This window comes from Pseudomonas sp. HD6515 (assembly GCF_024971855.1).
GTDB classification, from domain to species: Bacteria; Pseudomonadota; Gammaproteobacteria; order Pseudomonadales; family Pseudomonadaceae; genus Aquipseudomonas; species Aquipseudomonas alloputida.
Window position 1 is genome coordinate 1966909 of record NZ_CP079827.1, and the last position, 57671, is coordinate 2024579.

Sequence of the window (57671 nt, forward strand, 5' to 3'; positions counted from 1 at the left end):
GGCCCACTGGTAGAACGCCTTGACGTCCTGAGTAGGGTTGGCGTGCAGCTGCTCGGCGGCGGCCTGTTTGGCCTGCGGGAACAACAGCCCGAACAGCTCGACGGTGTCTTGCAGCTCGCGCTGGCCCGGCGTATCGCTGTGGCGGGCTGGGCGAGGGGTGTGAGGGGGGAACGCGGCGCGGCTTAACTGCGCCTCGGGCAGGGTGCTGTCGACCAGCCCCAGGAATGCGACCTCGCAGCCGGCCTGTTCCAGCTGCCGGGCGATGTCCCAGGCAATGCTGCCGCCCAGGGACCAGCCCATCAGGCGGTATGGCCCGGACGGTTGTGCCTGGCGGATCTGTGCGGTGTAGTCGGTGATCATCGCTTGCCAGCCCTGCCGTTCGGCCGGCGCCGGGCTGCCGCCCCGGTGCTGCACGCCGTATACGCGAGCCTGCGGTTCCAGGCACCTGGCCAGCGGCTGATAGCTGAAGACCATGCCGCCGCTGGGGTGGATACAGAACAATGCAGGCAGCGGTGTGGCCGGGCGGTTGAGGGGCACGATGCACGGGCTCGCACAGGCATGCTCACGGCCCAGATGTGCAGCCAGCAGGTCGATGCGGGGGTAGGCGAGCAGGTCCTGGATACGCACTGCCAGGCCCAGTGCCTGCTTGATGCTGGCCAGCAGCTGGATGGCCAGCAACGAGTGGCCACCCAGTTCGAAGAAGTGATCGTCGCGGCTGATACGTTCGACGTTGAGCGCGGTTTGCCACAACGTGGCCAAGGCCTGTTCCAGCGCGCCCTGGGGAGCGTTGTAGGCTTGCTGCAGCAGGCTGGCATCGGCCTTGGGCAAGGCCTTGCGGTCGAGCTTGCCGTTGGCTGTCAGCGGCCACCGGTCGAGCAGCAGCAGGTGCGCCGGCACCATGTAGTCCGGCAGCGCTTCCTTCAACTGTTCGCGCAGCTGCGCGCGCAGCCCGGCCTGCTGCTCCAGCGCTACCTTGGCAGCGGGGATCAGGTAGGCCACCAGCTGCTGGCCGGTCGCGCCTTCCTGGGCCAGCACCAGGGCCTCGCGCACCTGCGGCTGGGCCTGCAGGCGGGCTTCGATTTCACCCAGCTCGATGCGGAAGCCGCGGATCTTCACCTGGTGGTCGATCCGCCCGGCGTATTCGATCACCCCGTCGGCGTGGTAGCGCGCCAGGTCACCGGTGCGGTACAGGCGCCCGCCAGGGGCACCGAACGGGTCCGGCACGAAGCGCGTGGCGGTCAGGTCGCTGCGCTTGAGGTAGCCGCGCGCCAGGCCGGCGCGGCCCACGTACAGCTCGCCGATGCAGCCTTTGGCTACCGGGTTCAGGTCGCCGTCGAGCACATACCAGGACAGGTCGGGGATCGGCACGCCCATCGGGCTGCTGGCCGCCTTGCCCAGGTCAGCCAGCGACAGCGGCCGGTAGCTGACATGCACGGTGGTTTCGGTGATGCCGTACATGTTCACCAGCTGCGGCTGGCGGTCGCCGAAGCGCTCGAACCACGGTGCCAGGCTGTTGACGTCCAGCGCCTCGCCCCCGAACACCACGCTGCGCAGTGCCAATGGCCGCTGCGGCTCAGCCGTGGTGGCCACCGCCATCAGTTGCTTGAACGCCGACGGGGTCTGGTTCAGCACCGTGACCTGTTCATCGGCCAGCAGCTGGTAGAAGGCCTCGGGTGAACGGCTGGTGTGCTGCGGCACAATCACCAGGCGCCCGCCGTACAGCAGGGCGCCGAAGATTTCCCACACCGAGAAGTCGAAGGCATAGGAGTGGAACAGGCTCCACACGTCGTCGCTGCCGAAGCGGAAGTCGGCGTCGGTGGCCGTGAACAGGCGCAGCACGTTGCGCTGCGGCAGCAGCACGCCCTTGGGCTTGCCGGTGGAACCGGAGGTGTAGATCACGTAGGCGAGGTTGTCCGGGCTGACCGTGACCGGCGAGCAGGCCAGCGGGTCGGCCTGGCTGCTGTCATCATTGCTTGCCAGGCTGAGCACGCGCACGCCTGCCGGCACCGGCAGGCTGGCCAGCACCTGGGGCTGTGCCAGCACGCGCTGCAAGCCGCTGTCTTCGATCATGTAGGCCAAACGGTCGGCCGGGTAGGCCGGGTCCAGCGGCACGTAGGCACCGCCAGCCTTGAGGATGGCGAAGATGCCAACAACCATGTCCAGCGAGCGCTCGGCAGCCAGGCCGACCAGCACGTCGGGCCCGACCCCGTCGTCGACCAGGCGCCGGGCCAGGGCGTTGGCACGCTGGTTGAGCTGGGCATAGCTCAGGGCCTGGCCCTCGCAGGTGACGGCGATGGCATCGGGGGTGCGCTGCACCTGGGCCTCGATCCGGCTGTGCAGGGCCTGGTCGGCCGGGTGCTCGGCGGGGGCCGGGTTCCACTGGGCGAAGGTGGCTTGCTGCTCCAGGGTGCCCAGCATGTCGAGCTCGCCCAGCCGTTGCTCGGGCCCCCGGGCCATGGCCAGCAGCAGGTTCTGCCAGTGCCGGGCCATGCGTTGCACGGTGGCGTGGCTGAACTGGCTGCAGTCGTATTCCAGGCTGAAGCCAAGGCCGTCGGCTGCGTATTCAAGGTCGATGCCGATCAGGCATTTGGCCTGGGCGCTGGCGGTATCGAGGAAGTCCAGCTGCAGTGGGCCCAGGGCCAGCGGGCCGCTGGCAGTCCCGGCCACGCGCCAGTTGAACAGCGCCTGGAACAACTGGGTGGGTAGCACCTGGCCGTTGTGCTGCAGCGTCTCCAGGTACAGCTCCATCGGGTAGTCGCTGTGGCTCAGGGCCGCAATAGACTGCTCCCGCAGGTTTTGCAGCAGGGTCTGCACGGATTGCTGCGGGTCGAGTTCGGCGCGGTAGATCTGGGTGCTGACGAAAAAACCTACCAGCTGCTGGGTTTCGCTGCGGTTGCGCCCGGCGCTGGGCACGCCGAGGGTGAATTGCAGCTGGCCGCTGTAGCGGCCCAGCAGCACCTGCCAGGCGGCCAGGGCGATGACGAAGGGTTGCACGCCCTGCTGCCGGCTGAGCTGCAGCAGGGCCTGGAACACCTCGGCGTCCAGTTGCAGGCCATGGTAGCGCGCACTGGTGCCCTCAGGCGGTGCGCCAGCGCAGCGCGGGTCGAGGTCACCCGGCAACATCAACGGCTGCAGTTCGTCACCCAGCCGGGTATGCCAGTAGCGGGCAGACGCTTGGCACGCATCGCTTTGCAGGTAAGCCTGGCGTTGCCAGATGGCGTAATCGGCATACTGGATGGCGGGCCGTTGCAGCTTGCAGGCTCCCTGGGCGGCTGCCTGCGAATAGGCGTCCAGCAGGTCCTGCAGCAGGATTGGATTGGACCAGGCGTCTGAAACGATGTGGTGCATGTTCAGCAGCAACACATGCTCGTCACCTTGTACTTTCACCAGCCGGGCCCGGATCAGGGGCGCCTTGCCGAGGTCGAACGGTGCCAGCGCATCCGCTTCGATGAGCCGCTGCAATGCATGAGGGCGTTGCGTGGCGGGCATGGCGGTCAGGTCTTCGCAGGGCATTTCGAGGCGTGCGTCGGCTTCGACGAACTGCTGCGGTATGCCCTCGACCTCGGCGAACCTGCTGCGCAGGATGTCATGGCGGTCGACCACCGCCTGCAAGGCCATGGCCAGCTGCTGGCCATGCAGTTCACCCTTCAGTGACAGTGCCCGTGGCAGGTTGTACGCCGCGCTCTGCGGGTTGAACTGCTGCAGGTACCACAGGCGCTGCTGGGCGAAGGAGAGGGGGGCCGGCCCGGCGCTCTCGCGTGGTGCTATCCGGTCGGGTTCAGGCCGCTCATCCTGGAGGAGGGCGAGCAAGGCGTCGTCCAGCAAGTCTTCAGCGAGCGAGTCGGCATCCAGTGATTCGTGCATGGCGGTCCCTGTGGCAGTCGAGGCGAAGGACAGCAGCATGGGGCCGGCCTTGCCGGCGAATGGCCGCTGTCCTCTGGAGAGGTGTATGGCCAGTAAACGAGCCGCCGCACGGCAAATTTACCGGCGGGCGTGTGGGTGACGGGGCGGGTGGGCAGGCCCCGGCCAGGGTTGTAACCGACCTGGTCGGGGCGAGGGATGCAGCCGGTCAGGCCGGCTGGGCTGCGGTGCGAACCTTGCCGCTGTCCATGTGTACCAACTGGTCGGCAATATCGAAGTAGCGGTCATCGTGGGAGATGACAATGATGGTCTTGCCCAGGCGCTTGAGGTCCGGCAGCAGCTCTGTGTAGAAGATGCGGCGGAAGGTTGGGTCCTGATCGGCTGCCCACTCGTCGAACACCAGTACCGGGCGCTGCTCCAGCCAGGCGCTGATCAGGGCCAGGCGCTTGCGTTGCCCAGTGGACAGGTCGGTGGTGGTGAAGGCACCGTCACGTACGCTGACCTTGTGCGCAATCTCCAGGCGTTGCAGGTATTGGGTCGCATCGTCGGGGATTTGCTGGTCACCCTGGACCACGTCGTCGAACAGGTAGTAGTCGGCGAAAATGGTGGTGAACAGCTGCCGGTAGTCATCCCGGTCAAGCACCGACACCGGCTGGCCATCCAGCAGGATGTCCCCACTGTGCGGCGCATACAGGCCAAGCAGCAGCTTGATCAACGTGGTCTTGCCACAACCGTTCTCGCCGACGATGAACACGATGTCGCCCTGGTTGATCGTGAGGTTCACCGGGCCCAGGCGAAACGGCGTGCTGCCCTCGACGGCCGGAAATGCGTACTGCACATTGCGCAGCTCCAGGCTGGTGATGGTCTGGCGCGGTGCGCCTTGGCCGTCGAGCAGCAGGTTCGGTTCGGGCGAGGAAAACTGCTCTGACAGCTCGGCAATGCGCTGGAATGCCACCTGTGCCTTGCTGACCAGCGGCAGTACGCTGACCAGATGGTCCAGTGGGCCTTTCATGTACAGCAGCACCAGCACGAAACCGGTCATTGCGGCCTGATCGACGCTTGTCCAGGTGCTCTGCAGGGCCAGGGCCAGGCCGATGACGATGAAGAACAGCGTCGAGCCGAACGTCTTGGCCAGGATGTAGGTATTGACTGCCTTGATCTGGATGGCGCTGATCCGCTCGCTGATCCCCTGGATGTGCCGGGTGAACATGCGATACCGGCGCGGCCGGTGTATGCGCAGCTCCTTGGCGCCCTGGGCAATGGCGTTGTAATGCTTCTGCAGGTCGTCCTCGGCCTCGCGGGCGCTATTGAACCCCTTGATGCCGCGCGTGCGGGCGATGACCTGGGCGGTGATGCCGGCGCCCAATGCCAGCAGCATCAGCAGGAACAGCGGGCCGGACAATGTTGCCAGGTAGCCCATGCAGCCCAGCGTCACCGTCAGCGAAATGGTCAGGGGGGCGAAGGCGAACGAGAAATCGCTGATGGTATCGATATCGTGGGTCAGCACCGGTATCAGGCGGTGGCTGCGATAGCGCTCGATCTGCTCGATGGGCGCCGAAAGCACTTTTTCGCCCAGCTCCTTGCGCAGTTTGGCAATGATCTTCTGGCCAACGAAATTGGTGCCCATGTCGGAGAAGATGCTGCTGAGCAAGGTCAGCACGCAGAGGCCGGCAAACAACCACAGCACGGCGTGGGTCAGCCCTGCTTCGCTGTTGAGGGCGCGGTTGATGGTGGCCAGCAGCGTGGTGACGCTGAAGCCGCCGAGGATGCCCAACAGTATGGAAACCAGCACGATGGGCCAGAATGGCTTGAGCAACTGGGCAAGCTCGCGGGTCGCGCTGAGCGGTTTGCGAATCATGGGGAAGTCTTCTCCAGGCGGATCAAAGGACGTGGTCATCAAAGAAGGCTTCACGCTCCAGACGCAGCAGAGCGGCTTTCTTGTGGGCCAGTTGAATGTCCTTCAGGTGGCCGAACCCCTGGGACTTGAGGAAGTCGATCTGGCGCGTATGGTCGATGCGCGGCTCGCCGAGAATCCGCTGGGTGCGTGGGTCATCGAGGAACATGTAATGCATCAGCGAGCGAAACCAGCCGCGCAGTTTGCCGATGCCCTGGTGCTTGGGCTCGCCGATCACCACATGCCAGCCACGGTCGTAATCGGCGACGTCGTAGTAGGGGGCGATGCGGTCTTCCTTGCACCAGTACACCTCGAAGTAGGCGAAGGGTTCGTCGTCGAAGCAGCCGATCAGCGGGTGTACGCGCGGGTCGTCGAGTATTTCGCGAATGTATTGCGCATGTTCTTCCGGGGTGCCGGTCTGCTCCCAGAAGAACGCGACTTGCTCCAGGTTCATCCAGCGGTTGAAGGCTGCAAGGTCCTTCACCGGGTCGATGGTGCGCAGTGAAAAGGTGGCGTTCAGCTTCGGCAGATGGCGTCGATAGACTTCGCCCGCCGGTTTGGGCGGGCGTTGCGGGTGGCGTTTCTCGCCGCTGAAGCAATAACGCGGGGCCGTGTGCACGCTGGCCGGCTCGCGAAGCCATGGCAGGGGTTGCTGCCAGAAGGTCTGGCGGGTACAGCGCAGGGCAAGCCTGCCTTGGTCGTCGACCTGCCAGTGATCGAAAATGCCTTCGCGTACCGCACGCACGGCAAATTCCCGGTCGCCAGGGACCTGCACATTCACCTCGTTGCATTGTTTGCGGTGGCAGAAACGGGTCGCCAGCACTGCCAGCATCGCGCTGGCCGGAAATGCTGGCGGAAGTTGCTCGAAGACGATGCGGTTGTCGACCTCCCGGTAGGGGATGGCGGCGCTGCTGTCGAGGCGCAGGCTACCGCTCTCTGGCGTTTCATCCTGGGCACTGGCTTTGCGGCCATCGGCCAGGATCAGACTGAAAGAGGGTGCGTTCATAGGGCTTCCTGTGAGAGGGCGAGTGCGACTTGTCGGGTGCTGTCCATGGATAAAGACGAACCGCACCTGCCGATGTTTAAGCGCCAGGTGCGGCACCCGGTTCAACGCCAGCGACCTGCCAGCCGCCGCCCAGGGCCTTGTACAGGGCGATGCTGCCCATGACCCGCTTGAGGCGCAGTTGCACATCCTCGTCCTGAGCCTGGTACAGGGTGCGTTGGGTTTGCAGGACGGTCAGCAGGTCCTCGGCGCCCGCCTGGTAGCGGCTTTCGGCGATGTCGAAGGCTTTGCGCGCCTGTTGCAGTTCGATCGCCTGCCAATGCAGTTGCCGGTCGATGCCGTCCAGGGTATTGAGGGCCTTTTCCACATCGCCGAAACCGGCCAGGATGGCGCCGCGGTAGTTCTGCAGCAGTTCCTCCTGGCTTGCTACCGCCTTGTCGCGTTCAGCGCGCAGGCGGCCGTTGTTGAACACCGGCGTGACCAGGCCTGCGGCGAGGCTGGTGAAGGGGTTGCGCAAGACGTCCGGGAAGTGATCGGCGCCGCTGCCGACGATCAGCGTCAGGTTGAGTTTGGGCAGCATCGCCGCGCGGGCTACGCGCACATTGGCCTGAGCCGCCGCCAGCTTGGCCTCGGCATTGGCGATGTCCGGCCGACGGCTGATCAGTTCGCTGGGCAGGCCCGCATCGATCGAGGGCCAGTTGAGCTGTTCAAAGCGCGTGTGGCCCAGTTGCAAGTCCTGCACCGGTTGCCCGACCAGGGTCGCCAGAGTGATCAGGGCCTCCCGCGCCTGTTGCTGGTAAAGCGGGCGTTGCCGTTGCTGGGTGGCGACCAGGCTTTGTTGCTGGGCCAGTTCCAGTGCTGTGGCCGAGCCTGCATCGAAGCGGGTTTGCACCAGTTGCAGGACACGCTCGGCGTTGGCCAGGTTAAGGTCGGCAATCCGCCCCTGCTGCTGGAAGGCCAGCGCCTGCATGTAGCTGTCGGCAACCTTGCCGAGCAAGGTCAGTTCAACGGTCGCGCGGTCGAACTCACTGGCTTGCAGGCCGTGCAGGGCACTCTCGCGGGCTGCCGCGTTGCCGCCCCAGAAGTCCACCTCGTAGCTGGCCTTCAGGGCCACATCCAGGTAATGAGTGGTGCGCTGGGTCGGGCTGGAATTCAGTTGGCTGTAGCCGTTGCCGTGCTGCAGGCGCTCGCGGTTGGCATTGGCTGCCCCGGTCACCTCGGGCAGCAAGGGGCCGCCGGCAATGACCGCATCAGCCTGTGCCTGGCGAACCCGGGCCATGGCCGCGCCGATTTCGAAGCTGTCGGTGCGGGCTTGCTCCACCAGCTGGTTCAGTGCCGGGCTGCCGAACGACTGCCACCAGCCGGTCAAGTGGCGTGGTGTGCTCTGAGGCGCGGCCGCCTGCCAGCGGGCCGGGGTATGCACACCGTGTTGCGGCGGCGTTGCAGGGGTGGCGCAGGCGCTCAGCAGCAGGCAGGCGCCGAGCAGGGGCAAGGGTTTGATCAACGTTGGGGTACTCATACGCTGGTAAGGGCGGCCACCGGGTCGAGCCGTGCAGCCTTGCGGGCGGGCATGAAGCCGAACGCGATACCGGTGACCACCGCGCAGGCGAAGGCACCGATGGCGGCAGGCAGCGAGAAGGCGACGGCGACCTGGCCCAGGCTCAGGGCGCCGCCGATCAGTAATGCCAGGGCGATGCCGCTGACGCCGCCGACCATCGTCAGCATCACGGCTTCAGTAAGGAACTGGCGCAGGATGTCGCGCTGGCGCGCGCCGGTGGCCATGCGGATACCAATTTCCCGTGTGCGCTCGCGCACGGTCATCAGCATGATGTTCATCACCCCGATGCCGCCCACCAGCAGCGAAATGGCGGCAATGGCGCCCAGCATCAGCGACAGTGCGTTCTGCGTTTTGGCTTCGGCCTGGATCATGGCCGCATTGTTGGTCAGTTCGAAGTCGGTTACGCCGTTGTGCAGTTTCAGCAGCAACTGGTCGATGACCTGCTCGGTCTGCTTCACCTGGCGCGCATCTGCGGCGGCGATCACCACGTATTCCGGGGCCTGGTTGCCGAACAGGCGCACGCTGGCGGTGGTGTAGGGCACCATCACTCGGGCGTCGGCATCCTGGTCGCCAGAGCTGGCGCCCTTGCCGGCCAGCACCCCGATGACCTGGAACGGTGCGTTCTCGATGAGAATGTACTGGCCCACCGGGTTGCGGTCGGCAAACAGTTTTTCCCGGGTCTTTTCGCCAATCACTGCCACTGCCGCGCCGGCGGCTTCGTCGGCCTCGGTGAAGAAACTGCCCTGCGCCACTGGCCAGTTGAATATCTGCGGGAAGTAGGTGTTGGAGCCGCCGACATAGAGCTTCAGGTCCTGGTTGCCATAGCGCACACCGGCCTTGCCGCCATTGACGGGCATGATCATGCGCACCTGGGGCAGGGTGGCGATGGCGCGGGTGTCGTCCAGGGTGATGATGCCTTCCGGCGCCCTGGGGGCGGGTGGCTTGCCGTTGAGGTAGATGATGTTGGAGCCGAAGGCGCCCATCTGCGCCATGACCTGGCGCTTGCTGCCTTCACCCACTGCCAGCATGACCACCACCGACGCCACGCCGATGATGATGCCCAGCAACGTCAGTGCGGTGCGGAAGCGGTTGATCCACATCACCCTCCACGCCGCCTTGACGGCGTCCAGCAGTTCGCCTTTCCAGGCACCGTTGTGCTCGCTGCCGTCGTTCAGGCGCTGGCGCAGGTCGACGGCCTGCAGCACGTCGACCTCAGGGTGCGCAGCGGGCAGTGGCTCAGGCTGGGCCTGGTCGCTGATGATCTGGCCATCGCGGATTTCGATGATGCGCTTGGCCCGTGCGGCGACTTCCCGGTCGTGGGTGATGAGGATCACCACATGGCCCTGGCTGGCCAGTTCGTCGAGCAGGGCCATGACTTCGGTACCGCTGCGGCTGTCGAGGGCGCCGGTGGGTTCGTCTGCCAGAATGATGTGGCCACCGTTCATCAGCGCGCGGGCTATCGATACGCGTTGTTGCTGGCCGCCGGACAACTGGTGCGGGCGATTACCGGTACGTTCGGCCAGGCCCAGGCGGGTCAGCAGGGCATGGGCGCGTGCGTGGCGCTCGGCGGCAGGCGTGCCGGCATAGATCGCCGGCATTTCGACATTTTCCTGGGCGGTGCCGGAGGCAATCAGGTGATAGCCCTGGAACACGAAACCGAAGGCTTCACGCCGCAGCCAGGCGAGTGCGTCACTGTCCAGGCTGGCCACCTGTTCACCCGCGAACAGGTAGTCGCCACTGGAGGGGCGGTCCAGGCAGCCGAGGATGTTCATCAGCGTAGACTTGCCTGAGCCGGAGGTACCGACAATGGCGACGAATTCACCGGCGTGAATGCTCAGGTTGATACCGCGCAAGACCTCGATTTGCGGTGTATCGACGCCGCCATAGCATTTGCGGATATCGCGCAGCTCAATCAGTGGGACTGGCATTTACCCTCCTGCACTGAGCAAGGGGCTGATCAGCAGGCGATCACCTTCTTCCAGCCCTTCGAGAATCTGCACGCGCAGGCGGTCGCTGATGCCGGTGCGCACTTCGCGATTTTCAATGGCGCCGTGTTTCGTCAGTACCTGTGCCAGCCTGCGATCGGGCTGCTTGCCCGGGTTGAGCGCGGAAATCGGGGCGGTCAGCACATTGTGCGCACGGTCAGCGACGAAGAACACCTGGGTGGTCATTTCTGCCATCAGGGCGCCGTCGGCGTTATCGACGTCCAGCAACACCGTATACAACACCACCCGGCCATTGCTTTTGCTGGCCGGGCTGCCGCTGCCCTGGTTGGCATGCTCCAGCGGCTTGGGCGGCACCGGCAGGATCTGCCGTACAGTGCTGTTCCAGCGCCGGGTGCCACCGCTGAGGGTGGTGAAATAGGCGTGCATGCCGGGTTTGACGTGGCCAATGTCCGCTTCCGACACTTCCGCCCAGACTGTCATCGGTGACAATTTGGCGATGCGCAGGATCAGCGGGGTCTGCTGCTGGGCGTTAAGCGTCTGCCCCTCGCGGGCATCCAGTGCGACCACGGTGCCACTCATGGGGGCATAGATGCGGGTGTAACCCAGTTCGGCCTGGTCGCTGCGCAGGCTGGCCTGGGCCTGGCGAATCTGCGCCTGGATCATGTCGATGCGCGCCTGGGTGGCCTTGAGCTCGGCGCGCGCCGTTTGCACATCCTCTTCGCGCGTGGCGCCGCCTGCCGCCAGGCTCTGCTGGCGCTCGGCCTTCTGCCGGGCCAGCTCATGCTGGGCACGTTGCTCTTGCAACTGTGCCTGCAGGTTTTCGACCGAGTAGCGTCCCGCGTCCAGCTTGGCCTGTTGCGTGGAAGGGTCGATCTCGACCAGCAACTGGCCTTCTTGCACCGCGTCGCCGACCTCGACCTTGATGGCACGGATCTGCCCGGATGCCTGGGCGCCGACGTCAACATAACGGCGTGGCTGCAAGGTGCCGATGGCGGTAACGCTGCTCTCGATATCACCCCGGCTGACAGTGACGGTATTCAGGCCATCATGGCGGGGTGGCAGGATCTGCCAGGCACTTACGGCCAGCAATGTCGCCAGGCCAACTAAGGTGATCAGGGCCCGGCGGGCCAAGGGGGGACGTTTCATGCAGGGTTCCGGCCAAAGTAAGTTCCTCCGAGACACGTCGCGGGGTTGTACTTTGAACGAGAACCCGCCCGCAAAATTTACTGCGCGGCACGCGGCGGGTGCTGATAAATGCCGGCGGCGAGTGAACTATTGGGTTAAACGTTTAAGCTGCAACTTGCAAACACAAAAAAACCCGACAGTTGTCGGGTTTTTTTGTTGACGCGAGTTACTGCTTGGCAGGTTCTGCCGGCGTAGCTGGAGCCGGAGTAGCCGGAGCGGCTTCTTCGGCAGCCTTCTGCTCGGCTTCGGCCTGATCTTTGGCAGCTTCGGCGTTTTCCTTGGCGGCTTCGTTCATCTTATCCTGAGCTTCACCCATTTTTTCCTGGGCTTGCTCGGCGTGTTGCTGTGCGTCCTGGGCTTTGTCTTCGCTCGCTTTATCGCAAGCAGCCAGGCCCATGGCAGCGGCCAGCATCAGAGCAAAAGCAAAAGGTTTACGCATGGGGGTGTTTCTCCTTGGTGGAATAAGTGACTTGTTCCTTCGAGTGCAACTACGCGGAATAAGTTCCACGAAGATTACAGATATATAACGCCCCGTTCTACATAGACTTTTTAACGAATTTATGCCGCTGCCCTGCGGCCGGTGGGAACAGCCGATGAACGATTCAACCTTGATGGCAATGGCCGAACGCTTTCTCTCGGCGTTAAAACATTGTCAGCTGTTGCAGATGCGCGTGGCGCAGGCTGATGGTGATGGCATGACCCTGGTCCTGCCATGGTCGCCAGCGATTGTCGGCAACCCGCAAACCGGTGCCGTGCACGGCGGTGCGCTGACCACGCTGATGGACACCACCTGTGGCATGGCCACGTTGTGTGTGCTGCCGCGCTTCGAAGTGTGCCCGACGTTGGACCTGCGCATCGACTACATGCACCCGGCTGAGGCCGGCAAGGACATCTACGGCCACGCCCAGTGCTACCGTGTTACCCGCGACGTGATCTTTACCCGTGGCACCGCCTACCAGGACGACCCCGACCAGCCCATCTGCCAGGTGGTGGGCACGTTCATGCGCCTGGGCCAGGACATCAAGGGCGGCATCCGTTTCGGCGACAGTCTGAAGGAGGGCAAGGCATGATTCCGCACGCGGTGCGCCAGCAGCTCAACGCCGCCCATGCGGTGGGCGACTATCGACCATTGCTGGCGCTGATTCCCTATGCCGGGCTGATCGGCATCGAATGCGAACGTCAGGGCGATGATGTGTTGTTCCGCCTGCCGGCAAGCCCGGACAATATCGGCAACCCACTGCTACCGGCCATTCATGGCGGCGTGATCGCCGGCTTCATGGAGCTGTCGGCAGCGCTGTACCTGCTGATCTACAGCGAGAGCGCAAGCATTCCGAAGATCATCGACTTTTCTATCGACTACCTGCGCGCCGGGCATTTTCGCGATACCTACGCCCAGTGCCAGCTGTGGCGTCAGGGCCGGCGGGTGACCAACGTGGCCATCACCGCCTGGCAGGGCGACAGGCAGTCGCCGATTGCCACGGCCCGTGCGCATTTCAAGATCGAACCGGAAAAGCCCTTGAAATCATCCGGGCAGCCCCCATCTGCATGACATCCGCCGTTAACGCTGGCCGAACCGGCCGCCAGGCGCCACCGCCATCAGATCGGAGTTTCGAAGACCATGACTGTGGAAACACAAAAGGAAACGTTGGGCTTCCAGACCGAGGTAAAGCAACTGCTGCACCTCATGATTCACTCGCTGTACTCGAACAAGGAAATCTTCCTGCGGGAGCTGATTTCCAATGCTTCCGACGCCGCCGACAAGCTGCGTTTCGAAGCCCTGGCCAAGCCAGAGCTGCTCGAAGGCGATGCTGACCTGAAGATTCGCCTGAGCTTCGACAAGGACGCCGGTACCGTGACCCTCGAGGACAACGGCATCGGCATGAGCCGCGAAGACGTCATTGCCCACCTGGGCACCATCGCCAAGTCCGGCACTGCCGACTTCATGAAGAACCTCACCGGTGACCAGAAGAAGGACTCGCACCTGATCGGTCAGTTCGGCGTGGGCTTCTACTCCGCGTTCATCGTTGCCGACAAGGTCGACGTGTACAGCCGCCGTGCCGGCCAGCCAGCGGCCGAAGGTGTGCACTGGTCGTCGAAAGGCGAGGGCGAATTCGAAGTCGCCACCATCGACAAACCACAGCGCGGTACCCGTATCGTCCTGCACCTGAAGAAGGACGAGCAGGAGTTCGCCGATGGCTGGCGCCTGCGCAACGTGGTCAAGAAATACTCCGACCACATCGCCCTGCCGATTCAACTGCCGAAAGAGCAGGCCGCCGCTGAAGGTGAAGAGCAGCCGGCCGAAGCGTGGGAAACCGTCAACCGTGCCAGCGCCCTGTGGACCCGTTCGCGCACCGAGGTGAAGGACGAGGAATACCAGGAGTTCTACAAGCACATCGGCCATGACTTCGAAAACCCGCTGGCCTGGAGCCACAACAAGGTCGAAGGCAAGCTCGAATACAACTCGCTGCTGTACGTGCCGGCCCGTGCGCCGTTCGACCTGTACCAGCGCGAAGCACCGCGCGGCCTGAAGCTGTACGTGCAGCGTGTGTTCATCATGGACCAGGCCGAGTCGTTCCTGCCGCTGTACCTGCGCTTCATCAAGGGTGTGGTTGATTCCAACGACCTGTCGCTGAACGTGTCGCGTGAAATCCTGCAGAAAGACCCGATCATCGATTCGATGAAGACCGCGCTGACCAAGCGTGTGCTGGACATGCTGGAGAAGCTGGCGAAGAACGAACCCGAGCAATACAAGGGCTTCTGGAAAAACTTCGGTCAGGTGCTGAAAGAGGGCCCGGCCGAAGATTTTGCCAACAAGGAGAAAATCGCCGGTCTGCTGCGCTTTGCTTCCACCCAGGACGACAGCGGCGAGCAGAGCGTCGCCCTGGCCGACTACCTGGCCCGCGCCAAGGAAGGTCAGGACAAGATCTATTACCTCACCGGCGAGTCGTACGCGCAGGTCAAGAACAGCCCGCACCTGGAAGTCTTCCGCAAGAAAGGCATCGAAGTGCTGCTGCTCACTGACCGCATCGACGAGTGGCTGATGAGCTACCTCAACGAGTTCGACGGCAAGGCCTTTGTCGATATTGCCCGTGGTGACCTGGACCTGGGCAAGCTGGATTCGGAAGAAGACAAGAAAGCCCAGGAAGAAGTCGCCAAGGACAAGGAAGGTTTGGTCGAGCGACTGAAAGGTGCGCTGGGTGATAGCGTGGCCGAAGTGCGCGTCTCGCACCGCCTGACCGATTCGCCGGCGATCCTGGCCATCGGCGAGCAGGACTTGGGCCTGCAGATGCGCCAGATCCTGGAAGCCAGCGGGCAGAAAGTGCCGGAGTCCAAGCCGATCTTCGAGTTCAACCCGAGCCACCCGCTGATCGAGAAGCTGGACCACGAGCAGAGCGAAGACCGTTTCGCCGAGCTGTCACATATCCTGTTCGATCAGGCGGCCCTGGCGGCCGGTGACAGCCTGAAGGACCCGGCGGCATACGTTCGTCGCCTGAACAAGCTACTGGTCGAGCTGTCTGCTTGAGTTGATGCACAGCAAAGCCCGCTTCGGCGGGCTTTTTTATGACGAGTGCCAAAGGAGTGCTTGATGAGCAAAGTAATCGTCGAATCGCTGGTTTATCACCTGTCTGGCAAGGCCTTCGAAAGCCGTTTGGTCTATGAGCCGGGTGCGCTGGGCCGCCCAGGGCTGGTGATGGCGCCGAACTGGATGGGCATTGGTGAAGGTGCCGAGCGCATTGCCAAGGAAGTGGCCGAGAAGGGCTATGTGGTGCTGATCGCCGACCTGTACGGGCAATCGGTGCGCCCGTCCAATGCCGATGAAGCAGGCGTGGCGATGATGCCGCTGAAGAATGACCGTGGCGAACTGCGCAAGCGCATGCAGGAAGCCCTGGCGCAATTGCTGGGGCAGTCGAAGGCGCTGCTGGAGCCTGGCAAGGTGGCCACCTTCGGCTTCTGCTTCGGTGGCTGCTGTGCGTTGGAACTGGCCCGTAGCGGCGCCGACCTGCGTGCGGCCGTGTCGTTCCACGGCACCCTGGACACGCCGGACCCTGAAGATGCCAAGCACATCAAGGGCTCGGTGCTGGTGTTGCACGGTGCCTCCGACCCATTGGTGCCTAAGGAGCAGTTGCCGGCATTCGAGGACGAGATGAACGCGGCCAAGGTGGACTGGCAGTTGCTCAGTTATGGCGGCGCGGTGCACTCGTTTACCGACCCGAATGCCAATGTGCCGGGCAAGATGCAGTATAACCGGCGCACTTCCGAGCGAGCGTTTCGTTCGATGCATAATCTGCTGAGTGAAGTATTCCAGCGCTGAGATTGCAGGGGGCTGCTTTGCAGCCCTTCGCGGGTAAACCCGCGCCTACACGACGGCCTGCGCCCAATCACCGACCTGTGTCCACCCCCGATCAGGTGTAGGAGCGGGTTTACCCGCGAAGGGCCGCAAAGCGGCCCCGATCACCGAGGCAACTCGATCCTCGAATGTTCCCCCGGCACCTCCGGCCAATCCCCCGCAGCCCACCTGGCCCGGGCCCGCTCGATCAGCTCCGGGTCGCTGGCGACGAAGTTCCAGTTCATCCGACGCGGCCCATCCAGCGGTGCGCCGCCAATCAGTACCAGTTGGCATTCACCCTCGGCATACAATGTCACCTCTTCGCCCTGCGGCAACACCACCAGGGTGCACGGCTCCACGTCTTCATCGTTCATCATCAACTCACCATCGAGCACGTACAGCGCCCGCTGCACATGCTCGGTCGGTACCAGCAAGGTGGTCGCCGGTTGCATCCGGACATGCGCATAAAGGGTAGGGGACAGCACCGGCACCGGTGACGCCAGGCAGAACCCGCTGCCCGCAATCATGCAGATACGTACACCCAGGCTGTCACTGACGGGCAGGCTCTCGGCGGGGTGATGGCTGTAACTTGCCGGGCCTTGCTCAAACGCGCGTGGCGACGCCAGCCATACCTGCAGCCCATGCAGGCGCGAACCATGGGCCAGGGCATCTTCCGGGGTGCGCTCGACATGGGCGACGCCGCTGCCCGCAGTCATCCAGCTGACATCACCAGGCAGCACCCGCTGCGCCGAGCCGAGGCTGTCCTTGTGCAGGATTGCGCCTTCGAACAGGTAGGTCAGGGTAGACAGGCCGATATGCGGGTGCTGGCGGATGTCCATGCCATGCCCCGGGGCATAGTCTGTTTCGAGCATGTGGTCGAAGAACACGAACGGGCCGACGCTGCGGCACTGGGCTGATGGCAGCGGGCGCAGGATCGGCTGGCCCTCGACCGTCTCGGCTCGGGGGTGGATGACCAGTGGGCTGCTCATGGGGAAGGCTCCAGGCACGGTGGAAGTGCCTCAAGCATAGCGGTTTGCCCGCCGTGGCTGAACCGTCTTGGCGGCCGCCTGGTCTACTGGGTTCGTACTTGCATGAGGAAGATGACCATGACCGCCAGAGCGCTGGCTTGTGTGCTGTTGTTCGGCTGGCTGTGCCAGGCGGCCCAGGCGCGCGAGTACCGCTACAGTGATGCCCACTTGCACTACGTGGACTTCTTCCAGGAAAGTGAAGGCATGCCGGCGCTGATCAAGGCCATGGATGCCGCAGGGGTTGAGCAGTCGATGATTTCAGGCATACCCGTGGCCAAGAAATGGCACGAAGACGAGCCCAAGCGCCCGCGCTACTACGCCGGTGATGACGCCGACGCCTATTGGTACAGCGCCACCGACACTTACGTGGCGGCGGCGCTGCAGCAATTGCCAAGTGAGCAGCGCAAGCGGTTCCACCCGTTCCTAAGTGGTTTCAACCCGGTGGACAAGAATGCTGTCAGCCATATCGAGCGCATGCTCGATTTGTACCCGGGGCTGTGGCAGGGCATCGGCGAGGTGTTCACCCGACATGATGACCTGACAGCGCTGACCAGTGGCGACACGCCACGTGCCAATAATGAAGCCATGACGCGTATCTACCACCTGGCGGCCGAGCGCGACCTGCCCGTGCTGCTGCATTCCAACATCACCTCCAAGCGCGAGCGCAACCCGCTGTACCTGGCGGAGATCGAAGAGCCGCTGCGCAACCATCCGCACACGCGATTCATCTGGGCGCATGCGGGCAGCAGCATGGAGATACACCGCCACCAGACGCAGATGGACTTTCTACTGCCGGTGCTGACGCGATTGCTGGAGGACTACCCGAACCTGTATGTCGATTTGTCGTGGAGTGTGCTGCAGCCGTATTTGCTGGATGAGCAGGGCGTGCCGCGCGAGGCATGGTTGGCGCTGGTCGAGAAGTACCCGGAGCGGTTCATGCTGGGGTCGGATGTGGTGGGGCGGTTCGGCAGCCTGGGGGAGCAGATGCACGGGTTCAAGCCGTTTCTGGATGCCTTGCCGGAGGCGGTGGCGCACAAGGTGGCCCGGGAGAATTTTCTGGCGGTGTTGCCCAAGGTACAGCAGTGACCTGTGCGGGCCTCTTCGCGGGTAAACCCGCTCTCATCAAACAAAATGCAACCCATTGTTTTCTAAACACTCAAGCGGCCACCAGTTGATACCCCAGTTTCCGGGCTTTGCGAAGCAAAGCCCGGACCTGCCGGTCTTGGCTTCTGGTTTCAAACTCCTCAAGACCTTGTTCAACATAAGCCTGCTTCTTGGTTAACAGGTTGTACACCAGACGTGCCAACTGATGCGCAGTGGCCTTGATGGCGCAGCTGGTATCCATTCGAGTCAGTCTGGCTCGGTGTGATGCACCAATGAAACCCTTGTCGTTACGGGCATTGGATGCGGCCTGCTTGAGTGCTTGAGCTGCTCGATTGACTATTTTGGGCCCGCCACCTGCCAGTCGATGACCGCCGGAAATTCGGGTAGGGGGAGCCAGTCCCAACCAAGAGCAGAAGTGCTGTGAGGACGGGAAGCGTGATAGATCTGTACCGATCTCCCCTGCCAGCACTAATGCAGTGTCCACCCCAATGGTTGGAATTGCGGTTAGGTCCACGCCAAGAACTTTCCACAATGTCTGATGCAATTCAGTCTGTTGGACACCGTTTCGGTGTGGGCTCCGTAAAGGCTTATTGGATGGCTCTGGCTTGTTTTGCAGCACCGGCAACTGCTCTAACGCGGCTTTTATGGCGTCGTCACAATCAGCAATTTGCTGCTCCAGGAAGTCATAGGCAGCCAATTCCTGAGTTAGCGCATGCAAATGCTCGCGCCGCCAATTGCCATGAAGACTCCGAGCGACAGCCTCCTTGCCTGCCTTGATGCGGCGGTCGGTCAGTTCAGCCAGTTGCACTGGGTCCCGTTCACCTGCGCAGATGGCTCGCAAAATCTTCATGCCAGTTACACCGGAAATATCACTGATGACATTGGCCAGCTGGATGTTCATTTGGCTCATGGCCTTTTGCATACGGTTCAGCGTCTGCGCCTGGTCTTTCACTTTGGAAGCACGCTGCCTGACCAATGACCGGACGCAGCAGGTCAGATCATCGGGGCGGAATGCGCCTCTGAGCAGTCCATGAGTCATCAGCTGCCAAATCCACTGGCAATCCAACACATCTGATTTACGGCCCGTGATTTGCCGAGTTGCTCTGGCATTGACGAGATAAACCTCAAAACCGCGCTCGCTGAGAATCTCGTAAATTGGAATCCAATAAACCCCCGTGGATTCCATGGCAACGACCTTGATCCCCAGGCTTTCAAGCCAGTTAGCCATCTTGAGTAGGTCGTCAGTAAAGGACGTGAACGACTGGACGGGATTTTCGTGCCGGGGATCGACCGCCACGAAATGTTCTCGACCACCGACATCGATCGCCGCGCAATCGGGATGGACGACGGTAAAGCGTTGCTTGGAAGGCTTGCGCGCCATGATGAATCCTCGCAGGATAAAGGGCGCGCGGGGCACACGGTGGCGAAAGGGTTCACTCTCTCATACGTGGTCACAGCTGAATCAGCTGATGCCTACAGGGACTTCACGCCGATACCGTGCGGATCACTCTCCTACGCGGGTGTGCGGACACACACCAGTGCTGGCTACGATCTCTGTCCCGCGCACACGAACCCTAACAAAGCAAAAGGCGGCTGGCCCTACCGGGCCAACCGCCTTTTCTTTTTCAAAATGTCAGCGTCGCTGCGGAACTGAAGCCGTACACCTCATGTTTGCTGCGCGACAGCGCAGCCCGGAAGGGCTGGGTGATCTCCTACAGGGTGGGCACAGCGCTGAAGGCTTGTGTGGTGGGTTTACCCGCGAAGAGGCCCGCACAGGCAATACAAACAAAAACGCCCCGAACCAGTCGGGGCGTTTTCATTGACAGCAGCAGCGTCTTACTTGCCTTCCCAGCGCTTGAGCACCAGGGTGGCGTTGGTGCCGCCGAAGCCGAAGCTGTTGCTCATGACCGTGTCGATCTTGGCGTTTTCTTCGGTTTTACGCAGGATTGGCAAGTCGGCGACTTCCGGATCCAGCTCGTCGATGTTGGCAGAGCCGGCGATGAAGTTGTTTTCCATCATCAGCAGGCAGTAGATCGCCTCGTGCACGCCGGCAGCGCCCAGCGAGTGACCCGACAGGCTCTTGGTAGAGCTGATCTTCGGCGCCTTGTCGCCGAACACGGCACGCACGCCCTTGATCTCGGCCACGTCACCGACCGGGGTCGAGGTACCGTGGGTGTTCAGGTAGTCGATCGGGGTGTCGACAGTGGACAGCGCCTGCTGCATGCAGCGGATGGCGCCTTCGCCGCTCGGTGCAACCATGTCGTAGCCGTCGGAAGTCGCACCGTAGCCAACGATTTCGGCGTAGATCTTGGCGCCGCGGGCCAGGGCGTGTTCCAGTTCCTCGACCACGACCATGCCGCCACCGCCAGCGATGACGAAACCATCACGGTCAGCGTCGTAGGCGCGCGAGGCCAGTTCCGGGGTTTCGTTGCGCTTGGTCGACAGGGCGCCCATGGCATCGAACAGGAACGACTGGCTCCAGTGCTCTTCTTCACCACCACCGGCGAAGACGATGTCCTGCTTGCCCCACTGGATCTGCTCCAGTGCGGTACCGATGCAGTGAGCCGAGGTGGCACAGGCCGACGAGATCGAGTAGTTGATGCCCTTGATCTTGAACGGGGTGGCCAGGCATGCCGACACGGTGCTGCCCATGGTGCGGGTAACGCGGTATGGGCCGACGCGCTTGACGCCTTTCTCACGCAGGGTGTCCAGCGCTTCCATCTGGTTCAGGGTCGAGGCGCCGCCGGAACCGGCCACCAGGCCGGTACGCGGGTTGGAAACCTGCTCTTCGGTCAGGCCGGCGTCCTTGATCGCGTCCTGCATGGCCAGGTAGGCGTAGGCAGCCGCATGGCCGACGAAGCGGTAAACCTTGCGGTCGATCAGTTCTTCGAGGTTGAGGTCGATGGAACCGGAAACCTGGCTACGCAGCCCCATTTCCTTGTATTCCGGGTTGAAACGGATACCCGGACGGCTGTTGCGCAGGTTTTCGGTGACGGTAGCTTTGTCATTGCCCAGGCACGATACGATGCCCAGACCAGTGATAACGACGCGGCGCATGCGAATAACCCTTAGAAATTGTCAGTGGAGGTGAACACGCCGACCCGCAGGCCTTCGGCAGTGTAGATCTCGCGGCCGTCGACGCTGACCGAGCCATCGGCGATGGCCATGTTCAGCTTGCCCTTCAGGACGCGCTTGATGTGAATGTTGTACGTGACTTTCTTGGCTTCAGGCAGTACCTGGCCAAAGAATTTCACCTCGCCCGAACCCAGGGCGCGGCCACGGCCTGGCAGGCCCTGCCAGCCGAGGAAGAAGCCAACCAGCTGCCACATGGCGTCGAGGCCCAAGCAGCCCGGCATGACCGGATCGCCTTCGAAATGGCAGGCGAAGAACCACAGGTCCGGGTTGATATCCAGCTCGGCGACCAACTCACCTTTGCCGTACTTGCCGCCTTCTTCGCTGATATGGGTGATGCGATCGACCATCAGCATGTTCGGCGCGGGCAGTTGCGCATTACCTGGGCCGAACAGCTCACCGCGACTGCAGCGCAGCAGGTCTTCCCGAGTAAAGGCGTGTTGTTTGGTCATGCGAGCTCCTCAATAACCCCCTGCGGCAGGGGATGAATCTTCCCGGCCGGCCCGAAAACCAAGCGCTTCGAGACGGCAGCCTACAGGTAGACTATTGCGTTGTGGTGAAAGTCACAGCGCACCTGGTGAAAGAAGTACAGGTGTGCACTGAAACGTCTATTTTCAGGTCCGATGAAGGTCCTGTCCAGTGTTTAAGACTGCCGCACTTTAGCATTTATCGCCAGTCGCGGTTGTCTGACCGGGTAACCAGCGCTGCAGCACCTGCTGCAATTCGGTACGGCGCAAGGGTTTGCTCAGGTAATCGTCCATACCAGCGGCCATGCAACGTTCGCGGTCGCCCTGCAACGCGTTGGCGGTCAGGGCGATGATCGGTAGCCCAGCGCCGTTGGGCAACTGGCGGATGCGTCGGGTGGCTTCATAGCCGTCCAGGTGCGGCAGGCGGCAATCCATCAGCACGGCAGCAAAGCGCTGCTGGCCGACCCGCTCGACGGCTTCAAGGCCATCTTCTGCCGTGCATACTGCCAGCCCCAGGCTGCGCAGCATGGCTTCTACGACACTCCGGTTGACCGGATTGTCCTCCACCAGCAGTACCTGATCATTGTCCGGCACCGTCGTTCGTGCAGCCGTTGGCGGCGTCAGCGGGATGGGGGCAGGGGTGGCGAGTGCCAGCGGCATCTCCAGGGTAAAGGTCGAACCCAGGCCCTCACGGCTTTCACCGCGTAGCTTGCCGCCCATGCGCTCGGCCAAGGTACGAGCGATCGACAGCCCCAGCCCGGTACCGCCATAACGACGGGAAATCGAGCTGTCGGCCTGCTGGAAGGCGACGAACATCATTTCCAGGCGGTCGCTGTCGATGCCGATGCCGGTGTCGCGCACGCTGCAGGTCAGCCAGATCAGCTGCCGGTCGAGCACCTGCCAGCGTGCGTCGACTTGCACCTGGCCACGTTCGGTGAACTTCAGGGCGTTGCCCACCAGGTTCAGCAGGATCTGGCGGATGCGCGTGGGGTCGCCGTTCACCTGCAACTGCTCGATGCCGGCCGGCAGTTGCAGGTGCAGGCCCAGGCCGCGTTGCTGGGCGCTGTGCTGGAACGACTGGACACTGCTGGTGATCAGCTCGCCCAGGTTGAAGTCGATGTGCTCCAGCTGCAGCGCGGCGCGTTCGATGCGCGAAAAATCGAGGATGTCGTTGATGACCTTCAGCAAGTGCCCGGTGGACTCGCTGGCCACTGCCGTGTAATCGGCCTGTTCATTGCTCAGCGGCGTGGTTTCCAGCAGTTGCAGCATGCCCAGCACGCCATTCATCGGGGTGCGCAACTCATGGCTCATCATCGCCAGGAAATCCGATTTGGCGCGGTTGGCCTGTTCGGCCTCCTCGCGGGCCTGGATCAGTTCGGCAATGGCCTGCTTCTGTTCGGCACTGGCCTGTTCCAGGGCGCTGGCCAGGTTGTTGATGTGGCGGGCCAAGTGGCCCAGCTCGCTGTCGTCGACGACCGGCAAGGGGGTGTTGTACTTGCCTTGCTGAATTGCCTTGACCGCATGGCCCATGTCGCTGATCGGCTTGGCCAGGCTCAGGGCCAGGCGGCGTGCCAGCAAGAAGGTGAACAGCAGGGCGAACAACGCCAGGATCCCGGCCTTGATCACGATTTCCTGCTGGCGCTGACTGAAGGCGTCATCGGACATGCCGACGATCACGCGGCCCAGGTAGTCGTCACCGATGGCCGGGGTGGTGGCTTTGCCCTGTTGCAGGAAGTCGTTGTCCAGGCGGATTTGCTGCAGGCGAATGGGCGCCTGGAACACTTCGACCCGTTGCGCGCGGTTGGCACTTTCGTCGGACTGCTCGACGTACACCAGGATGTGGTTGCGGCTGTCCTGCACTTCCAGAAAGCGTACGTGCGGGATGCTGAGGGTGGCACGCATCAGCCCTTCAAGCACTTCGTTGTTGCCCGAAATCACCCCATACTCCGACGCCGGTGCCAACTGGTTGGCGATCAGTTGCCCGGTGTGGTTGAGTTCCTGGCGCAGGTCCTGGATGCGTACGAAGGTAAAGAAACTGATCAAGAGCAAGGTCAGCAGCAGGGCGGGGCCGAGACTGATGATCTGCGTGCGGGTATGAATGTCCCAGCTCAAGCGTTTGCTCATGGGGTGGGTTCTCCCTCGGCCAGGGCCTTGACGGCGGCGTTCTGATCGATCGGTTCAAGACCCAGGGCCCGGGCCACCTGCTGGTTGCCACTGACCCCGTAGCGCATTGGGTACAGGCTGCGCGGCCAGCGTGTCGGCGGCTGGTCGAGCAACTGGTCGAGCACCCACAGCCAGTCGTCCTGGTCGCTGTAGGTACTGGCCAGGGCGCCGGCGCGAACGAAGCCGGCGTTCGGGCCGATCAGTGCCATCTGCCGGCCATAACTGCTCAACAGCAGGTTCTTTGCGGTCTTGGAGTTGTACAAGTCAGGGTCGTCCAGGCCCAGTAGCACATCGCTGTTGCCCAGCAGGTGCTGCAGCGGCCGGTTGTCACGCGGGTCGGACCAGTCCTGGGCCACGATCTCCAGGCCTAGCGGCCGTGCAGCATGGCGCAGTTCGTCCAGCAGAAAGCTGCTGTGCTCGCCGTACAGCACGCCAACGCGCCTGGCCTGCGGCAACAAGTAGCGTGCCAGGCGCAGTTGCCGTCCCAACGGTGCGTCGCTCCACAACAGTGTGAGGAACGCGGGGCGCGACTTTCCCAGGCGCTGTTCAGCCTGTACCCGGCTGACCCGCATGACCAGCGCCGGTGGGCCGGCGGTTTCCCCCAGGCGCCATTCCAGTGCTGCGTTGTCGAGCAGGATCAGGCGTTGGTCGGCTTTGAGCTTGCCCGGGCGCGGCAGTTCGGTGGTGGTGCGAAACTGCACATGATCGTGTGGCCGGCGGCTTTCCAGAGCGGCGATGAAGCTGCGTACACCGGGCTGGTCCTCAGCCCCAACCAGCAGGACTTCGCTGGCGGACAAAGGCCCCAACGGCCACAGGCAGAGCAGCAACAGGCGCAGCAGCAGGGCCATCAGAACTCCAGCTCCGCGCTCACGCTCAGGCGGTGACGGCTGTCGTAGCGGTTCTGCAGGGCCGAGGTCGGTTCATCGTCCAGGCGCTGCTGCCACAGCGCCGCCAGCTCCAGGTTGCTGCCATACACCCGAAAACGCTTGGCCAGGCGCAGGTCCAGACGCTCGTAGCGGTACTGGTTGAGGGCATCGTCACCGTAATAGAACAGCGCGCTCGACCAGCCGGCACCCCATTCGCGCATCCACCCGGCCGAGCCGCTGTTGCGGGCGCTAAGGCGACGGTCGTCGGGGTTACTGGCCCAGGCATCGACGTAGGCATAGGTCAGGCGCAGGCGGTCGCGCAGGGTGGGGCGCCAGTCCATTTGCGCCTCGCTGCCGCTGAAACGGGCCTTGTTGGCGTTGCTGGCGATGTACTGGTTGTTCCTCAGCGGCTCGCTGATCATGCCGGTGATCTCGTCGTAGAACAGCTTCACATCCAGGCTCAGGTCGATGTCGCTGAAGTAGCCGTTGTAGCCCAGCTCGCGCGAGCGCATGCGCTCCTGTTCAAGGTCGCCAGGGCCACGGGTCTTGACGAAGTATTCGCCGTTTTGCAGCTTGAATGCATTAGGGGTTGGGGTCAGGTTCTTGACCGTGTAACTCCAGTTGACGTTGTTCTCGAACATGTCTGGCGAGCGCACAGCCTCGGAATACACCGCACGCAGGCCATGGCGCGGGGTGATCAGGTAGTTGATCGCCACCCGCGGGGTCAGCGAGCTGCCGGACAGGCGGGAGTCCTCGAGCATGGCGCCGCCCTGCAGGATCCAGTGCTCGTCGGCGCGCCATTCCAGCTGGCCGAACAGTCGCCAGGTCTGGTCGTCGATGCTGCCGTTGAAGTAGGTCTGCGAGTCGGCACGATCATAGCGGTAGTTCATGCCGCTGAGCAGGCGCAGGCTGTCGGTCAGGCTCAGGGTGTCCTGGATTTCCAGGTCGTAGCGGGTTTCGCGGGTGCTCTGGTCGACGTCGCCGCAGACCTGCTGATCTCCACCTTCCTTCCATTGCTGTTTCACCTTTTCCAGGAGCTCACTCAGGACAGGGTCGCTGGTCGAAAGTGGTGTTCCTCCAGCGATTCCGCGCGCTACTTTCTCGGCAAAATCGGGATTGATTTGCCAGATCTGAGTCAATTCGGGGCTGAATGATTGCAAGGCATCGCAAGCGCGCCAGACTTGCTGGCGGTCAAAATGCTGGGCTGAGCCCTGGATATAAAGGCTGTGTTCAGCGCTGAAGTCTTTGGTCCAGCGCAACGAGCCCGCATAGTCCTTGGCGTTGACGTCGGCATTGTTCCCGGACTCGTACTGCTGGAACACCGGCTGGTAGGTGTAGGGCCGCTGATTGCTGCCTTCCTTGGCCGCCAGTTGCCACTCCAGGGTCTGGTCGACCGCCAGGTTGTGGTTGGCGCTGAGGTTGAAGCGGGTCAGGCGGCGGCTGTCGCGGTAGTCCTGGCCGAACTGGTTCTCATCGAAGCCGTCGTCCTGTTGGCCCGACAGCGACAGGCGCATGTCGCCACCGTCCCAACCGAAGCCGTGGCTGGCATAGAAGTCGTTGATGCCGTCCTGGCCGCGCGTCACTTTCAGCCGTGTACCATGGCTGTCGGCGGGGTTGCGGGTGAGGATGTTGACCACTGCCATCAGCGCGTTGGCGCCATAGCTGACGGTGTTCGGGCCGCGGAACACCTCGATGCGCTCGATGTCCTCCATGGCCAAGGGGATGTCGCTCCAGTCCACCGTGGCCAGGCCTGCGCGGTACACCGAACGGCCATCGATCAGTACCTGCATGCGCCGTGCGTCGTTGACGTTGCTGCCGTGGTAGTTGACCGTGGGTTGATTGCCGGCACCGTAGCCGATCATCATGCCCGGTACCAGGCGCAGCAGTTCGGGGATGTCACGGGCACCGCTGGCGCGAATCAGTTCGCTGTCGAGTACGGTCATGCTGCCCGGGACAGCGGCGGGGGATTGTTTCAGGCGTGTGGCGGTCAGAACCTGTGGCAGGTCGGGGGTGTCGATGAACAGGTCGTCGGCCGCAGCCTGGCCGCCGAGCAGGGCGGTCAATAACAGCAGGCGCGGGTACGGTGGCGTGCCAGGGAACACGGAGCGGCCTTTGTTTCAGGATTGAAACAGGCATGGTAACTGACCTTGGCGTATTTTCCAGTGATCTGCAGCGGTTTTGCAGCGTGCCTGTCTTGACGCTTTCGTGGGGGCGGAAATCGAGCGCCGCCGGTGCGGCGCATCGCCAGCAAGCTCGCGCCTGCATTTGTTGCAACGTGGCCATGACAGTGTGATCTGCGTTGCTGACCTTGGCGCATGGCAGGCGAGCCGTATAATGGCGGGGTCGCCACTTAACTTTTGGCTTTAATGGATTGGATATGACTGAACAGCAACCTGTTGCGGTTCTGGGCGGCGGTAGCTTCGGCACCGCCGTGGCGAACCTGCTGGCGGAAAACGGTGTGCCGGTGCGTCAATGGATGCGCGACCCGGCGCAGGCCGAGGCCATGCGTGTGAATCGCGAGAATCCGCGCTACCTCAAGGGTATCCGCCTGCACGATGGGGTTGAGCCGGTCAACGACTTGCTGGCCACCCTGCAGGCCAGCGAGCTGATCTTCGTTGCCCTGCCATCGAGTGCCTTGCGCAGCGTGCTGGCACCGCATGCCGAGCTGCTGCGCGGCAAAGGCCTGGTCAGCCTGACCAAGGGCATCGAAGCGCAAAGCTTCAAGCTGATGAGCCAGATCCTCGAAGAAATCGCCCCCGAGGCGCGCATCGGCGTTTTGTCAGGGCCCAACCTGGCGCGCGAAATCGCCGAACATGCACTGACTGCCACAGTGGTGGCCAGTGAGCATGAAGCACTGTGCCAGCAGGTACAGGCCGTGCTGCACGGGCGTACCTTCCGCGTCTACGCCAGTGCCGACCGTTTCGGCGTCGAACTGGGCGGTGCATTGAAGAACGTCTACGCGATCATCGCCGGCATGGCTGTGGCCTTGGGGATGGGCGAGAACACCAAGAGCATGCTGATTACCCGGGCCTTGGCCGAGATGACCCGTTTCGCCGTCAGCCAGGGCGCCAACCCCATGACCTTCCTCGGCCTGGCCGGTGTCGGTGACCTGATCGTCACCTGCTCCTCGCCCAAGAGCCGCAACTATCAGGTTGGCTACGCACTGGGGCAGGGTCAAAGCCTGGAAGAGGCAGTCAACCGCCTGGGCGAAGTGGCCGAGGGGGTCAACACGCTCAAGGTGCTCAAGACCAAGGCCCAGCAAGTGCAGGTGTACATGCCGCTGGTGGCCGGCCTGCATGCCATCCTGTTCGAAGGCCGCACGCTGAACCAGGTGATCGAGCACCTGATGCGCGCCGAGCCCAAGACCGATGTCGATTTCATTTCCATCAGCGGTTTCAACTGAGCCCTTGGCGGCTCTGACACGAGCAAGGAGCAACACATGAACGATACGCCCGAACGCGCCCAGCGCGAGTCGATCATCCTGCGGGTGCTGTGGATGCTGGTGTTCCTGGTGGTCTGGCAACTGGCCGAGTTGCTGTTGGGTGGCCTGGTGCTGGTACAACTGATCTACCGACTGGTGTATGGCGCGCCCAGCGCCAGCCTGATGAACTTCGGCGACAGCCTGAGCCAGTACCTGGCACAGATCGGCCGCTTCGGCAGTTTCCACAGCGACCAGAAGCCATGGCCGTTCGCAGACTGGCCGGCCCCGCGTGCGCCGGAAGGTGAAGCCGCGCACGCCGTGGCACCGGCCGCGCATCCGGTGCGTGACGAGGAACCCAAGCTGTGAAGCTGTGGGTGCTGCGCCACGGTGAAGCTGAGCCGCGGGCCAAGACAGATGCCGAGCGCCGGTTGACTGCCCATGGTCGCGAGCAGGTGCTGCACAGTGCGGCTTACCTGATCGGGCAGCCATTGCAGGCGATTGTCGCCAGCCCTTACGTACGCGCCCAGCAGACCGCCGCGCTGGTGCATGACACCCTGGGCTTCGCCGAAGCGGTGCGCACCGTGCCCTGGCTGACGCCCGAGGGTGATGTACAGCAGGTCATCGGCGAAATCGAGCGCCTGGGGCTTGAGCATGTGCTGCTGGTCAGCCACCAGCCGCTGGTAGGCACCTTGGTCGGTGCGCTGGAGCACGGCCACAGGCAACAGCCGGCAGCCATGAGCACTGCCAGCCTGGCGGAGCTGGAAGGGGAGTGGCCGCTGGCCGGGTTGATGACGCTTCGGGCCATCCACTCACCCGCGTGAACGTCCCATGGCTTGTGCAGGCCACTGTTTCGCTCGCGTCTGAATGCTGGCATGGGTAAAGAGCGATAAGGCAACTGGCATTTTTGTCAGTTGTCGCACTTCACCACCGCTTGTTAGCGTTGCCACATGGCAAACATCAGGGAACGGCGAATGAGGGGTGAAATGCTGGAGCTGTTGCGCTCCCTGGACCTGCAACCCACCCTGGAACAGGTTGACCAAGGTACTTCGCTGGATTTCGCCCAATACAGCCTGCTGCGTGAATCGGCCGATGCCAAGCTTTACCACCTGATGCGCAAGGTGAACGACAACCCTGGGCTGGACCCTGTTGCGAGGCAACAATGCGAGCAGGACCTGCGGACGCTGCAGGACGCCTGCCTGCGGGTCTCGCACCTGCTGCAAACCAGTTGTCTGGCCTTGCGCCGCCTGCAACTGGACTACCAGGACCAGCGTCTGGCCCGCGAGGCGCTGGAGAGCCAAGTGGCCTACATGCAGGCCTGCCTGCGTCGGTCGCTGGGCAGTTTCGACCGCTCGGCATGACCTGATCCCCCTCGCCGATGACCTTTATGGACATTGCCGAACCGCCCCGCGATGCCGACAATGGGCCATCATTCCGGTCCGGACCAGGCGCCATGTCGCAGCAGATCTTCTTCGCCCATGCCAACGGTTTCCCATCGGCCACCTACGGCAAGCTGTTTGCAGCGCTGGCGCCGGACTATCAGGTGCAGCACCTGGCCCAGCACGCGCATGACCCGCGCTTTCCCGTGGACGAAAACTGGCAAAGCCTGGTCGATGAATTGTTGCATCACCTGGCGCAGCAGGACCAGCCGGTCTGGGGCGTCGGCCATTCGCTGGGTGGCGTGTTGCACCTGCACGCGGCATTGCGCTGCCCCGAGTACTACCGGGGGCTGGTGATGCTCGACTCCCCGGTGCTCACCCGCGCTGATCAATGGCTGCTGCGCACAGCCAAGCGCTTTGGTTTCATCGACCGCATCACACCGGCCGGGCGCACCCTGGGGCGTCGCGAAACGTTCAATGACCGCGACAGCGCCCGGGACTATTTCGCTGGCAAATCACTGTTCCGCCATTTCGATCCCGATTGCCTCGACGCTTATGTAGAACATGGCCTGCAGGTGGTGGAGCAAGGGCTACAGTTGCGCTTCGACCCTGCTACTGAAATCAGCATCTACCGCAGCATCCCGCACACCAGCCCCGCCCCCGCGCGCCAGTTGCAGGTGCCGCTGGCCATGGTGCGCGGCAACCGGAGCAACGTCATTCGTCGCCACCACACCTTGGCCGTGCGCAGTATGCCCAAAGGTGAATACCACAGTGTACCGGGTGGGCACATGTTCCCGCTGGAGCGCCCGGCCGACACTGCCAGCCTGATCAAGGGCCTGTTCGACCGCTGGAGCCAGGCATGAGCGCACACGTTGAGGAAATTCGTCTGAGCCTGGGCCATATCGAACTGGCTGCACACCTGTTCGGCCCCGAAGACGGGCTGCCGGTGATTGCCCTGCATGGTTGGCTGGACAATGCCAACAGCTTTGCCCGCCTGGCACCGCAACTGAAAGGTCTGCGCCTCGTCGCCCTGGACCTGGCTGGCCATGGTTATTCAGAGCACCGCCCGCTCGGCGCCGGGTATGCCCTGGCCGACTATGCCCATGACGTGCTGCGCGTGGCCGAGCAACTGGGTTGGCCGCGTTTCGCCCTGCTGGGGCATTCGCTGGGCGCGATCATTTCGGTGCAACTGGCCGGTGCATTGCCCGATCGGGTCAGTCACCTGGCGCTAATCGACGGCGTGATCCCGCCGACTGGCGCCGAGCAGGACGCAGGTGAGCGCTTAGGGATGGCACTGCAAGCCCAGTTGCGGCTGGATGGCAAGCGCAAGTCGGTGTATGCGACATTGGAAGCAGGGGTGCAAGCCCGGATGAAAGGCATGGTCGCGGTCAGCCGTGAAGCGGCCGAGCTGCTGGCCCAGCGTGGCCTGATGCCAGTGCCCGGTGGCTATAGCTGGCGCAGCGACAGCCGGCTGACCCTGCCCTCGCCGGTGCGCCTGAGCGAGGCCCAGGCCATGGCCTATGTGCGGCGGGTGAGTTGCCCGGCGCTGTTGGTGGTGGCCGCCGACGGCATGCTGGCGCGCCACACCGGGTTGCTGGAGCAGCTACCCTTTGAACAGGTGACACTACCCGGCGGCCATCACCTGCACCTGAACGATGCGCAGGGCGCGGCCCTTGTTGCAGACTGTATCAATCGCTTCTTTGGCTTTGCTTGACTTGCACCGGACAAGTGTCGAGGCTTGGCGGGTTGAACAGGGAGACAACCATGCAACTGCCAGACATCCTGGAGCTTCAATTCGGCGCTGAGCGCCGCCTGGTTCGCCAATGAGCGTACCCGTTTCCATTCGCACTGCCTTGGCTGCCTGTCTGGTGCTCGCCACCCCCGTGTCGTGGGCCGGCGTCCTGCCGGTCCCGCAGGACGCCAAGGTGGTCGATCAACGCCCGGCGACGGAACAGGAGCGGGTCTACCCGATGGGCCCGCTACGCAAGATCAGTGGCCGCCTGCGGGTCGATGACAAAGTCGAAAGCCGCGGTCAAGTCAGCTCGGTAACCTACGAATTGCCCGTCGAGCGGACTGCACGCGAGGCCTTCACCAGTGCCCGCGAAGCACTTGTGCGCGACGGTGGCTACCCGTTGTTCTGGTGTCAGGGGCGTGATTGCGGTGAGGCCAGCCTGTGGGCCAATGATGTGTTCGCCAATGCCCGCCTCAACGGAGGCGACGAGCAGCAGGCGTTCATCCTGCTACGCCGCTCGGCAGACGAGGCCGACACCCTGGTCGCGCTGTACAGCGTTACCCGTGGCAACCGCCGTGCCTATCTGCATGTGGAAGAGTTCATCGCAGGCAGCCCGCTGGGCGAGCTGCTGCCAACCGCTGCCACGGTGCTGCGCGAAATGCGTGACACCGGCAAGCTCGACTACCCTGACCTTGCTGCGCCGCAAGACGCCTGGGTAAACCTGCTGGCCCGCAGCCTGAACCTTGACAGCACCTTGCGTGTCAGCCTCAGTGGCGCCCAGGCTGAGGCCTGGCGCGAGGCGCTGGTCAAGGCCGGGGTGCGCAATCGCCGTCTTGAAGTCGGCAGTGCGCCTACAGACGGCCTGCACCTTGAACTGATCCCTTGAACGAGCACCCTCATGGTTAACAATGATCGCCTGCTGGTCCAGATTCTGCTGGTGGCGTTGCTAGGTGCCGGCCTGTGGGTGATGGCACCGTTCATATCGGCATTGTTGTGGGGGGCCATCCTGGCCTTTGCCAGCTGGCCGTTGATGCGCTTCCTTACGCGCCTGCTGGGCGGTCGTGAGACGCTGGCAGCCGGCCTGCTGACCATGGCCTGGATCCTGATCGTGGCACTGCCGCTGGTGTGGCTGGGGTTCAACCTGGCCGATCACATTCGCGACGCTACGGCGTTTGTGCGTGACGTGCAGGTCGACGGCCTGCCCGATGCACCGGCCTGGTTGGGTGGCATTCCATTCGTTGGCGAGCGTCTGGTCAACGGTTGGCAATCGCTGGACGAGCAAGGCGCAGCCTTGCTTACCTCGATCAAGCCTTACTTTGGGCAGGTGGGCAACTGGTTGCTGGCGCGCAGCGCGCAGATCGGCAGCGGCGTGCTGGAACTGACCCTGAGCCTGGTGTTCGTGTTCTTCTTCTACCGCGACGGGCCACGCTTGGCGGCATTCGTGCTGCGCTTGCTGCACCGGCTGGTGGGCGAACGCGCCGAGTATTACCTGGACCTGGTAGCCGCTACCGTGCAGCGGGTGGTCAACGGGGTGATCGGCACGGCGGCCGCGCAGGCCCTGCTGGCGCTGATCGGCTTCCTGATCGCGGGGGTGCCTGGGGCGATCGTGCTGGGGTTGGTGACCTTCATGCTCAGCCTGATCCCCATGGGGCCGCCACTGGCCTGGATCCCGGCCACCGCTTGGCTGGTGTGGAAGGGCGAATACGGCATGGCGGTGTTCCTGGGCGTCTGGGGCACCTTCGTCATCAGCGGCGTGGACAACGTGCTCAAACCCTACCTGATCAGCCGTGGTGGCAACCTGCCGCTGGTGATCGTGCTGCTGGGCGTGTTCGGCGGCTTGCTTGCCTTCGGCTTCATTGGCCTGTTCATCGGGCCGACCTTGCTGGCGGTGGGCTACAGCCTCCTGCTGGACTGGAGCCGTAACGCGGCGCAGCCTCCACAACAGTAAGCCTGCGTCGGCCCTTTTGCGGGCTTGCCCGCTTCCACAGCTACCACACAGGCCGTGAAGGCTGTGCAGTGCCCGTGGGAACGGGCGAGCCCGCGAAGAGGCCGTTACAGGCAAACCACAACGCTGATCTTTACGCATTCTTTATCCCCACCCCCATCCCCCGATCTCGCCCCTTTACGCCCCTCCCTCGGACAATTTCCCCAAAGCGGCCCAAGCCGTAACACGGGGAGAACCACACATGAACATGCTCGACGGGCTGTCACTGCTGCTGGCAGTGGCATTGGCGTTTTATCTGCTGGTGGCGCTGCTGCGCGCCGATCGCAGCTAGGGAGCGGCCATGCACAGTTACGATTTCGCCTTGCTCCTGGCATTCTTTGCCATTGTGCTGCTACCAGCACCCTGGCTCGGGCGGTTCTACTTCAAGGTCATGGAAGGCCAGCGTACCTGGCTGACGCCTGTGCTGGGGCCGGTCGAGCAGGGCTGTTACCGGCTGGCGGGTGTGAACGCCAGCCAGGAGCAGAACTGGCGGCAATACACCCTGGCCCTGCTGGCGTTCAACCTGGTCGGCTTCCTGCTGCTGTTCGCCGTGCTGCTGTTGCAGGGCTACCTGCCACTCAACCCTCAGCACCTGCCTGGCCAGGAATGGTCGCTGGCGTTCAACACCGCCGTCAGTTTCGTTACCAACACCAACTGGCAGGCCTACAGCGGTGAGGCGTCGGTCAGCTACCTGAGCCAGATGCTTGGCCTGACCGTGCAGAACTTTGTCAGCCCTGCCACCGGCCTGGCCGTGCTGGTTGCCCTGTGCCGCGGTATCGCCCGGCGCAGCGCGACGACGCTGGGCAACTTCTGGGTCGACATGACCCGTGCCACCCTCTACGGCCTGCTGCCGCTGTGCTTGCTGCTGGCGCTGTTGCTGGTGTGGCAGGGCGTACCGCAGACCTTTGCCGACTACGCCCACGCGCTGACCTTGCAAGGTGCCGACCAGACCATTCCGCTGGGGCCGGCCGCCAGCCAGATCGCCATCAAGCAATTGGGTACCAATGGCGGTGGCTTCTTCGGCGTCAACTCGGCGCACCCGTTCGAAAACCCAACGGCCTGGAGCAACCTGTTCGAGGTGGCATCGATCATCCTCATTCCGGTGGCGTTGGTGTTCACCTTCGGTCACTACGTGAAGGACCTGCGTCAGAGCCGCGCCATCCTCGCCTGCATGCTTGCCCTGTTCCTGATCGGCGGTAGCACGGCGCTGTGGTCCGAGCACCAGCCAAACCCGGCCCTGGAAAGCACGCAGGTGCAGCAGACCGCCCCCCTGGAGGGCAAGGAAAGCCGCTTCGGCACCACCGGTTCGGTGCTGTGGACGGTCACCACCACCGCCGCCTCCAACGGTTCGGTCAACGCCATGCACGACAGCCTGAACCCGCTGACCGGTATGGTGGCGATGGTCAACATGATGGTCGGCGAGGTGATATTCGGCGGCGTCGGCGCGGGCCTCTACGGCATGCTGCTGTTCGTCCTTATCGCGGTGTTCCTGGCCGGGCTGATGATTGGCCGTACCCCGGAATACCTGGGCAAGAAGCTGCAGGCCCGTGAAGTGCAGCTTCTGGTGGCAACCCTGCTGGTGATGCCGGTCGGCGTGCTGGTACTTGGCGCCATCGCCGCCAGCCTGCCCGGCCCGGCCGGGGCGGTCACCAACCCGGGGGCGCATGGTTTCAGCCAGTTGCTGTACGCCTATACCTCGGGCTCGGCCAACAACGGCTCGGCCTTTGCCGGGTTTGGCGCCAACACCGTGTACCACAACCTGATGATCGGCCTGGCCATGCTCATCGGCCGCTTCGGCTACATCCTGCCGATACTGGCGTTGGCCGGCAGCCTGGCGGCGAAAAAAAGCGCGCCGCTGGGGCAGAACAGCTTCCCGACTCACGGCCCGCTGTTCACCGGCTTGCTGCTGGTGACCATCCTGCTTGTCGGTGGCCTGACCTTCCTGCCGACCCTGGCCCTTGGGCCAATCGCCGAACACCTTAGCCTGGGTTTTTGAGGACCGATCATGAACATGCCCATTCCTGAAGTGAATAGCCGGCACAATGCCAAGGACCAGACCCGCTTCGCCGCGCTGTGGCGCCCGGCGCTGGTGCAGGCGTTCGTCAAGCTCGACCCGCGTCAGCTCAAGCGCTCCCCGGTAATGCTGGTGGTGGCCCTGACCGCGGTGCTGACCACCGTGCTGTGTTTTGCCCCCGGCGGCGGCGTGAGTACCGGCGTTGCGGTGCAGATTGCCCTGTGGCTGTGGTTCACCGTGTTGTTCGCCAACTTCGCCGAGGCGTTGGCCGAGGGCCGTGGCAAGGCCCGCGCCGACAGCCTCAAGGCCGGCAGCCAGGGCCTGACCGCCCAGCGTCGTCTGCGTGATGGCAGCTACGAGACGGTAGCTGCCAGCGCGCTGCGCAAGGATGACGTGGTACGCGTGGTCGCCGGCGAAATGATCCCCGGCGACGGCGAGGTGATTGAAGGCATTGCGGCCGTCAACGAGGCCGCCATTACCGGCGAGTCCGCGCCGGTAATACGCGAATCAGGTGGCGACCGCTCGGCGGTGACCGGCAATACGCGGCTGGTCTCCGACTGGCTGCTTGTCCGCATCACCAGCAACCCGGGCGAGTCGACCCTGGACCGCATGATCGCCCTGGTTGAAGGGGCCAAGCGGCAGAAGACCCCGAACGAAATCGCCCTCGACATCCTGCTGATCGGCCTGACCCTGATTTTCCTGATCGTGGTGGTGACCTTGCAGCCGTTCGCCCACTTCGTGGGTGGCAGCCTGCCGCTGATCTTCCTGGCCGCGCTGCTGGTGACGCTGATCCCGACCACCATCGGCGGCCTGCTGTCGGCCATCGGTATCGCCGGCATGGACAGGCTGGTACGGCTGAATGTCATTGCCCGCTCGGGCCGCGCCGTCGAGGCGGCCGGGGACGTGCATACGCTGATGCTCGACAAGACCGGCACCATCACCTTCGGTAACCGCCGCTGCAGCGCACTGCATGCTGCACCGGGCATTACCGCCAAGGAGCTGGGGGAGGGCGCCTTGCTGGCCTCGCTGGCCGACGACACCGCTGAAGGCAAATCGATTGTCGAATACCTGCGCCAGTTGCACGACTTTGTCGACCCGCCTGCCGGGCAGTTCGAAGCGGTGGCTTTCAGCGCCGAGACACGCCTGTCGGGCATCGACTTCCAGCAGCACCGGTACCGCAAGGGCGCCGTCGATGCGGTGCTGGCCTTCGTCGGTATGCAACGCCTGGAAATGCCGGCGGCGCTGGCCCGTGAAGTCGAACGCATCGCGCAGAGTGGTGGCACCCCGTTGCTGGTGTGCGTCGACAAGCGCTTGCTGGGTGTGATCCACCTCAAGGACGTGGTCAAGCCTGGCATCCGCGAGCGCTTCGCCGAGCTGCGCAAGCTGGGCATCCGCACGGTGATGGTAACCGGCGACAACCCGTTGACTGCGGCCGCCATCGCCGCCGAAGCGGGGGTCGATGACGTGCTGGCCGAGGCCACGCCCGAGAAGAAGCTGGCGCGCATTCGCCAGGAGCAGAATGAAGGCCGCCTGGTTGCCATGTGTGGCGACGGTGCCAACGACGCCCCGGCACTGGCCCAGGCTGACGTAGGCATGGCCATGAACGACGGCACTCAGGCTGCGCGGGAGGCCGCCAACATGGTCGACCTGGACAGCGACCCGACCAAGCTGCTGGACGTAGTCCAGGTCGGCAAGGAGCTGCTGGTCACCCGCGGTGCGTTGACAACGTTCTCCATTGCCAACGACGTGGCCAAATACTTCGCCATCCTGCCGGCGCTGTTCGCTGCCATCTACCCGCAACTGGGTGTGCTCAACCTGATGCAACTGGCCAGCCCGCAGAGCGCCATCCTGTCGGCGATCGTGTTCAACGCGCTGATCATCATCGTGCTGATCCCGCTGGCGCTGCGTGGGGTGCGCGTGCAGGCGGCCAGTGCGGCGCACCTGTTGCGGCGCAACCTGCTGATCTACGGGCTGGGCGGCATTGTGGTGCCGTTTGCCGGGATCAAGCTGATCGACCTGCTGCTCAACGCCCTGAACCTGGTCTGAGGAGGCCGCCATGACTGCTTATCTACGCCCGGCATTGAGCCTGGCTTTGTTGATGACCCTGGTGACGGGCGCCCTGTATCCGCTGGCGGTGACCGGTATTGCCCAAGTCGCTTTCCCGAACCAGGCCAACGGTAGCCTGGTACGCGATGCGCAAGGCCAGGTGCGGGGTTCGGCATTGATCGCCCAGGACTTCCAGGGCGATGGCTGGTTCCACTCGCGGCCCTCGGCAGGTGCCTACGCGACCGTGGCCAGCGGCGCCAGCAACCTGTCGCCGAGCAACCCGGCGCTGGCTGAGCGGGTAAAGGGCGATGCGGCCACGTTGTATCAGGCGCAGCAGGGGCCAGTGCCGCAGGCGCTGCTGACCACCTCGGGCAGCGGCCTGGACCCGCACCTGCCACCGGAGGCCTTGGCCTATCAGATCCCGCGGGTGGCGGCGGCACGGCAGCTGCCGGTCGAGCGCTTGCAAGCCTTGCTGGAACAGGCCACCCTCCACCCATTGATCGGCCCGCCGGTGGTCAACGTGCTGGCGTTGAACCAGGCCTTGGAAAAGCTCGCCATTGTCAGGTAATCGAAGCGCTGGCAGGACGCCTGTAGGAGCGGGTTCACCCGCGAATGCGGTGGTGGTGCCACTGACGTATTCGCGGGTAAACCCGCTCCTACACGTTAAGGGGGCTTTCCCTGAAGTGGCCGGCTGCTGGAAAAAGCAAAGGATGAAACATGAGTGACTCCGCCCGCGCCGATGCGCTGTTGGCCAACCTCCCACGCACCGGCCGGGGCCGGCTGAAGGTGTTCCTCGGCGCTGCCCCCGGCGTCGGCAAGACCTTCGCCATGCTCCAGGCCGCACACGCCCAGCAACGCCAGGGCGTGCAGGTGTTGGCCGGGGTGGTCGAAACCCATGGCCGCGCCGAAACCGAAGCGTTGCTCGGAGGGCTGCATCAGCAGCCCTTGCTGCGCAGCCAGTACCGTGGCGTCACCCTCGAGGAAATGGACCTTGACGGCCTGCTGCGTGCCGCGCCGGCGTTGGCCCTGGTGGACGAACTGGCCCACACGAACGCCCCCGGCAGCCGCCACGCCAAACGCTGGCAGGACGTACAAGAACTCTTGGCCGCGGGCATCGACGTGTACACCACGGTCAACGTCCAGCACCTGGAAAGCCTCAACGACAAGGTCCGTGACATTACCGGCGTGCAAGTGCGCGAGACCCTGCCGGACTGGGTGCTGCAGGAGGCGTTCGAGCTGGTGCTGATCGACCTGCCTCCGCGAGAGCTGCTCGAACGCCTGCGTGAAGGCAAGGTGTACGTGCCCGAGCAGGCTCGGGCGGCCATCGATGCGTATTTTTCGCAAACCAACCTCACCGCCCTGCGCGAGCTGGCCATGCAGACCGCCGCTGCTCAGGTCGATGCCGACCTGGCCCACGGCTATCGTCAGCGCGGCCAGGAGGCGCCGGCCTTGCGCGGCCGGTTGCTGGTGGGCATAGACGGTGACGACCAGGCCGAACGCCTGGTGCGCCATGCCAGCCGCGTGGCCCAGCGCCGCCACCTGCCCTGGAGCCTGGTGCATGTGGACAACGGCCGCCTGCGTGACGAAACCGCACGGCATCGTTTGCAAGCCGCGCAGCAACTGGCCGAGCGACTGGGCGGGGAGGTGGTGCTGCTGCGGGCTGGGGAAGTGGCCCGCACGCTGATCCAGCATGCTGTCGAGCGGCGGGCCAGCCTGGTGCTGGTCGGGCAATCCCGCAACCGCCTGCATCGGCGTTTGTTCGGCGCGGGTGTGGCGGCGCGGCTGCTGCGCGAAAGCCGTGGCCTGGAAATCAACGTGCTGGACCGCGACGTGCAGCCGCCAGCGCCGCGTTCAGCCGTGCGGCGGGTGTGGGTGTGGCGTCATTACCTGCTGGCGCTGCTGGCCACCGTGATGGCTGCGGGTCTGGCCTGGGCGGTGTCCAGTGTGCTGGCGCTGCCCAATATCTCGCTGGTGTTCCTGGCGGCGGTGTTGCTGGTCGCAGTGCGCAGTAGCCTGGGACCTGCGCTGGCTTGCGCCGCGCTGTCGTTCCTGGCCTATGACTTCCTGTTCATACCGCCCAACTTCTCGTTCACCATTCAGCGCGAAGAAGACGTGCTGACCCTGGTGTTCTTTCTGTTGATGGCTGCGCTCACCGGCAACCTGGCCGCGCGCCAGCGTCGCCAGTTGCAGGCGCTGCGCGAGACCCAGGCGCAGACCAGCCAGTTGCTCGACCTGTCTCGCCGCTTGACGGTAGCCACCGACCGCCAAGCCATATTCAAGGCTGCCGGCCAGCACCTGGACGGCTGGCAGGACACCCAGGTGTGCTTGCTGGAGCGCAACGCCGAAGGCCAGTTGCAAGTGGCCAGCGGGGAAGCCTGCACCTTCAGCGACACCGAACGGGCGGCTGCCGATTGGGCCTGGCAGCACGGGCAGGCCGCCGGCCACGGCAGCGATACCCTGCCTAATGGCCGCTGGTGGTGGTGGCCATTGGCGGTGGACGATCAGCCGCTGGCGCTGCTGGGCGTGCGCCCGCGCAACGGGCAGCCGCTCAGCGACCCACGGCGGCGCCTGCTCACCGCCCTGGGCCAGCCCCTGGCCCAGGCCCTGGCCCGCGCACGCCTGGCCGAACAGCTGGAAGCCGCACGCCTGCACGGCGAAACCGAGCAACTGCGCAGCGCCCTGCTGGCTTCCGTATCCCATGACTTGCGCACGCCGTTGACCGCCATGCGTGGCAGTATCGACAGCCTGCTGGCGTTGGGCGACGCGATCCCGGCCGAAGACCGTCGCGAGCTGCTGGAGGGCACCCGCAACGAGGCCGAACGCCTCGATCGCTACATCCAGAACCTGCTGGACATGACCCGCCTGGGCCATGGCGGCCTCAAGCTGGCCCGCGACTGGGTGGCCCCGGCGGATATCGTCGGCAGTGCGCTTAACCGCCTGCGGGTGGTGCTGGCGCCGCTGCGTGTGCACACGGACGTGCCGGCCGAGCTGCCATTGCTGTTCGTGCATGCGGCGTTGATCGAGCAGGCACTGGTCAACGTGCTGGAAAACGCCGCACGCTTTTCGCCGGTCAATGGTCGGCTTGAGCTGCAGGTGGCCGTGCATGACGACCAGCTGCGCTTGACCGTCAGCGACCAGGGCCCCGGCATTCCCGTAGCCGACCGCGAGAAAATCTTCGACATGTTCTACACCGCCGCCCGTGGCGATCGCGGCGGGCAGGGTACCGGGCTGGGCCTGGCTATCTGCCAGGGCATGATCGGTGCCCATGGCGGGCAGATTCTGGTGGGCGAAGGCATTGATGGCCAAGGCACCAGCATCACTCTATGCTTGCCGCTGCCTCCTCAACCTGAAGCCGAAAGCGAAACCCCATGAGCCACTCCGCCACCCTGTTGGTCATCGACGATGAACCGCAGATCCGCAAGTTCCTGCGTATCAGCCTGGCCTCGCAAGGCTACAAGGTGCTGGAGGCCGCCACCGGTGCCGAAGGGTTGGCCCAGGCGGCACTGGGCAAGCCGGACCTGGTGGTGCTCGACCTGGGGCTGCCGGACATGGACGGCCAGCAGGTACTGCGTGAGTTGCGAGAATGGAGTGCAGTGCCGGTGATGGTGTTGTCGGTGCGTGCCAGTGAAGTGCAGAAGGTCGATGCGCTGGATGGTGGCGCCAATGACTATGTGACCAAGCCGTTTGGTATCCAGGAGTTTCTCGCGCGCGTGCGGGCGTTGCTGCGCCAGGTGCCACAAGCCGGCGGCTCGGAAGTGGCGGCCAGCTTTGGGCCGCTGACGGTGGATTTTGCCTTCCGCCGGGTGACGCTCGACGGCGTGGAGGTGGCATTGACACGCAAGGAGTATGCTTTGCTGGCGCTATTGGCCGGGCACCCTGGGCGGGTGATTACCCAGCAGCAGTTGCTCAAGGATATCTGGGGGCCGACCCATGCGGAGGATACCCACTACCTGCGCATCGTGGTCGGGCATCTGCGACAGAAGCTGGGCGATGACCCCACGGCGCCGCGGTTCATCATTACCGAGGCGGGGGTTGGCTACAGGTTGGTAGCGCCGACAGCATAACCCTCCCAAAGGCGATCGCCTGCAGGGCCTGGACGTGCGCAAGGGTGTCAGGCCCTGGGGGGCTCCTTCTCGAACAGCTGGCGAATGACTTCCAGGTAGCGTCGCGCACCCAGGCCCAACGGGCGCGACTTGATCCAGATGATGTCTACCCACAAGCGCAGGCGGCTGGCCATGTTGTCGAAGCGCACCTCGGCCAGCGCGCCCGAGGCAATCAGCGGTTCGACCAATGGCTGCGGCAGGTAGGCCCAGCCCAGCCCGGACTGCACCAGGTCCAGCGTGGCCAGGTAGCTGTCGGTCAGCCAGATGCGCCGGGACAGCACCATGCGTGGGTCCGATCCGGTGGCCTTGCCCGAAGCCACGATGATCTGCCGTTGTTCGGCAAAGGCCTCTTCAGGCAATGGCGTACCGCTGTTCTGCCCGGCCGGATGGCGTGGTGAGGCAACGGCCACCAGCAGTTGGCTGCCGGCTTCGAGGAAGGATTCGCGCTCATCGATGCCGGGCCGTTCGAACACCAATGCCAATTGCACACTGCCGTCATGCAGCAGGCGAATGGCTTCGGTCTGGGTGGCCGAACGTACCTCGACTTCCAGGCTGGGAAATGCCTGGGCGAGGATTTCCAGCGGCTGGCTCCAGCGGCCGGTCTGCAACTCGGGCGCCATGGCGATGGTCAGGCGCTTTTCCAGGCCTTTGTGCAATTGCAGGGCCTGGGCATCCAGCAGGTTGAGTTGGCAGATGACCTGCCTGGCCTGGGGCTCCAGCGCCAGGGCGGCGTTGGTGGGCAAGGCTTTGCGCGTGGCCCGGTCGAACAGGGGCAGGTCCAGTTCCGCTTCCAGTTGGGCGATTGCCATGCTCACGGCTGAAGGCACACGGCCCAGCTTGCGGGCGGCGGCGGAGAACGAGCCGGCATCGAGCACCGCGAGGAAAATCGCCAGGGAGTCGCTGGTAAAGGCCATTGTCAGTAAACCTGATGATGATCATCTTTTATTGCTAAAAATTATGAACATTAATGCACCTGCAGGACAGCCCCCTCAATGGAGAAAAGCGTGCACAGACCAACCGCGTGGCATGTCACCCACTGGAGCTGCGACCCATTCAGCCTCGGTGCCTACAGTGCCTTGCTGCCTGGAGGGTCGCCGTTGCATCGAAGCGCCCTGGGCCAAGTGCTGCATGGGCGCTTGGTCATCGCTGGAGAAGCTTGTAATGCCAGCGCTCCGGCAATGACTCATGGTGCGTGGAATGATGGGCTGCGTGCCGCCGAGGCAGCCGTGAGTGCCGGTGCGAGCAAGGTGATCGTGATCGGTGCGGGGTGTGCAGGCCTGGCTGCCGCTCAACGCTTGCGGGAAAGGGGGGTCGATTGCACGGTGCTGGAGGCGCGTGGGCGAACGGGTGGGCGTACGCACACTGTCGAGTTGGGCGGCGTGAAAGCAGATGAAGGTGCGGCATGGCTTCAGCATTTCGCCGAGAATCCATTGGCCGCTGTTGCACTTCAGCATGGCTTGGTTTGCGTCGAGACCGATTTCAGTTGCCCGCTTGCGGCAGCACGCGGCGGGGCGTTGCCGGATATCGACGCCGCCTGGGATACCTTGACCAGGCGTCTCGATCGGCAACAGCCTTTGCCTGACGCGATCAATGGCTACATGGCCACACTCGACCCCGCGCTCGCGCGTGCCACGCAGTTCGCCATCGACGCCAACCTTGTACTGGAAGCGTGTTTGCCCGTCGAACAACTGTCGGTCTGTGCCTTGGATGAAGCGGGGGTCGGGCATGGTGATCGTATGCTGCCAGGCGGCTACAGCGAGCTTGTCGACTTGCTGTCGAAGCACCTGGATATCCGCCTGAACAGTCCTGTCACCCACATCGACTGGTCGAGCGCGCGCGTCAAGGTGAATGAAGAGGTGTGCGACTTCTGCATTTGCACAGTCCCGGTGGGTGTTCTGAAAACGTTGCACTTTACCCCTGCGTTACCTGAAACACAGCAGGGAGCGCTGGCGCATCTGGGGATGGGCAAGCTGGAGAAAGTGATTCTGCAGTTCGATGAGCGATGGTGGCCGTGCTCACCCTCAGGCTACCTGCGCTGGTACGACGTACCCGCCAGTTGGGGGGAATGGCTGGACCTGACCGATGCTGTCGGCAAGCCCACCATTGCCGGGCTGATTGCCGCCGATGCGATCGAGCGGCAGTTCACCGGGCGCACCGATGAACAGGTGGCCATGGCCGCGTGTGAGGCATTACAGGCGTGGGCCGCAGCCGTCGGGCCCACGCCTTGACACTTACAGGCCTTCGTCCAGCACCCGGTCAATGCTGTCGACAAAGTAGTCCACGCTGGCCCGGCTGGTGCACATCGGTGGCTTGATCTTGAGGATGTTCAGGTAGTCGCCGGTCGGCTGCATGAAGATGCCCAGGTCACGCAGGCGATCGCACAGCATCATGGTTTCTTCGGTGGCCGGCTCCAGGGTGGTGCGGTCGCGCACCAGTTCCAGCCCCAGGTAGAAGCCCGAGCCATGTGCCGCTCCGGCCAGCGGGTGCTTGTCGACCAGCGCCTGCAGGCGTGCCTTGAAGTAGCGCCCGGTGTCACGGGCGTTGTCCCACAGGCCTTCCTCCTGCATGACATCCAGCACCGCCATGCCGATGCGGCAACTGACCGGGCTGCCACCGGCCGAGGAGAAGAAGTAGCCCTCGGCCTCCAGCGCCTCGGCGATTTCGCGACGGGTGATGACCACGCCCAGTGGCTGGCCGTTACCCATGCCCTTGGCCATGGTAATGATGTCCGGCACCACGCCCTGTTCCTCGAAGCCCCAGAAGTACTCGCCCAGGCGGCCATAGCCCACCTGCACTTCGTCGGCGATGCACACCCCGCCGCGGGCGCGGACCTTGGCATAGGCTGCGCGCAGGTAGCCTGCGGGCAGCGAGATACCGCCGGCATTGCCGTACACCGGTTCGCAGATGATGCCCGCCAGCTGACGGCCACGGGCGTCGAGGTCAGCCAGCTTGGCGTCGACGTCCTGCAGGTAGTCGGCGGCGCTGTCGGCCCCGCGGAAGCGGCCGCGGAAGGTGTTCGGCGCTTCGACTGGGTGTACCCAGTCCGGGCGGGTTTCCAGGGCTTGCGGGTTGTCGGCGATCGACGTGGAGATGGCATCGGTGGCCACCGACCAGCCGTGGTAGGCCTCCAGCACACTGAGCAGATCGCGCCCGCCACTGTAGGCCCAGGCCAGGCGAATCGCCAGGTCGTTGGCCTCGGTGCCGCTGTTGACCATGAACACCCGGTCGAAACCTTCGGGGGCCAGCTCCAGCAGGCGCTCGGAGAATTCGGTGATTGCTGCGTAATGGAAGCGCGAGTTGGTGTTCAGCAGCGACCATTGCCGCGCCGACTCGGCAACCATGCGTGGATGGCCATGGCCCAGCACCGCGACGTTGTTGAGCATGTCCAGGTAGGAACGGCCCTGCATGTCGATCAGGTAGTTGCGCCAGCCACGTTCAATGTGCGGCGGTTGCGCGTAGTAGTGCTTCTGCGAGCGGGCGAAGCTGGCATCGCGGCGGGCCAGCAGCGCTTGCGGATCGGGTAGCGGCTCGGCATCGCAATCGAAGCCCAGCAGGGCGGCCGGTGACGGGCACAGGGCCAGCCAGGCGGCGGCTTGTGACGGCGTGGCGAAGCGCGGCGGCTGGGTGCCATTGTCCAGGCATACCTGCACGCTGAGGAAGCCGCAGCTGCTGCCCAGGGGCTGGCCTTTCTCCACGGCCTGGCCGTCTGCCGGTGCGTCTTCCAGGCCTTGCAGCCACAAAGCCCAATGCGGGGTGCGCAGGCAGCCCCGGCCGTCGCCGCGGTGCTGCCAGGTGCCGGCTGCCGGCGCTTGCACCGGGCTGCCGTTGGGCACATGCAGCTCGACGAAAAGGGCGCAGGTGGCGGGCTCTTCGGGGCGATCGATATGGGTTTGCGACAGGCGGTACTGCCCGTGCAGGCTGCAGGCCGGGGCGGCTTGCGACGTCAGCAGATGCAGGTCGTAACCGGGTTGCTCCCAGTTGCCGGCCTCGAAGTGTTTGCTCAGGACCCCCAGGTCCACCCGTGTGACAGCCTGCCCGGCCAGCTCGGGGAGCAGGGGGGCGCAGTCGCTCCAGTCCGGCGCCGTGGGTTGCAGGCCAGCAGCCTGCAGAATGGCCACCTCCATCAGGGCGAAAGGCACGGCGGTGGCCGTGTCGAAAATTTCCCATTCGTGGGCAATGTTATCGCGGGTGTACTGGTTGCCCGGGTCGACGGTTAGCTGTTGTTCGCTGCTCAGCACCAGCACGGCAGCGCGGTTCACCACCAGCGGCCACAAGGCGCGCAGTTCGGCCTCGGTCAGCGGGTTGAGCGCCTGGTAGGCCTGCACGGCGGGCAGGATGCGCAGTGGGTCACCCTCGGCGTGGTGCAACAGCGCAGCGCAGGTCACCGACAGGTCGGCGATACGCCAGGTGCGCAGCAGGTCGCCGAAATCGATCACGCCTTGCAGTTGCCACTGACGCTGGGCATCACGGGCCCACACGGTGTTGTCGTCGGTGATGTCCAGGTGCACGGCCTGACTGGGCAGTTGATCGACCAGCGGCAACAGGCGCTCGTTGGCCTGTCGCGTGGCGTGTTCGATGCGGGCGCGCTGCCCGCCGTCCTGCAGCACCGGTAGCAGGTGATCGATCAGTGCCCCGGCATGCTGAGGGTCCCATTGCAAGGTGCGCGCAAGGCCTGGGTGATCGAAATGGGCAAGCGCCTTGTCCAGCTTTGCACAGAGCCCGCCCAGTTCAGCCATCAGGCGCGGCTCCATGTGCTTGAGGCGGGTCAGCGGTTGGCCTTCGATGTAATCGAGCAGGCGCAGGCGCAGTGGTTGCGCGTCGATGTCCAGTTCCAGCAACCCCATGCCGTTGTGGGCTGAGCGCACGGCGGGTACCGGCAAACCTTGATCGCGCAGGAAGGCCAGGGCGGCGTGCTGGGCTTCAAGCTCCAGCTGGGCGTAGCTGCCGTGGCAGGCCTTCAGCACATAGCCACCCTGCGGTGTGACCACGCGAAAGTTCAGGTCTTGCTGGCTGCCCAGTACCGAAAGGTTGCCGGCAAGGCCATAGTGGGCCTGCAGCACGGCGTGTGCCTGGGCTTCGCTCAGCGTTGGGCTGGGCAGGCCGGAGCGCTGGATCAGGGTGGCCAGGGCAGGGGAAGCGGGCTGGTGTTGTGGACTGGACATGGGCTCTACCGTGGGTACTGGGAGTTGACGGCGGAGAATTTATGCCCTATTCGGCTGATGATGGAAGACGATTATTGTCAGAAAAATTGATCACCGCTGCTTGATTCTGTTGGCGTGGCAAGCAGATGGGCTAATTTTCTCGGCTGCCTGGCCCGGCCCTTTCGCGGGCACGCCCGCTCCCACAGGTATTTGCAAGTCTTGAAGATTGTGGTGATCCCGTGGGAGCGGGCGTGCCCGCGAAAGGGGCGGCCCTCACGGCACATTAATCAACCTTGATGCGAAGTCCCGAGGTCATCATCAGGATCGAAGCGGTGATTTGGGTTGCCGCTTCAACGCCTTATGCACCACGCTCGCGGCGCTCGATCTCAAACACGCCGCATGAATCAAGGCGAACACGCCCCCTTTCCCTACGAACCCCCAACCTCCAAAAACGCCGCCTCCAGCAACTGTCGGGTATACGGATGCTGCGGCGCATGGAAGATCGCCTGCGCGTCCCCTTGCTCCACCACATGCCCATGCTTGATCACCATCAACTGGTGACTCAACGCCTTCACCACCGCCAGGTCATGGCTGATGAACAGGTAGGTCAGGTTGTACTTTTGCTGCAGGTTACGCAGCAATTCCACCACCTGCCGCTGTACGGTGCGGTCCAGTGCGGACGTGGGTTCATCCAGCAGAATCAGTGCTGGCTTCAACACCAGCGCCCGGGCAATGGCAATGCGCTGGCGCTGCCCGCCGGAAAACTCATGGGGGTAGCGATGGCGCGTGCGCGGGTCCAGGCCTACTTCCTCCAGGGCCGCGATAATCGCCGCTTCCTGTTCCTGCGCGGTGCCAATGCCGTGAATGCGCAGCCCTTCACCGACAATGTCCGCCACGCACATGCGCGGGCTCAGGCTGCCAAACGGGTCCTGGAACACCACCTGCATTTCCCGCCGCAGGGGGCGCACGGCTTTCTGGTTCAGCCCTTCGAGGTTCTGCCCATGAAAGCGAATGCCGCCCTGGCTGGAAATCAGCCGCAAGATCGCCAGGCCTAATGTGGACTTGCCCGACCCGGATTCGCCAACAATGCCCAGCGTCTGGCCCTGGGGCAAGCTGAAGTTGACCCCGTCCACCGCCTTCACATGGTCGACCGTGCGCTGCAGAAAGCCCTTCTTGATCGGGAACCACACCTTGAGGTCATCCACCTCCAACAAAGGCGCGCCCACCGGATTGTGCGCAGGCAGCCCGCTGGGCTCGGCATTGATCAGCATCTGGGTGTAGTGATGCTGTGGCGAGCTGAACAGCGTGGCGCATTCGGCTTGCTCGACAATTTGCCCGCGCTGCATCACGCACACACGATGGGCGATGCGGCGCACCAGGTTCAGGTCATGGCTGATCAGCAACAGGGCCATGCCCATACGCGCCTGCAATTCCTTGAGCAGCTCGAGGATCTTCAGCTGCACGGTCACATCCAGCGCCGTGGTTGGCTCGTCGGCAATCAGCAGCTCGGGCTCGTTGGCCAGCGCCATGGCGATCATTACCCGCTGGCGCTGGCCGCCCGACAATTCGTGGGGCAGGGCCTTGAGGCGCTTGCGCGGCTCTGGAATGCCGACCATATCCAGCAACTCCAGGGTGCGCGCAGTCGCTTCCTTGCCCGTCAGGCCCTTGTGCAGCAGGAGGATTTCGTTGATCTGCTTCTCGATGCAATGCAGCGGGTTGAGCGAGGTCATCGGCTCCTGGAAGATCATGGCAATGCGGTTGCCGCGAATGCGCTGCAGGGTCTTCTCGTTCTGCTGCAGCAGGTCCTTGCCTTCGTAGCGGATGCTGCCGCTGGGGTGCCGGGCCAGGGGATAGGGCAGCAGGCGCAGGATCGAGTGCGCGGTGACCGATTTGCCCGAGCCACTTTCGCCCACCAGGGCCAGTGTCTCGCCTTTGCGAATATCGAAGCTGACGCTGTCCACCACCCGGTTGACCTGGTCCCCGGTCACGAACTCCACGGCCAGGTCCCGCACTTCGATCAGGTTCTGTTCACTCATGTCACTTCCTCGGGTCGAAGGCGTCGCGGGCGGATTCGCCGATGAACACCAGCAGGCTCAGCATCAGCGCCAGCACGGCAAAGGCGCTGATGCCCAGCCATGGCGCTTGCAGGTTGGACTTGCCCTGCGCCACCAGTTCGCCCAGCGAGGGCGAACCGGCGGGCAGGCCGAAGCCGAGGAAGTCCAGGGCGGTGAGGGTGCCGATGGCGCCGGTGAGGATGAACGGCATGAAGGTCATGGTCGAGATCATCGCGTTGGGCAGGATGTGCCGGTACATGATTGCGCCGTTGCGCATGCCCAGGGCGCGTGCGGCGCGCACGTATTCCAGGTTGCGCCCGCGCAGGAACTCGGCGCGTACCACATCCACCAGGCTCATCCACGAGAACAGCAACATGATGCCCAGCAGCCACCAGAAGTTGGGTTGCACGAAGCTGGCCAGGATGATCAGCAGGTACAGCACCGGCAGGCCGGACCAGATTTCCAGAAAGCGTTGCCCGGCCAGGTCGACCCAGCCACCGTAGAACCCCTGCAGGGCGCCTGCGATGACGCCGATAATGGAGCTGGCCACGGTCAAGGTGAGGGCAAACAGAACCGAAATGCGGAAGCCGTAGATCACCCGCGCCAGCACGTCGCGGCCCTGGTCGTCGGTGCCCAGCCAGTTGTCCGCCGAAGGTGGGGCGGGGGCGGGGACGCGCAGGTCATAGTTGATGCTCTGGTAGCTGAACGGTATGGGTGCCCACAGCACGAAGCTGTCTTTCTTCGCCAGCAGTTCGCGGATGTAGGGGCTCTTGTAGTTGGCTTCCAGTGGGAATTCCCCGCCGAAGGTGGTTTCCGGGTAGCGCTTGAACGCCGGGAAGTACCATTGGCCGTCGTAACGTACGGCGATCGGTTTGTCGTTGGCGATCAGTTCGGCGCCCAGGCTCAGCCCGAACAGAATCAGGAACAGCCACAGCGACCACCAGCCACGGCGGTTGGCCTTGAAACGCTCGAAGCGCCGGCGGTTGAGGGGGGACAAGGCCATGTCAGTGCTCCCGGCTGGCAAAGTCGATGCGCGGATCGACCAAGGTGTAGGTCAGGTCGCCGATCAGTTTCACCACCAGCCCTAGCAGGGTGAAGATGAACAGGGTGCCGAAGACCACCGGGTAGTCGCGGTTGATGGCCGCTTCGAAACTCATCAGGCCCAGGCCGTCGAGGCTGAAGATCACCTCGATCAGCAAGGAGCCTGTGAAGAAGATGCCGATGAACGCCGAAGGGAAACCGGCGATCACCAGCAGCATGGCGTTGCGGAACACATGACCGTACAGCACCCGTGATCGGCTCAGGCCCTTGGCTTTGGCAGTAACCACGTATTGTTTGTTGATCTCGTCGAGGAAGCTGTTCTTGGTCAGCAGGGTCATGGTGGCGAAGTTGCCGATGACCAGCGCGGTGATCGGCAGCACCAGGTGCCAGAAGTAGTCCAGCACCTTGCCGGTGGTGCTCAGTTCGTCGAAGTTGTTGGAGGTGAGGCCACGCAGGGGGAACCAGTCGAAGTAGCTGCCACCGGCGAACAGCACGATCAGCAGGATGGCGAACAGGAAGGCCGGGATGGCGTAGCCGACGATGATCGCCGAACTGGTCCACACGTCGAAGTGGCTGCCGTGGCGCACCGCCTTGGCGATCCCCAGCGGGATCGACACCAGGTACATGATCAGCGTGCTCCACAGCCCCAGCGAGATCGAAACCGGCATCTTCTCGGCGATCAGGTCGATCACCTTGGCGTCGCGGAAGAAGCTGTCGCCGAAGTCCAGCCGGGCGTAGTTCTTGACCATGATCCACAGGCGCTCGGGCGGCGACTTGTCGAAGCCATACATGCGCTCGATTTCAGCAATCAGGGCCGGGTCCAGGCCCTGGGCGCCGCGGTAGTTGGAGCCGGCCACGGAAACCTCGGCGCCGCCACCTGCAATGCGGCTGGTGGCGCCTTCGAAGCCTTCGAGCTTGGCGATCATTTGCTCGACCGGGCCACCGGGGGCGGCCTGGACGATGATGAAGTTGATGATGAGGATGCCGAACAGGGTCGGAATGATCAGCAGCAGGCGGCGCAGGATGTAGGCCAGCATCTTAATTGGCCTCGTCCGCAGGCGCTTCGCTGACCGCCGGGATTACACCGGGCTTGATCCACCAGGTGTCGATGCCGATGTCGTACTTGGGCGACACGCTCGGGTGGCCGATGTGGTTCCAGTAGGCCACACGCCAGGTCTTGATGTGCCAGTTGGGTATCACGTAGTAGCCCCACAGCAACACGCGGTCGAGGGCGCGGCAGTGGTCGATCAGGCTCTGGCGCGAGTCGGCGTTGATCAACTGGTCCACCAGTTGGTCGATGGCCGGGTCGCGCAGGCCGATGAAGTTGCGGCTGCCGGGGTTGTCGGCGGCGGCGCTGGACCAGAACTCGCGCTGCTCGTTGCCTGGCGAGTTGGATTGCGGGTAGCCGCCAACGATCATGTCGTAGTCACGCGAGCGCAGGCGGGTGATGTACTGCGAAACGTCGACGCGGCGAATGTTCAGCTCGATACCGAGGTCGGCAAGGTTGCGCTTGAACGGCAGCAGAATGCGTTCAAACTCGGTCTGCGCCAGCAGGAACTCGATGCTTGCCGGCTTGCCTTGGGCGTCGACCATCTTGTCGTCGACGATTTTCCAGCCGGCTTCCTGCAACAGCTTGTAGGCCTGGCGCTGTTGCTCGCGGATCATGCCGCTGCCGTCACTGACCGGGTTGTGGAAGACCTCGGTAAATACTTGCTCGGGCACTTTGCCGCGCAGTGGTTCGAGGATTTTCAGCTCGTTGGGGCTGGGTAGGCCGTGGGCGGCCATTTCCGAGTTGTCGAAGTAGCTGCCGGTACGGGTGTAGGCGCCGTTGAACAGCTGCTTGTTGGTCCACTCGTAGTCCAGCAGCAGGCTCAGGGCCTGGCGCACACGCACATCCTGGAACACCGGGCGGCGGATGTTGAAAATGAAGCCCTGCATACCGGTGGGGTTGCCGTTGGGCAGCTCTTCCTTGATCAGCCGGCCGTCGCGCACGGCGGGCACGTTGTAGGCGGTGGCCCAGTTCTTTGCACTGACTTCCAGGCCATAGTCGAATGCCCCGGCCTTGAGGGCCTCCAGGGCGACGGTGGTATCGCGGTAGGCGTCGAAGGTCATGACATCGAAGTTGTAGAAGCCACGGTTGATGGGCAGGTCCTTGGCCCAGTAATCCTTGACCCGTTCGTAGCGCACCGAGCGCCCGGCCTTGACCTCGGCGACCTTGTACGGGCCGCTGCCCAACGGGATTTCCAGGTTGCCGCGGTTGAACTCGCGGTTTTCGTACCAGTGCTTGGGCAGTACCGGCAGCTGGCCGAGAATCAATGGCAGCTCGCGGTTGTTCTTGTGCTTGAACTTGAACAGCACCTTGAGTGGATCTTCGGCGACCACTTCGGCGACGTCGGCGTAGTACTGGCGGTACAGCGGGGCGCCGTCCTTGATCAGGGCGTTGAACGTGAACACCACGTCGTCGGCGCGCATCGGATGGCCGTCATGGAAGCGCGCTTCGGGGCGCAGGTAGAAGCGTACCCAGCTGTTGTCCGGGGCCTTTTCGATCTTGCCGGCCACCAGGCCGTATTCGGTGAACGGTTCATCCTGGCTCTGGCGCATCAGGGTGTCATAGATAATGCCGATGTTCTCGGCCGCCACGCCTTTGTTGATGAACGGGTTGAGGCTGTCGAAGCCGCCGAAGCTGGACTGGCGGAAGGTGCCACCCTTGGGCGCATCCGGGTTGACGTAGTCGAAGTGCTTGAAGTCGGCGGGGTACTTGGGTGGCTCGTCGTAAAGGGTGAGCGCGTGCTGCGGTGCGGCCAGCGCGGGAAGGCTCAGGCAGGCGAGCAACAGGCTGCCTGCCAGCCGGCGCAGACGGTGCGTTGGCGTCATTGGGCTTTCTCCGAAGTCTTGATCCACCAGCTGTTCAGCCCAAGGGTGTAGGGCGGCGTGGTGACGAAGGCGAACCGGTTGCGGTAGGCCAGGCGATGGTTGTCGAGGTACCAGTTGGGGATCATGTAGTAGTGCCATGAGAGCACGCGGTCCAGGGCGCGGGCAGCGGCGATCTGGTCATCGCGGGTGCGGGCGGCGAGCAGGGTGTCGAGCAGGTGGTCGACCACCGGGTCCTTGACCCCAGCATAGTTCTTGCTGCCCTTTGTCGCGGCCTGGCTGGAATGGAAGTACAGCCACTGTTCGAGGCCGGGGCTGAGGGTCTGGTTCAGGGTCATCAGAATCATGTCGAAATCGAACTGGTCCAAGCGTTGTTTGTACTGAGCGCGGTCCACGGTGCGCAAGCGCGCATCGATGCCGATGCTGGACAGATTTTCGACATAAGGTTGCAGGATGCGTTCAAGGTTGGGGTTTACCAGCAGCAGCTCCATGCGCAATTGCTGGCCCTTGCTGTCGACCAGACGCTGGCCGTGCAGCTTCCAGCCGGCCTCGGCGAGCAGGCCCAGGGCCTGGCGCAGGGTTTGGCGGCTGATACCCCGGCCATCGGTGTGGCTGACCTTGTACGGTTCGCTGAACAGCTTGGCCGGCAACTGGTCACGGAATGGCGCCAGCAGCAGCCACTCCTTGCCGGTGGGCAGGCCGCTGGCGGCGAATTCGCTGTTGGGGTAGTAGCTGGTCGAGCGGCGGTAGGCGCTGCTGAACAGCGCGCGGTTGGTCCACTCGAAGTCCAGCATCAGCCCCAGCGCCTGGCGTACCCGCGGGTCGCTGAACGCGGCCCGGCGGCTGTTCATGAACAGGCCCTGTGTTTGCGTGGGAATGCTGTGCGGGATTTGTGCCTTGATCACTTCACCGCGGCGCACGGCAGGGAAGTTGTAACCGTTGGCCCAGTTTTTTGCCTGGTGCTCGATATAGATGTCGAACTCGCCGGCCTTGAAGGCTTCGAAGGCCACCGTCGCGTCTCGATAGAACTCGTATTCGACCCGATTGAAATTGTACTTGCCACGGTTGACCGCCAGGTCTTTGCCCCAGTAGTTCTTCACCCGTTCAAACACCAGGCGTCGTCCGGGTTGTACCTGGGTGATGCGGTAGGGGCCGCTGCCCAAGGGGGGCTCGAAGGTGGTGGCCTTGAAGTCGCGCTTCTGCCAGTAGTGTTTGGGCAGCACCGGCATTTCGCCCAGACGCAGGATCAGCAGCGGGTTGCCGGCGCGTTTGAACACGAAGCGGATGCGCAGCGGGCCGAGGATGTCTACCCGCTGCACTTCCTGCAGGTTGGTGCGGTAGATCGGGTGGCCATCCTTGAGCAGCGTGCGGTACGAGAAGGCCACGTCAGCCGAGGTGATGGGCTGGCCGTCATGCCAGCGGGCTTCGGGGCGCAGGTTGAACACCACCCAGCTGCGGTCCTCGCTGTACTCCACCGAGCGGGCGATCAGGCCGTAGCTGGAGGTTGGCTCGTCACCGGACGGGTCGTACTGGCCCGTGCCGACCATCAGTGGCTCGTTCAGCTCACTGATGCCGTACTGCTGGAAATTGGGCGTGGTAATCGGGCTCGACCCTTTGAAGGTGTAGGGGTTGAGCGTGTCGAAGGTACCAAAAGCCATGGCCCGCAACGTGCCGCCCTTGGGCGCTTGCGGGTTGACCCAGTCGAAGTGGGTGAAGGTGGCCGGGTACTTGAGCGTGCCGAACTGCGCGTATCCGTGGCTTTCGCTCACCATCGCGGCTGCGGGAAAGCTCAAGGCCAGGCTGAGTGACAGCAGGAGGGGACGTATCAAGTCGGCATCCGATCCAGAGGCGTTGGGCTTTGATCGAGTACAGTAACAGCTTGGTGGGGTTGGAAAAAGAGAGGTTTTGAAGGTGCGGGCCCCAAGCCGGGGGCAACAGGTGCCACGGTACCTGTGGGAGCGGCCTTGTGTCGCGAAAGGGCTGCGCAGCAGCCCCGGCAGTTTATGCTGAAAAGTTGAAATACTGGGGCCGCTCCGCGCCCCTATCGCGACACCAGGCCGCTCCCACAAGGCCGCGTGAGGGCCCTGGTTGCGGGATCAATGCCCGAGGTAGACGGTCAGGGTCTGGCCTGGCTTGAGGGCATGGCCGCTGCGTGGGTTCCAGCGCTTGAGGTGCTTCATTTCCACATTGAAGCGCTTGGCCACCAGGTACAGGGAATCGCCCTTGCGGACCTTGTATTGCGTGGAGCGCTTCCCGGAGGCGGCAACCCGGTTGCCGGCGGCGCTCGGTGCACTGCCACCGCGCAGGGCCAGAACCTGGCCAGCACGCAGACTGTTGCCGGACAAACGGTTCCAGCGCTTGATGTCCTTGACCGACACACGGTTGATCTTGGCGATGGCGCTCAGGTTATCGCCACGCTTGACCCGGTAGCTACGCGCCCCCACCGGTGCCTTGGCTTCGGCCACAGCCCGGGCAAACGCTGCTTTCGGCGGTTGCAGGCTGACCAGTTGCTCCGGGTTGAGGTTGGACAGGCTGGCACTGAGCAACTGCGCCTTGGCGGTGGGCACCAGCAGCTGTTTCGGGCCATCGACGGTCATGCGCTTCTTGAATGCCGGGTTGAGCTGGATCAGCTCGTCCTCGTCGATGTTGGCAAAGGCCGCGACCCGGGTAAGGTCCAGGCGGTCATTGATCGCCACCGCTTCGAAGTACGGTTCGTTGGCGATCGGGGTGAGATTGACACCATAGGCTTCTGGCGTGGACACCACCTGCGACAGTGCCAGCAACTTGGGTACGTAGTCGCGGGTTTCCTGTGGCAGCGGCAGGTTCCAGTAGTCGGTCGGCAGGCCGAGCCTTTCGTTGCGCTCGATGGCTCGGCTGACGGTGCCTTCGCCGGCATTGTAGGCCGCCAGGGCCAACAGCCAGTCGCCGTTGAACATGTCGTGCAGGCGGGTCAGGTAGTCCAGCGCGGCGTTGGTCGACGCGGTGACATCGCGGCGGCCGTCATAGAAGTTGGTCTGGCGCAGGTTGAAGTGGCGACCGGTAGCCGGCATGAACTGCCACATGCCGGCAGCGCTGGCGCGTGAGTAGGCCATGGGGTTGTAGGCACTTTCGATGGCTGGCAGCAGGGCCAGTTCCAGCGGCATGTCGCGTTCTTCAAGGCGCTCGACGATGTAGTGCAGGTAGAGGCTGCCACGTTCCCCGGCGCTTTCGATGAAGGTCGGGTTGCTGGCGAACCACAAGCGCTGCTGTTCGATGCGCGGGTTGACGTCGATGCTGTCCTGCAGGGCGAAGCCCTGGCGCATGCGCTCCCAGACATCCTGCGGCGCCTGCTCGGCCGGCTTGACCAGCAGCGGAGAAGGCTTGTGCTTGATCCGCGCCTGGTAGTTGTGCGCGCGAACGCTATCGGATTCGTCGAGCTGACGGGTGCTCTGGCAGCCCACCAAGGTGGCGGCCAGGGCCAGCGCACTGATTTGGGCCAGGCGCGTCAGGGCGACGGAATGAGAGGTTCTGCGGCTACGGGAAGACATCGGCTGATACAGGTATCCGGGCGAAAAAGTTCGGCGATTCTAGAAACCGCTCCGGGCCTGGTCAACCTTTGACCATCACTTGCGATATATCTTGCGGTTATCAGAAGGTGTCCTTCCAAGACCTCAAGGCAGCAAAAACAGCGACATGCGTGGTGTTTGAATGTCCCTTCCATTCGTCTGCTTTTTGTTTAACTAATGTTTCAGAGGTACGCAGAAAGGGGTTGGTCAGGCGCTCCAGGCCGATCGTTGATGGCAAACTGATGCGATTTTCGGCGCGCAAACGGCTAACGTCCTCGAACCGTTGTTGAACGTGCGGGTTGGTCGGTTCCACCGCCTTGGCGAAACGCAGGTTGCTGAGGGTGTACTCATGGGCGCAGTACACTGCTGTCTGCTCTGGCAGGGCCGCCAGGCGGGCGAGGGCAGGCTGCATCTGTTCGGGTGTACCTTCGAACATGCGCCCGCAACCGGCGGCGAACAGGGTATCGCCACTGAACAGGATGGGCGTTGCTGGCTGGTCGCTGAAGAAGGCGATATGCCCCAGGGTGTGGCCGGGTACCGCCAGCACCTGGAAAGTCACACCCAGCACGTCCACCCTGTCGCCTTCGTCCAGTGCCAGGTCGCGGCCGGGAATGCGTTCGTTGGCGGGGCCACAGACCCGTGCGCCGGTCAATTGCCTGAGCCGCTCCACACCGCCGACATGGTCATTGTGGTGGTGGGTGACGAGGATGTCGCTCAGCACCCATTCGGGGTTGGCAGCCAGCCAGCGCTCCACCGGGCCGGCATCGCCCGGGTCGACCACCGCACAACGGCGTTTGGCAGTATCCTGTAACAACCAGATGTAGTTGTCGGAGAAAGCGGGGAGAGCATCGATCTGTATCATGGTGCGGATCCGATTCGCCTAGCGTGGCACATGAGGGCATCTTAGCCGCGATGGCGCGGTGGGAGAACCTTCGAGGGAGAGCGCAATGACCGACCAAGCTTTTGCACAGGCCGACCCGGACTGGGTCGAGCTGATCAGCCTGGCCCGTGAGTGGTTCAACGGCCCACTTGGGCAACTGATGCTCAAGGAGGAGGACAAACTCCTGGAAGAAGAGCTCGGGCGCTTCTTTGGCGGCTATCTCGTGCATTACGGGCCCTGCGCCGAGCCACCGCCCAGAGCCCCCCAGGTGCAGCGTAACGTGCGCCTTGGTGCGCCCTTGCCGGGTGTGGAAATTGTCTGCGAAGAACAGGCCTGGCCGTTGAGCGAGCACGCTGCCGACGTGGTGGTGCTGCAGCATGGCCTGGACTTCTGCCTGTCGCCCCATGGCCTGCTGCGCGAGGCCGCCAGTGCCGTCCGCCCGGGCGGGCACCTGCTGATCGTGGGGATCAACCCCTGGAGCAGCTGGGGCATGCGCCATTTCTTCAGTCACGGTGCTCTGCGCAAGGCGCGCTGCATCTCGCCGTCCCGGGTGGGCGACTGGCTCAACCTGCTGGGCTTCGCGCTGGAGAAACGCCGCTTCGGGTGCTATCGTCCGCCGCTTGCCTCACCTGCCTGGCAGCAACGCCTGGAGGGCTGGGAGCGACTGGCCGGCGGCTGGCAGGGCTCCGGTGGCGGGGTGTACCTGCTGGTGGCGCGCAAGATGGTGGTAGGCCTGCGGCCTTTGCGGCCGGAACGCCGCGAGCCAATGGGCAAGCTGCTGCCGCTGCCACTGGCGAAAGTCAACCGCACCGCAGCCAACCCCGAAACTGACAAGCACTGAATTCAAGAGTGGTACATGAGCGATAGCGTCGAGATGTTTACTGATGGTGCCTGCAAGGGCAACCCTGGCCCGGGTGGCTGGGGCGTGC

At 63.8% G+C, this 57671-nt stretch carries 45 protein-coding genes (2 of these 45 only partly in view); 22 read left to right on the forward strand and 23 right to left on the reverse strand.

The annotated features are described in order from the left end of the window. From KW568_RS09025 to KW568_RS09055, 7 genes are all read right to left on the reverse strand, one after another. Positions 1-3864: the 5' portion of a non-ribosomal peptide synthetase gene (locus KW568_RS09025; protein ID WP_259538092.1), read on the reverse strand. It extends 345 nt beyond the left edge of the window; the window shows 3864 of its 4209 coding nt (coding positions 1-3864); its start codon is at positions 3862-3864; its stop codon lies off the left edge, out of view. A 205-nt stretch (positions 3865-4069) separates the two neighbouring features. Next, positions 4070-5719 carry a cyclic peptide export ABC transporter gene (locus KW568_RS09030; protein WP_003251534.1) on the reverse strand — a complete coding sequence of 550 codons (1650 nt, stop codon included), beginning with the start codon at positions 5717-5719 and terminating at the stop codon, positions 4070-4072. A gap of 22 nt (positions 5720-5741) precedes the next feature. Continuing rightward, a complete protein-coding gene (locus KW568_RS09035; protein ID WP_004574719.1) occupies positions 5742-6761 on the reverse strand; it encodes a GNAT family N-acetyltransferase in 1020 nt (339 codons plus the stop codon). Positions 6762-6837: 76 nt separating this feature from the next. After that, positions 6838-8277, reverse strand: coding sequence for an efflux transporter outer membrane subunit (locus KW568_RS09040; protein WP_004574717.1), 1440 nt, complete (start codon positions 8275-8277; stop codon positions 6838-6840). Beyond that, on the reverse strand, positions 8274-10244 hold the full coding sequence (locus KW568_RS09045) for a MacB family efflux pump subunit (RefSeq protein ID WP_003251526.1): 1971 nt from the start codon (positions 10242-10244) through the stop codon (positions 8274-8276). Before KW568_RS09045 ends, KW568_RS09040 begins: the two co-directional genes overlap by 4 nt. Beyond that, a complete protein-coding gene (locus KW568_RS09050) occupies positions 10245-11408 on the reverse strand; it encodes an efflux RND transporter periplasmic adaptor subunit (protein WP_004574714.1) in 1164 nt (387 codons plus the stop codon). It lies immediately after the preceding gene. 205 nt (positions 11409-11613) lie between these two features. Next, positions 11614-11886, reverse strand: a complete 273-nt coding sequence (locus tag KW568_RS09055) for a hypothetical protein (RefSeq protein ID WP_003251523.1) — start codon at positions 11884-11886, stop codon at positions 11614-11616. A gap of 154 nt (positions 11887-12040) precedes the next feature. Between KW568_RS09055 and KW568_RS09060 the strand changes: the two genes are divergently transcribed. The 4 genes from KW568_RS09060 (at position 12041) to KW568_RS09075 (ending at position 15759) form a co-directional block, all read left to right on the forward strand. After that, complete coding sequence (locus KW568_RS09060; protein WP_003251521.1) at positions 12041-12517, forward strand: PaaI family thioesterase; 477 nt, start codon at positions 12041-12043, stop codon at positions 12515-12517. After that, the gene (locus KW568_RS09065; protein ID WP_003251519.1) at positions 12514-12996 is read left to right on the forward strand and encodes a PaaI family thioesterase; all 483 of its coding nucleotides are present in this window, start codon (positions 12514-12516) and stop codon (positions 12994-12996) included. Before KW568_RS09060 ends, KW568_RS09065 begins: the two co-directional genes overlap by 4 nt. Before the next feature lie 69 nt (positions 12997-13065). After that, entirely contained in the window at positions 13066-14970 is a 1905-nt protein-coding gene (gene htpG / locus KW568_RS09070; protein ID WP_003251518.1) for a molecular chaperone HtpG, read from the forward strand. A gap of 63 nt (positions 14971-15033) precedes the next feature. After that, positions 15034-15759 carry a dienelactone hydrolase family protein gene (locus KW568_RS09075; RefSeq protein ID WP_003251516.1) on the forward strand — a complete coding sequence of 242 codons (726 nt, stop codon included), beginning with the start codon at positions 15034-15036 and terminating at the stop codon, positions 15757-15759. Positions 15760-15899: 140 nt separating this feature from the next. Here KW568_RS09075 and KW568_RS09080 read toward each other — a convergent pair whose 3' ends face one another. Beyond that, on the reverse strand, positions 15900-16763 hold the full coding sequence (locus tag KW568_RS09080; RefSeq protein ID WP_003251514.1) for a pirin family protein: 864 nt from the start codon (positions 16761-16763) through the stop codon (positions 15900-15902). A gap of 117 nt (positions 16764-16880) precedes the next feature. On the opposite strand from KW568_RS09080, the gene KW568_RS09085 reads away from it, so the two are divergent. Next, positions 16881-17888, forward strand: coding sequence for an amidohydrolase family protein (locus KW568_RS09085; RefSeq protein WP_004574708.1), 1008 nt, complete (start codon positions 16881-16883; stop codon positions 17886-17888). Positions 17889-17958: 70 nt separating this feature from the next. On the opposite strand, the gene KW568_RS09090 is transcribed toward KW568_RS09085, so the two are convergent. From KW568_RS09090 to KW568_RS09115, 6 genes are all read right to left on the reverse strand, one after another. Continuing rightward, positions 17959-19287, reverse strand: a complete 1329-nt coding sequence (locus KW568_RS09090; RefSeq protein WP_004577239.1) for an IS110-like element ISPpu9 family transposase — start codon at positions 19285-19287, stop codon at positions 17959-17961. A gap of 455 nt (positions 19288-19742) precedes the next feature. After that, positions 19743-20963 (reverse strand): beta-ketoacyl-ACP synthase I, encoded by a 1221-nt coding sequence (fabB, locus tag KW568_RS09095; RefSeq protein WP_003251511.1) that lies wholly within the window; start codon positions 20961-20963, stop codon positions 19743-19745. Positions 20964-20974: 11 nt separating this feature from the next. After that, on the reverse strand, positions 20975-21490 hold the full coding sequence (gene fabA / locus KW568_RS09100; RefSeq protein ID WP_003251509.1) for a 3-hydroxyacyl-[acyl-carrier-protein] dehydratase FabA: 516 nt from the start codon (positions 21488-21490) through the stop codon (positions 20975-20977). Positions 21491-21697: 207 nt separating this feature from the next. Then, complete coding sequence (locus tag KW568_RS09105) at positions 21698-23629, reverse strand: ATP-binding protein (protein ID WP_004576958.1); 1932 nt, start codon at positions 23627-23629, stop codon at positions 21698-21700. Continuing rightward, a complete protein-coding gene (locus KW568_RS09110; protein ID WP_003251504.1) occupies positions 23626-24516 on the reverse strand; it encodes an ABC transporter substrate-binding protein in 891 nt (296 codons plus the stop codon). Before KW568_RS09110 ends, KW568_RS09105 begins: the two co-directional genes overlap by 4 nt. Next, positions 24516-26636: a TonB-dependent siderophore receptor gene (locus tag KW568_RS09115; protein ID WP_003251502.1), complete on the reverse strand. Its 2121-nt coding sequence runs from the start codon at positions 26634-26636 to the stop codon at positions 24516-24518. The genes KW568_RS09110 and KW568_RS09115 overlap by 1 nt, the downstream gene beginning before the upstream one ends. 275 nt (positions 26637-26911) lie before the next feature. Between KW568_RS09115 and KW568_RS09120 the strand changes: the two genes are divergently transcribed. The 14 genes from KW568_RS09120 to KW568_RS09185 all read left to right on the forward strand — a co-directional run bounded on the left by KW568_RS09120 (position 26912) and on the right by KW568_RS09185 (position 41171). Further along, the gene (locus tag KW568_RS09120) at positions 26912-27937 is read left to right on the forward strand and encodes an NAD(P)H-dependent glycerol-3-phosphate dehydrogenase (protein ID WP_003251500.1); all 1026 of its coding nucleotides are present in this window, start codon (positions 26912-26914) and stop codon (positions 27935-27937) included. 36 nt (positions 27938-27973) lie between these two features. Continuing rightward, positions 27974-28321 (forward strand): DUF4389 domain-containing protein, encoded by a 348-nt coding sequence (locus tag KW568_RS09125; RefSeq protein WP_003251499.1) that lies wholly within the window; start codon positions 27974-27976, stop codon positions 28319-28321. After that, positions 28318-28776 (forward strand): phosphohistidine phosphatase SixA, encoded by a 459-nt coding sequence (gene sixA, locus KW568_RS09130; protein ID WP_004576957.1) that lies wholly within the window; start codon positions 28318-28320, stop codon positions 28774-28776. The genes KW568_RS09125 and sixA overlap by 4 nt, the downstream gene beginning before the upstream one ends. 162 nt (positions 28777-28938) lie before the next feature. Continuing rightward, positions 28939-29313, forward strand: coding sequence for a hypothetical protein (locus tag KW568_RS09135; RefSeq protein ID WP_003251495.1), 375 nt, complete (start codon positions 28939-28941; stop codon positions 29311-29313). Between the two features lie 92 nt (positions 29314-29405). Further along, on the forward strand, positions 29406-30194 hold the full coding sequence (locus KW568_RS09140) for an alpha/beta fold hydrolase (protein WP_003251493.1): 789 nt from the start codon (positions 29406-29408) through the stop codon (positions 30192-30194). After that, positions 30191-31045, forward strand: coding sequence for an alpha/beta hydrolase (locus KW568_RS09145; RefSeq protein ID WP_003251491.1), 855 nt, complete (start codon positions 30191-30193; stop codon positions 31043-31045). The genes KW568_RS09140 and KW568_RS09145 overlap by 4 nt, the downstream gene beginning before the upstream one ends. Before the next feature lie 109 nt (positions 31046-31154). After that, positions 31155-31949, forward strand: coding sequence for a DUF4892 domain-containing protein (locus tag KW568_RS09150; RefSeq protein WP_003251489.1), 795 nt, complete (start codon positions 31155-31157; stop codon positions 31947-31949). Between the two features lie 12 nt (positions 31950-31961). Beyond that, positions 31962-33011 (forward strand): AI-2E family transporter, encoded by a 1050-nt coding sequence (locus KW568_RS09155; RefSeq protein WP_004576956.1) that lies wholly within the window; start codon positions 31962-31964, stop codon positions 33009-33011. Between the two features lie 238 nt (positions 33012-33249). After that, entirely contained in the window at positions 33250-33339 is a 90-nt protein-coding gene (kdpF, locus tag KW568_RS09160; protein WP_003251485.1) for a K(+)-transporting ATPase subunit F, read from the forward strand. A 9-nt stretch (positions 33340-33348) separates the two neighbouring features. Beyond that, entirely contained in the window at positions 33349-35043 is a 1695-nt protein-coding gene (kdpA, locus tag KW568_RS09165; protein ID WP_004576955.1) for a potassium-transporting ATPase subunit KdpA, read from the forward strand. A gap of 9 nt (positions 35044-35052) precedes the next feature. Continuing rightward, positions 35053-37107 carry a potassium-transporting ATPase subunit KdpB gene (gene kdpB / locus KW568_RS09170; protein WP_004576954.1) on the forward strand — a complete coding sequence of 685 codons (2055 nt, stop codon included), beginning with the start codon at positions 35053-35055 and terminating at the stop codon, positions 37105-37107. Between the two features lie 10 nt (positions 37108-37117). Then, on the forward strand, positions 37118-37675 hold the full coding sequence (gene kdpC, locus KW568_RS09175; protein WP_003251480.1) for a potassium-transporting ATPase subunit KdpC: 558 nt from the start codon (positions 37118-37120) through the stop codon (positions 37673-37675). 149 nt (positions 37676-37824) lie between these two features. Continuing rightward, entirely contained in the window at positions 37825-40479 is a 2655-nt protein-coding gene (locus KW568_RS09180) for a sensor histidine kinase KdpD (RefSeq protein WP_003251477.1), read from the forward strand. Next, positions 40476-41171: a response regulator gene (locus tag KW568_RS09185; RefSeq protein ID WP_003251475.1), complete on the forward strand. Its 696-nt coding sequence runs from the start codon at positions 40476-40478 to the stop codon at positions 41169-41171. The genes KW568_RS09180 and KW568_RS09185 overlap by 4 nt, the downstream gene beginning before the upstream one ends. A gap of 47 nt (positions 41172-41218) precedes the next feature. Here the strand turns inward: KW568_RS09185 and KW568_RS09190 are convergent, their stop codons facing one another. Beyond that, the gene (locus tag KW568_RS09190; protein ID WP_003251473.1) at positions 41219-42124 is read right to left on the reverse strand and encodes a LysR family transcriptional regulator; all 906 of its coding nucleotides are present in this window, start codon (positions 42122-42124) and stop codon (positions 41219-41221) included. 78 nt (positions 42125-42202) lie between these two features. On the opposite strand from KW568_RS09190, the gene KW568_RS09195 reads away from it, so the two are divergent. Next, positions 42203-43438 (forward strand): NAD(P)/FAD-dependent oxidoreductase, encoded by a 1236-nt coding sequence (locus KW568_RS09195; protein WP_004576953.1) that lies wholly within the window; start codon positions 42203-42205, stop codon positions 43436-43438. A gap of 3 nt (positions 43439-43441) precedes the next feature. Here the strand turns inward: KW568_RS09195 and KW568_RS09200 are convergent, their stop codons facing one another. From KW568_RS09200 to gloB, 8 genes are all read right to left on the reverse strand, one after another. Further along, positions 43442-46372, reverse strand: a complete 2931-nt coding sequence (locus KW568_RS09200; protein ID WP_004576952.1) for an aminotransferase — start codon at positions 46370-46372, stop codon at positions 43442-43444. A gap of 407 nt (positions 46373-46779) precedes the next feature. Further along, positions 46780-48387, reverse strand: a complete 1608-nt coding sequence (locus KW568_RS09205) for an ABC transporter ATP-binding protein (RefSeq protein WP_004576951.1) — start codon at positions 48385-48387, stop codon at positions 46780-46782. Position 48388: 1 nt separating this feature from the next. Continuing rightward, on the reverse strand, positions 48389-49408 hold the full coding sequence (locus tag KW568_RS09210) for an ABC transporter permease (RefSeq protein ID WP_003251467.1): 1020 nt from the start codon (positions 49406-49408) through the stop codon (positions 48389-48391). Position 49409: 1 nt separating this feature from the next. Beyond that, positions 49410-50483: a microcin C ABC transporter permease YejB gene (locus KW568_RS09215; RefSeq protein ID WP_003251466.1), complete on the reverse strand. Its 1074-nt coding sequence runs from the start codon at positions 50481-50483 to the stop codon at positions 49410-49412. Between the two features lies 1 nt (position 50484). After that, positions 50485-52320: an extracellular solute-binding protein gene (locus KW568_RS09220; protein ID WP_004576950.1), complete on the reverse strand. Its 1836-nt coding sequence runs from the start codon at positions 52318-52320 to the stop codon at positions 50485-50487. After that, entirely contained in the window at positions 52317-54146 is a 1830-nt protein-coding gene (locus KW568_RS09225; protein ID WP_033726868.1) for an extracellular solute-binding protein, read from the reverse strand. Before KW568_RS09225 ends, KW568_RS09220 begins: the two co-directional genes overlap by 4 nt. Positions 54147-54413: 267 nt before the next feature. Next, complete coding sequence (locus tag KW568_RS09230; protein WP_004576948.1) at positions 54414-55844, reverse strand: lytic transglycosylase domain-containing protein; 1431 nt, start codon at positions 55842-55844, stop codon at positions 54414-54416. Between the two features lie 100 nt (positions 55845-55944). Then, complete coding sequence (gene gloB / locus KW568_RS09235) at positions 55945-56724, reverse strand: hydroxyacylglutathione hydrolase (protein WP_004576947.1); 780 nt, start codon at positions 56722-56724, stop codon at positions 55945-55947. Positions 56725-56809: 85 nt separating this feature from the next. Here gloB and KW568_RS09240 point away from each other — a divergent pair, with 85 nt between their 5' ends. Next, a complete protein-coding gene (locus KW568_RS09240; RefSeq protein ID WP_003251461.1) occupies positions 56810-57583 on the forward strand; it encodes a class I SAM-dependent methyltransferase in 774 nt (257 codons plus the stop codon). 15 nt (positions 57584-57598) lie between these two features. Continuing rightward, positions 57599-57671, forward strand: the 5' end (the start) of a protein-coding gene (rnhA, locus tag KW568_RS09245; protein ID WP_003251460.1) for a ribonuclease HI. 374 nt of this gene lie beyond the right edge of the window; only the first 73 of its 447 coding nucleotides appear in the window; its start codon is at positions 57599-57601; the stop codon falls past the right edge of the window.

Excerpts from the sequence above, each read along its gene's own strand:
- KW568_RS09055 (WP_003251523.1), bottom strand. The coding sequence starts at position 11,886 with ATGCGTAAACCTTTTGCTTTTGCTCTGATGCTGGCCGCTGCCATGGGC.
- KW568_RS09200 (WP_004576952.1), bottom strand. The coding sequence starts at position 46,372 with ATGTCCAGTCCACAACACCAGCCCGCTTCCCCTGCCCTGGCCACCCTG.
- KW568_RS09185 (WP_003251475.1), top strand. The coding sequence starts at position 40,476 with ATGAGCCACTCCGCCACCCTGTTGGTCATCGACGATGAACCGCAGATC.
- gloB (WP_004576947.1), bottom strand. The coding sequence starts at position 56,724 with ATGATACAGATCGATGCTCTCCCCGCTTTCTCCGACAACTACATCTGG.
- KW568_RS09090 (WP_004577239.1), bottom strand. The coding sequence starts at position 19,287 with ATGGCGCGCAAGCCTTCCAAGCAACGCTTTACCGTCGTCCATCCCGAT.
- KW568_RS09045 (WP_003251526.1), bottom strand. The coding sequence starts at position 10,244 with ATGCCAGTCCCACTGATTGAGCTGCGCGATATCCGCAAATGCTATGGC.
- KW568_RS09050 (WP_004574714.1), bottom strand. The coding sequence starts at position 11,408 with ATGAAACGTCCCCCCTTGGCCCGCCGGGCCCTGATCACCTTAGTTGGC.
- kdpA (WP_004576955.1), top strand. The coding sequence starts at position 33,349 with ATGCACAGTTACGATTTCGCCTTGCTCCTGGCATTCTTTGCCATTGTG.
- KW568_RS09135 (WP_003251495.1), top strand. The coding sequence starts at position 28,939 with ATGCTGGAGCTGTTGCGCTCCCTGGACCTGCAACCCACCCTGGAACAG.
- KW568_RS09110 (WP_003251504.1), bottom strand. The coding sequence starts at position 24,516 with ATGGCCCTGCTGCTGCGCCTGTTGCTGCTCTGCCTGTGGCCGTTGGGG.
- htpG (WP_003251518.1), top strand. The coding sequence starts at position 13,066 with ATGACTGTGGAAACACAAAAGGAAACGTTGGGCTTCCAGACCGAGGTA.
- KW568_RS09215 (WP_003251466.1), bottom strand. The coding sequence starts at position 50,483 with ATGCTGGCCTACATCCTGCGCCGCCTGCTGCTGATCATTCCGACCCTG.
- KW568_RS09035 (WP_004574719.1), bottom strand. The coding sequence starts at position 6,761 with ATGAACGCACCCTCTTTCAGTCTGATCCTGGCCGATGGCCGCAAAGCC.
- KW568_RS09210 (WP_003251467.1), bottom strand. The coding sequence starts at position 49,408 with ATGGCCTTGTCCCCCCTCAACCGCCGGCGCTTCGAGCGTTTCAAGGCC.
- KW568_RS09195 (WP_004576953.1), top strand. The coding sequence starts at position 42,203 with ATGGAGAAAAGCGTGCACAGACCAACCGCGTGGCATGTCACCCACTGG.
- fabB (WP_003251511.1), bottom strand. The coding sequence starts at position 20,963 with ATGCGCCGCGTCGTTATCACTGGTCTGGGCATCGTATCGTGCCTGGGC.
- KW568_RS09220 (WP_004576950.1), bottom strand. The coding sequence starts at position 52,320 with ATGACGCCAACGCACCGTCTGCGCCGGCTGGCAGGCAGCCTGTTGCTC.
- kdpC (WP_003251480.1), top strand. The coding sequence starts at position 37,118 with ATGACTGCTTATCTACGCCCGGCATTGAGCCTGGCTTTGTTGATGACC.
- KW568_RS09030 (WP_003251534.1), bottom strand. The coding sequence starts at position 5,719 with ATGATTCGCAAACCGCTCAGCGCGACCCGCGAGCTTGCCCAGTTGCTC.
- KW568_RS09155 (WP_004576956.1), top strand. The coding sequence starts at position 31,962 with ATGGTTAACAATGATCGCCTGCTGGTCCAGATTCTGCTGGTGGCGTTG.
- KW568_RS09075 (WP_003251516.1), top strand. The coding sequence starts at position 15,034 with ATGAGCAAAGTAATCGTCGAATCGCTGGTTTATCACCTGTCTGGCAAG.
- kdpF (WP_003251485.1), top strand. The coding sequence starts at position 33,250 with ATGAACATGCTCGACGGGCTGTCACTGCTGCTGGCAGTGGCATTGGCG.
- KW568_RS09125 (WP_003251499.1), top strand. The coding sequence starts at position 27,974 with ATGAACGATACGCCCGAACGCGCCCAGCGCGAGTCGATCATCCTGCGG.
- KW568_RS09080 (WP_003251514.1), bottom strand. The coding sequence starts at position 16,763 with ATGAGCAGCCCACTGGTCATCCACCCCCGAGCCGAGACGGTCGAGGGC.
- KW568_RS09105 (WP_004576958.1), bottom strand. The coding sequence starts at position 23,629 with ATGAGCAAACGCTTGAGCTGGGACATTCATACCCGCACGCAGATCATC.
- KW568_RS09145 (WP_003251491.1), top strand. The coding sequence starts at position 30,191 with ATGAGCGCACACGTTGAGGAAATTCGTCTGAGCCTGGGCCATATCGAA.
- KW568_RS09065 (WP_003251519.1), top strand. The coding sequence starts at position 12,514 with ATGATTCCGCACGCGGTGCGCCAGCAGCTCAACGCCGCCCATGCGGTG.
- KW568_RS09140 (WP_003251493.1), top strand. The coding sequence starts at position 29,406 with ATGTCGCAGCAGATCTTCTTCGCCCATGCCAACGGTTTCCCATCGGCC.
- KW568_RS09120 (WP_003251500.1), top strand. The coding sequence starts at position 26,912 with ATGACTGAACAGCAACCTGTTGCGGTTCTGGGCGGCGGTAGCTTCGGC.
- KW568_RS09060 (WP_003251521.1), top strand. The coding sequence starts at position 12,041 with ATGAACGATTCAACCTTGATGGCAATGGCCGAACGCTTTCTCTCGGCG.
- KW568_RS09085 (WP_004574708.1), top strand. The coding sequence starts at position 16,881 with ATGACCGCCAGAGCGCTGGCTTGTGTGCTGTTGTTCGGCTGGCTGTGC.
- fabA (WP_003251509.1), bottom strand. The coding sequence starts at position 21,490 with ATGACCAAACAACACGCCTTTACTCGGGAAGACCTGCTGCGCTGCAGT.
- kdpB (WP_004576954.1), top strand. The coding sequence starts at position 35,053 with ATGAACATGCCCATTCCTGAAGTGAATAGCCGGCACAATGCCAAGGAC.
- KW568_RS09240 (WP_003251461.1), top strand. The coding sequence starts at position 56,810 with ATGACCGACCAAGCTTTTGCACAGGCCGACCCGGACTGGGTCGAGCTG.
- KW568_RS09040 (WP_004574717.1), bottom strand. The coding sequence starts at position 8,277 with ATGAGTACCCCAACGTTGATCAAACCCTTGCCCCTGCTCGGCGCCTGC.
- KW568_RS09205 (WP_004576951.1), bottom strand. The coding sequence starts at position 48,387 with ATGAGTGAACAGAACCTGATCGAAGTGCGGGACCTGGCCGTGGAGTTC.
- KW568_RS09150 (WP_003251489.1), top strand. The coding sequence starts at position 31,155 with ATGAGCGTACCCGTTTCCATTCGCACTGCCTTGGCTGCCTGTCTGGTG.
- KW568_RS09230 (WP_004576948.1), bottom strand. The coding sequence starts at position 55,844 with ATGTCTTCCCGTAGCCGCAGAACCTCTCATTCCGTCGCCCTGACGCGC.
- KW568_RS09190 (WP_003251473.1), bottom strand. The coding sequence starts at position 42,124 with ATGGCCTTTACCAGCGACTCCCTGGCGATTTTCCTCGCGGTGCTCGAT.
- KW568_RS09180 (WP_003251477.1), top strand. The coding sequence starts at position 37,825 with ATGAGTGACTCCGCCCGCGCCGATGCGCTGTTGGCCAACCTCCCACGC.